Here is a 57671-nt window from a genome sequence, read left to right on the forward strand (position 1 = left end):
AAAGTGGCTCCGATACTGCTTCTTATATTGGCAGCTGCATCCGCACTTGGAATGGGCGGCGGGATATGGATGTTTTGTGAGGGAATTAAAACAATGAAACTACCATATGCCTCAGTAATTTCCGGAAAAGTGAAGATCATACTTTCTGTTATTATTTTTGCAGTATGTCTCCTGATATTTATCTTCTCAATGAGAGGATATGTTTCTATAAGGCTATGAAAATAAGTTAAGGGATATAATTAAAATAGACAATCTTAATACGGAGATCAGCTATGAACACTAAGCTAACTATAATCGTTGATAATACTTCAACAGGTTTGCTCAAAGGAGAATGGGGACTGTCCGTTCTTGTTGAATATAATGATAAAAAGATACTTGTAGATGCAGGAGCTTCTGACTTATTTTTGAAAAATATTCGGGGACTTGGAATCGAAGTAAAGGATATAGATTATGGTGTACTGAGCCATGCGCATTATGATCATGCAAATGGAATACCGGCCTTTTTTGAAAACAATGATAAGGCAGGCTTTTATATCAGGGATAGTGTTGATGCGAATTGTTATGGGAAGAAATTCATTTTCAGAAAATACATAGGTATACCACGAAACCTATTATGTAATTACCGCGACAGAATCATAATGGTTTCAGGTGATTACAAGATAATGGATGGAGTGTATCTGATTCCTCATAAAACAAAGGGGTTATCAGATATCGGGAAAAGAGAATCTATGTACAGGAAGACCTCAGCCGGGTGGATTCCCGATGACTTTTCCCATGAACAAAGCCTTGTTTTGGAAACAGAGAAAGGACTTTTGATAATCAATTCCTGTTCACATTGAGGGGCAGCAAATATCATTACTGAGATCAGAGAGACATTTCCGGAGAAGCATGTATATGGTCTTATAGGTGGATTCCACCTCTATAACAAATCAGATGAAGATATACATCTTGTCGGAAAAAAGATCAGAGATACAGGGATAGATTATGTCTGTACCGGGCATTGTACTGAGAAACATGCCTATGAGATATTGAAAGAAGAACTTGGCGACAGACTTGAAAAGATGATGGTCGGACTGAAGAAGGAATTTTAATATGACGTATCCAGAAGATAGAAAGGGTGCTGTATTAAAACAAGGATTTCCACTAGATGTAATAAGCATCATAGGGGAAATCCTCATTATTTTTAATAGTGATCTCCTGCTTTTAGATAATGGTAAAAATGATTAGGTCAGTTTATTTGTGACAGTGCACTCTTTACGGCCTCACGAATTGCTTTAGATGTTACTGTTGCACCGCTGACACTGTCAATTGCATCAATTTCTTCAGGTGTTGAGAGTCCCACGAACTTATCAGGAAGCTGTTCTATGGCTTTTGAACCGATACCAGGGGTCTCGTTAGCCTTTATTATGTCAACTTTATCAATTGTTTTATCATCAGCTATCGTGACTTTAACAGTGACTTCTCCATCCATTCCCTGTGCTGTTCCCACATATTCATTATTTGACAGTTCAACTTCCGTTTCTTTGGATCCATTTAAATCTGTGTCTTCACCAAGATGTTTTGGGGTAGATTCAACCTTGGTTTTCGGAATATAGTTTTCTATAACATCTTTCTTTCCGGCAGCTGCATTTGTACCGGCAATGTTTCCAAAAATGAAACACTCTGCAACATTTGTTCCGCCTTGATACATGCAAGCAGTTATGCCGCCCATCTCGCCTGCACTATACAGATGTGGAATCGGATTGCCCGTAGTGTCGAGGATCTGTGCATTCTCATTTCTCTTTGGGCCACCCTGAGTATTTAATATTTCACTCTTCATTGGCACAGCATAATATGCCTTCCCATCGAACGCCCGCATATATTCTTTTTCACGATCATGTCTCATATCACGTCCGTTATCGGCAAAGTAATTATAATCTTCGATAGTCTGTGTCAGCTTATCAGCGTCGCATCCGGTCTTTTCAGCGAGTTCCTTTATTGATGTAGCTTTCAATATTGTATTTTTATAATCATCATTGAACGAACCGGCTTTATCTATCAAATCAGACTGTGTTTGATCGTATATCCACCATATTTTATTAGGGAACTTGGGATTTTCCCACAAACCGTTTTCATATACATGTCCATGTCGTGGAGTCTCCGATTCATTTATAAATCGCTGACCATCATCGCCCACAAGTATCACACCACCTGTATTAAGTTCATTTTGTGCAAGTACAGCAATGTTTATGGCATTCATTCCATCCGGCACATTATAAGTGAGTCCTCCAAGACCGAAACCACCTTCATAACAACTCATATGCCATAGGTCTGCACCTACATCCTGACACATTTTTATACCATCACCTGTATTATACAAACCACCAATAGGAGCGTAATTAATGATGCCAAGATACTGTTGAACCATATCTTTGTTGTCTTCGAAGCCGCCGGTTGCTACAACGACTCCACCTAGTGCCCGAACAAGAATCTCATTATCACCACGTTTTACTTTTACACCAAGAATCATCTTGGATGCCGGATCCTGAACAAGCTCCAAGGCAGGGCTCTCATACCAGACATCAATGTTTGATTTACGTTCAATGACAGCATTTTTTACTGTCTGGTAAAGAAAGCCGTCAGACACTCCGGTATGAGTTGAACATAATGCTACTTTATTACTTCCATCGAATTCAGGGTATTCAGGACTCATTTTGGCCAGTATTCCCCAAGTTGAAGGATCGCTGAGATCATGAAAATCCGAATCGTCCCCATTGAAAAAATTATCCCTTAACATTTCCCATGTTCCGCTGACACCTGTTGTTAATGTATCAAGCATGGCTTCGGGAAGTTCCCTTCCGGCTGCAAGAGATCTATAGTAATCTAATGCAGCCTGCTTATCACCATGTGCATAAGCAAACATTTGACCACATACTTTTGAATTACCACCAGCCTGTGATTCCGGCATTTTTTCCACAATTACGACAGAAGCTCCTTCATTTGCAGCTGATATGGCAGCATTCATACCTGCAAAACCCATACCTAGAACTACAACATCATATTCTGCATCCCATTTAAATGTTTCGGCGATTGTATATTCGTCTTTTTTTGCACCATCATTTTTTATATCATTTGAAGTGCTTTCATCTGGGTTGTTATCAGGAGCCGTAGTTGCTTCAGGAACATCAGGAGCTGAACAACCTGTAGCATAAAGTGCTACTGTGGCAGCACCTGCAAATGTGCCGCGTAGGAATTCTCGTCGTGATAATTTTTTCATTTTGTATCCCCCTCTCATCTGTAAGATTACATTTAAAATGTGATTTTGTTCTGTTAAAATCATATCAAAGAGGTTATTTTGGAATAAGGAAAATCTTTTATGCTTATCCCAAAATATTTTCCATCGATCAAGGGAGATAATTAAAATGAGAAAGCTGCTTGCTGATGGTGAGAACAGATTAAGAAAAGTCGATACAGACTGGGTGAAAAATAATATGCTATTTAACTATATTCTGTATGATGACAATTCTTTGCTCACAAAAAGCTTTGTAGATAATAATTCCATTGAAATCAATTTTGATCCTTCCAACTATTATCTGTGTATATCCGGAGCTAACAAGAAATATAATCTGATATATGATAAAACAAACTTTTCTATTCAGTTACATGCATATCACGAAGTAGAAAACCATATATATGATCTGATGGATAAGACACATTATAAAGGAAATCAATGTCTCCTTAAAATTGATAACAGCAAGCAGAGCGCAATTATTTTCACTCCGGAAAAATCAACTACATGTACACCGGAGAAACTTGCCGGGTTAATGTCTAAAACATATATCGAAGGGATTCCTCATCTTTCAAAATATTCTGTAACTTCATTAGTTGGACCTTTTCATAGTTTTGAAATGCTTAATATAGCATATCAGGAAGCCAGAAGACTGAATGATCTCTATTTTTTCAACTTAAGTGGAGCAGTAATCACACAGGATCTGATTGACAGGATATCTACAAACAATTCTGTCGGACAGCTCTTTGTAAATCTGCGCAGTTTAAGAAATTCCATGTGCACAGGTTCATCGGATGAAGCTTTAAAGCTTTGTGACTATATATTTGATAGTCTTCTTGCACCTTCATTTTCTATGGTTCATGTGAATTATGCCTATGTCTTTTTTGAAGATCTTTTTAACACGTTTGAATTGGTATACCAAGAGATACAGCCACTACAGTTTAATGATATAAATGATTTTTATCAGCTTAAGGACTTCCAGGCATATGTTAAGGCTAATATCAAACAGGTCATGACTGATCTGAAGAAAACAAAACGATTCTCTGCCTATATTATGTTAACTATTGGATTTATCCGTGGAAATATAAACCAGGATCTGTCTCTATCACGCCTTGCCGGCTATGTATCTATAACACCAGCGTCATTAAGTAACCAGTTTCATGCTGAAACAGGAGTTGCACTTACTGAGTTTATATCCAATGAACGAATTGAATTTGCAAAAAAGCTTTTAAGGAGCACAAGTGATACAACTGAGGTAATTAGTCAAAAATCCGGATTTGCTTCCGTTCAATATTTCAGAAAAGTTTTTAAGAGAATTACTGGGTCAACTCCCGGTGAGTATCGAAAAGGACTGTCGAACTAAAAGGATAGTCCTTTGTTTTTAATTATGGAACATACGCATAAAGATAATATTCGATGATATTGTGGCAATTATATCCATGCAGAAATATGAATTGTATGGATCCTAGCTTTATAAATACATTGATTTTTGATAATGAGCGTTTTATCATAGTTTAATAGTTGCGCACAATCAAATGAGGCTAAATATATAATCAGGAGGGATCAAATGAAGGAAAAGGTAAATGTTAGTGACTATGCAAATTTGATCATAAAAGCTTTACCTAAGGGGATATTGCTTAATACCAATGCAGATAAGTTTAATTCTATGGTCATAGGATGGGGACATCTTGGGACATTATGGGGAAAAACCACATTTCATGTATATGTAAGACAGGGACGCTTTACAAAAGGTCAGCTGGATAAAGCTGGGGAATTTAGTATAAGCATTCCTCTGGATAATCCTGATCCTTCGATTAATAAAATCTGTGGATGGGAGTCTGGATTTAATATAGACAAGGTAAAAGAAGCTGGACTTGAACTGGAAGATGCTGAAGTAATAAAGACTCCGAGTGTTAAGCAGTATCCTTTTACAATTGAGTGCAAGGTACTTTATTCCCAGGATCAAGATCTTGAAAGGATTCCTGAGGACATTAGGAAGAGGAGTTATCCAGAGGACGTTCCCGGATCTTATCCAATGGCAAATAAGGATTTCCATACCATGTATGTCGGAGAGATAGTTGATGCATATATCATAAGATAAAGTAAGAGGTAGTTACATTAACATGCCATATTAGTTGTATAAGAAATAATATGAATGATAACGTATATGTTTCTTTGAAGACGCTTTCTTAATAAAATAAATTCATATGTCAATAGATATATCATTCAATTTTATGACCTGCTCAAAATTTTGGGCAGGTCTTTCTTTTACAGATTTGTTCTGTTGAAACAGAACATTAGTTCTGATATTATTAATTCAGGAATTGGAAGTAAGCAGATTCCTTTAGAAAGGTTTTAAGCTAAACAGTTAAATGGTCAGAAAAAGCTTCTGCAGAATGTGGCGAGTGGCTTCGCTAAACGGAAAAACATCTGTGGAAACTCTTTATCGGTTTCTTTCCCTTTGCCGATTAAGAGAGATTGAAAAATATTATAGGCTTTTTCAGGAGGCATTGTGAATGAGTAGGAAGTTGGACAGAAGAGAGAGGTTTGTTGCGTCTTGTAACTATTGTGGGACATTTCTCCAGGAGACACAGGGTAATTGTAAATGCAATGTGGTATGTTCCGGGTGTGGGAGGAACATGGCTGTTGTGGTCAGAAAGGGAAAGGTAACGGTCTTTGAAGAGAGGCACGATGACGATCCTGTATATATGGACAGAATTCGTATGATTAGTTATGTAGCCGGATTGAAGAGACTTGAGAATGAACACAGCAAAATGGTTGCAGAATCAGGAAAACTTTATGAGATGAGTGTTCCGAATAAGATCTGATAAAAATAGAAAATTGAATATAGTGAGATCCCTGCGTACAGACTGCTATACCGGTCATCTAGGTTTTGTCCTGATAAAACCGTAGCCCGAGGGGGGCGCGGTACAGAGCCTCAGATGTTAAATGAGTTACGGATAAGTAGCACGCGGATGGTCAATAGTTTGCCGAGAGCTGAACTATACGGTAATGATGCGATGTAAAATCCTATCGTTTGGATTATTACATAGATGCAACTACTTAATAATGTAAAGAGGAGCCTGCAAAACGAAGCTGGTCATCAGAATACTGTGTGAAAACACAGATATGTTCTGTATGTGACTGGGTGTATGTTTTGCAGGGTTCTCTTTATTAACCATTTGGAGCTTATAGACTGCAGTTGTTAGCTTATGCGCTTTTTCGGATCGGCTTCCGTTTTGGAAGGCACCGGAAAGGTGCGAAAGATGAAAAAGAACCATGGAATTGACACAACAACTGTAGGAGGAAGAATCAAGTATTGGAGATGGTACGCAGGGATTAATCAGGAAGAGCTTGCAGAAAAGATGTTTACATCAAAGCAAATGATATCAGCTTACGAGACAAATAAGGTAGATGTCAAAGCCTCTGTATTGATTGAAATAGCCGATGTACTTGGTATAGAAGTAGGGTGGTTATTTGCAGATCAGTTTGATAAAAAAGTAAATGAAAATGGAAAATATGATACAGAAGAATTACTGACAATGTATGATCTTCTTCCTAAGGAGATGCAGAAAGTTGCTATCGAACAGATGAAGTCACTTCTATCGTACTGTGAAAGAACCGCTGTCAGATGAGAAAAATTAATCATACATTACACATACACACATTGTTCTAATACAAAATGTAGTGTGTATGTGATAATGCCATTTGACATTCACACATTCTTTTGGTTAAAATGAATGTGTGAAAGGTGGTGGCTGTATGGCGTCGATAATAAGAAACATGATAAATGAATCTTCAAACGGTCTGATAAGAGTGTCTGATATTGAGTCTTCAGGCGGAGACAGGCATGATATAAAAAAATATGTTGAGGATAATTCTATCGTAAGGGTTGGGCGGGGATTATACCAGATAGCAGATCAGTGGGAAGATGAGCTTTATATATTGAGCCTCAAGTATTCAAGAGGAATCATTTCTCATGAAACTGCGTTATACATCCATGGGTTCACAGACAGAACTCCGTCCATATACACTCTGACATTTCCACGAGGATATAACGCACCATCACTAAAGAACGAGAATGTTCAGATAAAAAGAGTTAAAAAAGAGAACTATGATCTGGGTATCATAGATGGAAAATCATTTTATGGTAATCCTGTGAGGCTTTACAATATTGAAAGGACATTGTGCGATATCGTAAGAGGAGAAGGAAGTGATATTCAAATCGTTCTCGATGCTATGAAACGATATGCAAAATATGAGAATAAAAATATAAATATACTTTTTGAATATGCAGAGCAGTTACACGTAAAAAAGAAGATATTACGTTATATGGAGATATTGTTATGAAAACAGCTAATGCGATGCAGCTTAAGGCACTTATAAAGAAGAAGTCAAAGGAACTGAATGTGGCTCCACAGCTCGTCCTTCAAAATTATATGTTGGAGAGACTGCTTGAAAGAATCAGCAGATCAGAATATTCCGACAAGTTCATCATAAAGGGAGGCTTTTTACTGTCTTCTATCGTAGGACTGTCAACGCGTGCCACCATGGATCTTGATACTACTATTAAAGGTTTTACGTTAACCAAAGAGAATCTAAGTAATATCATTACGGATATATGTGATGTTGAAGCAGAAGATGATGTGAAATTTGAACTGCTAAAACTTGATGATATCCGTGAAACGGATGACTATCCGGGATTAAGAGTGTTCTTGGATGCAAATTATCCTCCAATGAAGGTGCCTCTGACAATAGATGTTACAACGGGAGATAAGATAACCCCGAAGGAAATTGATTATTGTTACACATCTATGTTTGATGATACAAAGATAAATATACTGGCTTATACCATAGAGACTGTATTGGCTGAAAAGCTTGAGACGGTTCTGGCAAGAGGAATAGCAAATACAAGGCCAAGAGATTACTATGATATTTATGTTCTGTTAAGAACGAAGGAAAAGGACATAGATTATCCTGTTTTGAAACAGGCTTTGTTGGCTACCTGTAACAAGCGTGGATCAGCATATATCATAGACAGTTATGAGACTATTATTGAAACATTGAACAAAAGCGCTGAGCTACAGGGACAATGGAAGAAATATCAGAAAGCCTACCTGTATGCAAAGGATATTGAGTATACAGATACCTGTAAGGCTGTATATGAAATAATGAATCGATTGAATAATTTATAAATTGATGAAAATATAATCATAGTAAGAGAAATTCCGGGGAAGTGTTCTAAACCGGAGGTTTCTCATAATATGGACGCATGAAAAGAAACTGGTTTATAACAGGATCTTTTCATGCGTTTTTTGGATGAATAAAACTAAAAAACTCATGTTAGCGCAAAAAATATCTCTTATCTGAAAAATCCCCTAGCATAATTCAAATGAAACAAAAGTCATAGGCGTAACAACGAAACCAGAACGGTGAATATTCCGATGCGACGAAGTCGCCAATCCGGGAAAATGGAAATCATTAGTCCGGTTACCGGAAATCAGTTATTAATGCGGCAGAGCCGCCTGTCCGGTGTGGCGTGAGCCACCAGTCCGGACAAGTTTGAGCCGCCGCTGATTTATAGTACCTTTACAATTACATACGGTCAGTTTCTGGGAGACCATATACCTCTCGCATAGATAAATCCCTGGAGGGATCCACCGGAACGATATCGATGACATAACCGTCATGGACGATACGATCCAAGATGGCATCTGCAAGGGGAGATGCATCTCCACCGAGCTGCTCATACCATCCATCCTTACTATACTGTGAACAGAAGATAGTGGATGACCTCTTCCTTCTGTGATGGAGCAGTTCAAAGATGTCCTGCTGTTCCTCCTGTGTGGGTTTCATAAGTAGCCATTCATCAAGGATGAGGAGGATGGGGTTGGCATACTTAGCCATCACTTTACGGTATGTGCCGTTATCCCTCGCAGTCTTAAGATCAATGAGGAGATCCGGTAGCCGCACATACTTTGTAGTATAGTAGTGCTTACACGCTTCCATACCAAATGCACATGCCATAAAGCTTTTGCCACTGCCTGTTGCACCGGTAATAAAGATGTTGCGGTAGTCGGCGATGTACGCGCAACTGGCGAGCCGTTTAATCAGCTCCTTGTTAAGCTTACGCCCAGATGTGTAATCGATATCTGCAATGCTGGCAGATGGCTGATCAAACTGAGCATTCTTGATGAGACGCTTAAGCCTATTATTTTTACGGCTGGTATACTCCGTATCCACGAGAAGACCGAAGCGATCTTCGAAGGATACCTCCTTCATAGACGGATCATTCTCCTGTATACGGAATGCATCCGCCATAGATGTAAGCTTCATTTCGATAAGTTTATCTATGGTTACCTGATTGGTCATGATTATTTCCTCCTATAGTAGTTGGCACCTCTTGTGATGCCGTTTGCATTATTCTTTGGGGTGTCAGTGCTATCGCCTGTGCTCTCAGGAACAGAATCCTTAGCGGCTGAAAGTATGTTGCTTACGCTCTTGTAACTGGGACTCTGCGTGTATGACAAGGCTGTTTTACAGGCTGCTTCAAGCTCTTGTGGCGAATACTTATCCGCTATCTTCAAAAGCCCCATACAAGCTCTGTAAGACTGTTGCTCCACCCGTTTGGATCGGAGGATTGAATCTATGACTTTGGCTGTGTTTTCACCTATCCCTTCTGCCCATTTGCGGAAACGATCACCGTTCCACTCCAGATAATGCTGGTGTTCTTTCGGCATATGTTCCGTAACGGTGCTGTACTGACCTTTGCGGCCGTATAAACGCCTGTGAGAGGCGATACGGTTCTGATTATAGAAAACCTCTATAATAGTGCCTGTTACCCTTACATCGACTTTCTTGCCGATGTATTCATACGGAATTGAGTATAGCATTCCGTCCACAGATATGTGATAATTGAACTGAACGGTGGCTTGTTTCCATTCCGCCAGTTCGTATCGGGTAGTGGGTAACGGTGTCAAAAGTGGCAGTTCTTCGTCGTGGAAGAGTTCGTACCGGCTACCCTCTTTCTTTTGAAAGGGACGCTTATTGAATTCTTCCAGCTTTACTCTTATTGCCGTATTAAGCTCGGCGATGGTAAAGAACTGCTCATTGCGCAAGGCGGCAACGATCCATGTGGATATATTGCCTACGCTACCTTCGGCATTTGGCTTATCTTTTGGCTTGCGTACACGAGCGGGAATGATGGCTGTGCCGTAATGCTCCGCAAGCTCATGGTATACGGCATTAATGCGTTGATCCTTCCAGCCTTTGTTGTGGATAACCGCTGTTTTACAATTATCCGGCACGAGGATTTTTGCTACGCCACCGAAATACTCATACATATGGACATGGGCATCAATCCATGATTGCTGTTTCTCATCAGCAAAGGCTTCGACATAAGCGTACTGGCTGTACGTCATCACACCAACGAAGATGTATGCTTCGGTTATCTCGCCGGTGTACGGATCGACGAGCTTGGCTGTATCGCCAGCCCAGTCCACCTCCACCTGCTCACCGGGCTTCCGGTTGATATGCATGGTGGCACGGCGTTTGTTTTCGTCCTGCTGGATGTAGTAGCAGAACTGGGAATACATCAGAGGTTCCTCACCGGCTTGTCGGCAGTCTTCCATGTATTCAGTCCATAGGAGTTTCTTGGAAACGCCGTTCCTTAAAAGCTCCTTACGAATGTGGTCATAATCCGGCATTCGTTTTGTGGATGATACTGCGTTCTCTTTTGTTAACATGAGCTTTTGCAGCTCTGCGTCAGTCATTGATTCATCCAACGGCCATGAAAGATTCAATTCCTTAGCTCGTTTTTGAACTTTGACGACGGTCTTTTGTGCAACACCACAACTTGCCATGATGTTGCGCTGAGAAAAACCTAGGTTGGTAAGCCTAATAATTTCTCTGTACTTGGTCATAATTGCGACCTCCTTATAATGAATTTACACCCTCAGGTGCATGGATTCATTATAAGGCTATATAGAAACAGCGATTTCCTTTTTGCCGGAATTGCGATTTCTTCAAAAACGGAATAGTGATTTCCGATCACCGGACAGGTGATGGATTTCTCTCCGGATTATTCAAACGGTTGGGATAATAAATGTTCCTATGATTTTTTGTTTTTAAAAACATATTCCTAACGCTCTGTTTTCGTTAGGAAGGACTAAAAGATGGGAGAAAGAAGATTCAACAAGAAACACAAACTGAGTTTCGACATCGAAGAATGCGAGCCAAAAACTATGGGAGGGAGGATAAGGTATTGGAGACGGAAAACAGGAATGACTCAGGAAAATCTTGCTGAAGGGATGAATTTATCTAAGCAGACAATATCGTTTTATGAAAATGATGTAACAGATGTTAAAGCATCTAAATTGGTTGATATAGCTGAAACGCTTGGAATAGAAGTAGGGTGGTTATTTGCTGATCAATTTGCTGAAAAATTTGCTGAATTAAATAATGAAGGCATTAGTCAGTTGGATGATAAAGAGATGTGCTCAATTTATCATTCACTTTCATCTGAGTTGCAGTCAGTTGCCGCTGAACAGATGAGATGCCTTTTGAATTTTTATGAGAGTCAAAAGAAACACTAGTTGTAGTTAAGCTGAAAAAACCTGTCATACTCAATGATATATGAGAGTGATACCCCAAGGATTGTTGAGTATGAGCAGGTCTTTATTCTTTGGGACTGTTTCTATTTGGGCAATGCATTAGTGTCATGGGTTTGGAAAAGAATAAACTAATAGGCGGAAAACAAGATTACAAACCAAATTAAAGATACTTTGCAGATTAAAATGGTGGAAAGTCAAATACAAATTGACCAAAGTCAAAGACAGCTTTCTCGAAGTTAGGCATACAGAGTCATAGAATAATACATGTAAACAAAAACAAATATAAAAAGTCACGTTAGACAGGAGGTATGAGAGGTGGCAAATTTAGTTAAGAAGTATGCAGTGGCTGATGCTTCAGGGCGAGTTGATCTGATCTATAAGTATTATTCTGTGTTTCTTAAAACGGTTGATGGACGTATAGAGGGGCTGCTGTATCTGATCGAAAACGAGAAAGAATCTAATAGAAGAGCTGAAGATGATGATTTGGGGGTAAGGATTCAGAGAAGCAGGTTAAGTAATCCAACGGCTGATGAATCAATAAGTCATGTAACCATTAGAGAAGCTCTGAAGACTTGTGATTTTTCTGGAGGTGTACTTGATGGGACAGATCGTGAAGAAGAGTTTAAAAAAGAAGCATTGCTGCTCAAAGTGATGAGACATGACTATGATCTCTTTAAGAGACAGGTTGAATGTCTGGATGAGGAAGATAGAAGTATTTTTATTTCCTATATTAATAGGAAGAAATCCACTGGAGAGATTGCTGCTGAGATTGGTTCTGGAGTTGATACAACTCGTAACAGAATTTATAAAATCAAGCTGGAAGTTAAAGAGAATATGCTTGAATATCTTGAGGGAAGATTGTAAGGAGGATGCAGATATGCCTAAGTCAAGGATAGTTGTCCCACAGTTAGAGGAGAAGGTCTTAAAGGGTCAGAAGAAATTCGTAAGATACGCAGAAGGAGCAGAACTCTATTCGGTAGGAATTCATACATTTCAGGAAATGGCAAAGGAAGCGGGAGCAATATACAGAGTCAAGAGATGTGTTTTGGTTAATACTCAAAAGATTGATGAGTACCTTGAAAACTTTTGCGAAAATTCTTAACAGTGTATATACGTCCATACAGATTCATACAGAGTCACGGACGTGATTGTAAGATGGTTTAAGCACTATTGTCTGGAATATATGGATTGAAAATGAGGAATAGTTGGAAATATAATCGTTATAGAACCGGCTGTTCCTCTTTTTTTATGAAAGAATGAGGAAGAATATGGCTAGAAAAGATAGTAAAGGATACAATCTACGAACGGGAGAATGTCAGAGAAAAGATGGTAAGTATTCATATGCTTTTACAGACAGATTTGGTAAGAGACATTTTATTTACTCAAAAACATTAGTAGAGCTTAGAGAAAGGGAGCGGGCACTGCAAAGAGACTACGAAGACGGATTAGATCCATATAAGGCTAAGACAATAGAAGTCAATCATATGGTTGAAAGTTATTTAAGTCAGAAGCATGATCTTAAGACTTCAACAAAAGGTTCTTATCGCTTTATGTTCAAGCAGTATATACATGATAATTTTGGGAAATCAAAGGTCATAAATGTTAAGTATTCTGATGTTAAGAGATTTTATTATAGTCTCATGATGGATAAAGGAATTTCTGCAGCCACAGTAGATCATGTGCATACATTGCTTCATCCTGCATTTCAGATGGCAATAAGGGATGGACTTATCAGAACGAATCCAACAGATGGAGTTATGGCTGAGATAAAGCGTAGCAAATTCTGGGTAAAAGGAAAAAGACAAGCACTGACGATTAAACAGCAACAGGTATTTCTCGACTTTTTTAAAGATAATCGGGAATATGAGGGCTGGCTTCCTATAATAACAGTGCTTCTAGGGACCGGAATGCGTATAGGAGAATGCCTCGGGCTGACATGGGATGATCTTGATTTCGAAAATAGAATTATTAGCGTTAACCATACTATAAGCGACAGACCGGACGAGAAAGGAGTTTGTAGAAAGAGAATCCAAAGCACCAAAAGTAATGCTGGAACAAGGACTATACCAATGATTGAAGAAGTATATCAGGCATTTCTGACGGAATATGAGTATCAGAAGATATTGGGATTCTGTGAGGAGGTAGTTGATGGCTATTCAGGATTTGTATTCTCAACAGCCAAACATACAGTATATCTTGCAGAGGCAGTAAACAACGCTATTCATAGGGCAATTGATGAATATAATAAGCGGGAAAAAATAGCAGCAGCCAAGGAATATAGGGATCCATTTATACTGCCTCAGTTATCTGCACATGTTCTTAGACATACCTTCTGTACAAGACTGTGTGAGAATGAATCAAATCTTAAGGTTATCCAGAGTATAATGGGACATGCGGATATTACAACTACAATGGATATATACGCTGAAGCCACTAAAGAGAAGAAGCAGGAAGTGATGAGGAATCTGGATGGAAAGATCATAATCTGATTTCATATCGAAGATAAATCCGAATAAATGTATGGACAAATCTCTCAATATTTAATAGAATAAAAAAAGGTATATTATAGAGATGTGCTGTTAGAAAATATGTTGTAAATTATCTTTATTGGATTAGTTTGGACGTATTTGGTCAAAGATGGATAAAACTATAGAGAGCATATATATGACCAAAGAATACTCTATGGATACACTAGTTTCATAAAGCTCAATGAGGTTCAATGGAAAAGTCAGCCATGTGTAGATAGATATATATGATTCTCTATGTACGGTGATGAGCCGGAATAAAAAAATATCCTGGTACCTTCCCGACTTTGAAGAATGTAGACCGATAAAACCCAGTAAATATGCGGCTTTTGAGGTATTGTCAGAACGAAATTACAACAAATTGACAACAATTCTTCCGATAATCACGAAGAATCACAAAGGATTATAAGTTGTTAGAGAAAATATTAGCCTAGAAATCAGGACCCAAAGGGACCACTTTCTTGAAAGACATTTCAGGAGAGAGGTCCCTTTTTTGCGTTTCAAGACATCTGTAAATCAATCTTATTTTATCGGAGGAAAATCAAATGAATGATCAGTATTACGATATTGAAAGAAGAACAGCAATAAAGGAAGAAGCAAGAATGTTCAGAAGAAAGCTCATCTCTTATGAGCAAGCTGAAATAATCTACAGCATATCACATCGGAAGATTCGAGACTTAGCAGAAGCAGCCGGTGCTGTTTACAGATTTAATGATGTAAACGTAAGAATCAATAAAGAGATTCTTGATGAATACTTGGAACGCTTCAGGCTGCCTGAGAATCCAAACGTAAAAATATGAAAGGTGGGGATTCAAATGGCAGGACAAGCATGGAAATATTCCGGAGAACTGGATGAAAGAGATCTGGCTTTTCTACAACATGAATTTATTACGATAACGTTGGGGGTCGAATATTACGGGTTTAGTGTCAGACCTCTTACAAGAATGGCGGTTGAAGCCGGAGCTTTTTACAAGATAGGAAAGATGGTACGTATTAACAGAAACAGATTTGATGAGTATTTAAGAGAGAAGCAAAGGATTCCAAGAATAGGAGGCAAATTATGTACAAAGTCATAAGTAAGGTACTTACAAAGGAGGTCCACAATGGCTAATAAGATTAGGGAAAAGATGAAACTTACAAGTGTTGATGATTTGCTGGGAGTTTCAGGTACAAAAGAAAATAGAACTGAGGAAATTGAGATAAGCTTGATTCACCCTTTCAAGAATCATCCCTTTAAAGTAGTGGACGATCAAAGGATGGATGAGCTTGTTGATAGCATAATTAATCAGGGGGTATTATCACCGGTTCTCGTAAGGCCAAATGGAGATGGAACTTATGAGATGATTTCCGGTCATAGAAGAATCCATGCAGCTAAAAGAGCTCAGTTAAAGAAAATACCGGCAATTGTAATGGATCTTAATGATGATGAATCTACTATAATCATGGTGGACGCAAATCTCCAAAGAGAAGAGCTTCTGCCAAGTGAAAGAGCATTTTCTTTTAAGATGAAGATGGATGCAATGAGGCACCAGGGAGCTTGTCGACATAATGTCGACAAGTTAAATCCCGTAGAAAGAAAAACAGCTACGATAGTTGGTGAAGGAAGTGGTCTTACTGGAAGGAGTGTTCAACGATATATAAAGCTTACATACTTGCTCCCAGAGCTACTTGAAATGGTAGATAATAAACAGCTGTCATTAGTTAATGGGGTTGATATATCTGGGTTTGATAAAGAGGTACAGGAATACCTGTTAACTTATATCAAGGAAAAAGGGAAAATCCATCCTGCCCAGTTAAATGCATTAAAGGCTCAGCCCAATCTGGAGAACCTTACACCGTATACCGTAATGACAATTATGAAAGAGGCTATGGCTTCCAGGCCAAAGTCAAAGAAAGTATCGTTTACAGAAAAGAAACTGAACAAGTTCTTTCCTGCTGACTATTCAGCAAATAAGAGGGAGCAGATAATAATTGAACTTCTCACAAAATGGAAAGAAGAGCATGGATTGTAAGATATTCGTTTTTGAGCCGGTCAGACTGGCACCTGTATGTCAGATACAAATATCAATAAAAAAAGTCATTTCCATATTGATATATACGGTTACCGTATATATAATGATTATAAGCAAATATACGGTAGCCGTATACAAGGGGGCATTATGGATGATTACAATTTAAGACTTGATAACATTGCTGATGGAATTTTAGTAGAGAAGACCGATTTGGAGGAGGTTGATGCTGGTAGGAAGAAAAGAATGTATGCCAGCGCTGCTGCTTATATAAGAAACCAGACAGGGATGAATAAGAAGGAGTTTGCAGAATACCTTGGGATTCCATATAGAACTTTACAGGATTGGGAACTCGGCAATACTCAGGCTCCGGAATATGTACTTCGTTTGATCGCTTACAAGGTTATGTGGGAGAAGGAAAGGGGGAACTTATAATGGTAGTATTATATGGCATTGGAATGATTATACGATTTATACTCAAAGTAGCTTTGTTGCCGGTTCAGGCAGCACTTACCCTTTTGCTTTTTGCGCTCTGTTATGTTGGTGGTTTAGTTACGTATGCATCGGAGTTGCTCGGGACATTCTTAATATTTTGTGGTATCTGCACTTTTTGGATGAAGGGACCAGCAACGATGGGATGGCAGGGTATAATTGCTGGAATTTTGTTCGCAATAATTCCACAGGCATTAACACTATGGGGTGCGGAAGGAGTGCTTTGTTTAAAGGATTTATTGGGAAGAGTATGATTCATAACAATTTACGATAACCATTGTGATTTTCAACAATTTCATTATCATAATGGCAACATAATAAAGAAAGAGTAAATATTCTTTTAGCTCCATTATGCAAGAGTGATCGGCGGATCACAATAAACTAGTATATTGGCCAAATGGAATAATTATGGTATTATTATCCCATACAAAAGGAGGGTGATTATATGCCACTGATTATGCCTATCAAAGATTTAAAGGATACATCGCATATTTCTGAAATATGCCATAAGTCTGAGGAACCGATTTATATTACCAAGAACGGATACGGAGATATGGTGATGATGAGCATTGAGTTGTTTGAGTCTATGCAAAAGAAATGGAGTATGTACAGTGATATAGAGCTTTCCGAGCAGCAAATAAAAGAAGGTAAAACAAAGGATGCAAGAAAAGCTCTATCAGCAATAAGGGAGAAATATGGCTTATAATCTGATAATTACGGACAGGGCTGATGAGATGATTGATGAGAAAGTCAATTATCTACTCATAAAGTTCAAAAATCAGCAGGCTGCTTCTCATTTGTTGAATGGGATATCGGTGCTATATGATCGCATGGAGGATAATCCGTTCCAGTTTCCAGATTCCAAGGATCCATATCTTTTGAAGCGTGGATATAAGGAAGCCTATATTTCTGACATGGACTATAAAATGGTATTTAGAATTGATGGTGATGATCTGTATGTTGTCGGACTGTTCCATGATTTAGAAGATTATGCTTCGAAAGTAATGGAGTGAATACTCCATTGGAGATAGAGTAACACAAGAATCCAAAGAATATTAGGAAAAGGTCGTGAAACTTGGATAAAAACCAAGCGCCCACGACCTTATATTTGTTTGATTACCATTCCCTCAAAATCTTATATAATTAATGCATAAGGAGCAATTAATGGATAAGACCGAAATAATCAAACGACTGGCTGTTTTAAAAGCTGAGAATATTGAAAAGACTATCGAAAAGAATCTATTGTCTCGTAAATTCGGGAATCGAATACCCTCAAAAAAGTTCATTGAAAAATACGAAAATTCAGAAGAATACAAAAGGATATTCCGGGCTGAATTAAAGAAGAACGAAGAGTATCATACGCTGATAACAGTCCCTGAGAACGACCTGAATCTTGATTATTTTTATGATGAGTATAAAGATTTTCTTGAGGAAGCCCTCCTCAGAACTGATTCTTTTCCTCAGCTCGTGCAGGTAGCAGTGAGCCTTCGCACACGTCATGAGAAGAATTGTGCTAAAGAATTTTATAAAGAAATCAGCATAGAAAAACTGACACAGCGTTATATTTCAAAAGCATTGAATGCCGAAAGCAAAGAGTACATGGCTCTTAAAGAAGAGTCTGAGCAGATAATAGAATCGTATTTTTCTGAGAAAGAGAAGTGGCCAGACATAGCCAAGACTATCAATCTGGATTCAATGAGGATGCTGTTTTTTATATGGGGAGATTGCATTCTTGAGCCTGATGAGCTGAAAGATCATTTTATATTATTGCGGATTGCAAATGCATGTTAATCACCTCATTTCAGGTATTGCGCTGTAAGGCGTCTCACTTCATCCTGCATCTTGTGAACGACTGTATCCGGACCGGTGATTTTTACACCTTCGCCCAGAGACATGATCCAGCCCAGGAACTGATTGCTCGGGATTACATTGACGTGAACGCTGAAGGTGTTTTCATCTTTAGGAATCAGAGTTACGTCCTTGCCGAAACGGTCAATGATAATACCGGCTTTGTCGTTGCTGCATTCCAGAGTGACGCAGGTTTCTTCTCCGCCGAACATACCGAACACAGCCTTGGAATACTTGGCCATATCGAAGTTCTTAAAAGCTTCCTGACCTTCACGCTTAAACTTAACGACATCGAGATCCTTCATTTTGTCCACACGGTAATGCTTGATCTTATCAGCTTCAGAATCGTAAGCAACGAGATAGTAGTACTCGTCATCCCACATCAGGCACCAGGGGCTGACCTGGTACAGGGCACCATCATGGCGCAGAACCTGATTGCCCTTGATATCCCATTGGAAATAGTGGAAGGTGATCTGCTTACTTTCCGCAATAGCAGAGTAAATGGTATCCACGTTGTTGTAGACCAGTTTATTCGGTGTCTTGATTCTTCCGGAAATAACAACCTGCCTCTGCAGCTGCTTTGCCTCATAGGTGCTGACCAGGTTTTCCAGCTTCTTGATCAGCTGCTTAGACTTCTTATCTGTGATGAACTTAGCCGCCTGTACAGAATCCACCAGAAGCTTCAGTTCAGGAAGTTCAAACTGTCGTTTTCCAAGATGGTAATACGTGTTGCGACCGATCTTTTCGCTGATGATATCCAGACCGTAATGATCCAGTTCTGCAAAATCAAGATACAGTGTTTTCCTGTCTGCAGATACTTTATAGGATTCAAGTTTCTTAATGATTTCCTGCATGGTCAGTGAATGCTGATCATCCGTGTATTGTGTGAATATCTTTACCAGATAAAGCATTTTCAGCTTCTGATTTTCTCCCTTTGCCATAGCCCCGGTTCCTTTCTTTCATTTCCCTTATGATAACACGAAGAGAAGTGTAAAGGAATGATTGAGTCTTGAAATCGGGACGCAAAGGTCAGCTTCCGCGCTCTTGGTTCTTAATGATTTCCTGTTCCCTTCCGGCCTCAAGAATGGTACGGACATTTTGTTCTACAGTTTGCAGTTCGCGCAATTTGGATCTGGCAAAGGAATAGCTTTCATATTGTTCATTTTTCTTTGCGACCTGTGCAGCCTTATCCTGTTTCAACTGCTTCAGCATGGGAATCTTTTTGCCGCCAGACAGTTTTCGTAATTCTTTTCTTGCGGCTTCATAAAGCAGGATAGAAGATTCGTGTTCTCTGCGGAATGTCTGCTTGTCCGGAGCCTTCAGGTATTCCTTGTAAACTACTTTATTGGCCAGATACTGGCCGGTGTTCCGGATCAATAGATTGGTCTTGCAGAGCTGTGCTTCCGTCTCTTTCAGCTCAGATAGTTCACGATCAACATCGGCTTTGGTAGATGCAAGCAGGGCAGTAAGTTCCTCTTCGGATCCGATACCATTTTCCTGCATGAAGGCCAGAGTATTTGGCATCTGCTGGAGATTGCCGATCTTCACCTTCTCGGCATAATAGCGGTTCTGCTGAGCTTTAATCAGTGTCTCAACATCAACAATCAAACGAATGGAATGACCGGGGAATGCAGGCGCAGTGTGCGGTTGCATGGATCCTGAAACATGCTTGTGTTTTTCGGATGGTCGATATGGAAAATGCTTCTGTTTTTTTTGCCTGTAATTCCTGAAAATCTCTTCCAGATGCTCTTTTTCAAAGTCTGTTCCGAGCATTCTTGCACGGATCGGTTTGTTTCGGTCAGCTGGGAGATAGCTGAGGCAGCCCCTAGATTCATGCACGGAGATACCATATTGCTCCAGCATCTTTCTGGTGAATTCTTTAAAGCTGTGAGAGTCACCTGCAACAGTTGTAATCTTCGTGCGAAGTTCTTCTTTTTCAGTGGTATAAGTGGTTCGTTCCGGCATGATACCGGCAGCTTCCTTTTCTTTGTTTTCTTGGTTAAGAACAGCCTGTCCACGTCGTTTTGCCCAGTACTCCCTGTCAGTGATTCTCACCTTGGCTGGAGAGAGCAGATCGACCTGATAGAAGTCCTCACGCTGGCACAGATCCATGACAGACTGTTTGAGGAAGTTCATGTAGGATTTTGTGACATGGTGCTTGTGTCCGGCCAGTGCATCACCGGGACGTTCCATGAAATCCTGCATCTCAACATCCAGCTTACGGACGCTATTGATTACGATATGAACATGGATATTGCCGGCACTGTTGTGGCCGTCTCTGTGTGTACAGACAATGGTTTGATGGCCGGGAAAATTACTGCTGGCAAACTCCATGCCGATCTCCTGAGCATGCTCCGGAGTCAGTCCGTTTTCATCACGATCTCTGGGATCAAAACTGATGATGTAATGATGAGCCTTGATTTCAGAACGAGTGCGGTTCTTACCATATTTTGCATTGATTGCCTGACACTCAGCATTGAAACTGAATGGATTGCAGTTGATACCGTCAAGCAGATAGAAGTCACGTGGAATCTCATTGCCGGCATCATCCAGAATGGGCTTATTGGTGAACTCATCATGCTGTATGGTCAGATAATCTGTGGCTGCATCATAGTTGGAGTTTTTGATAGAAATATGCTTAACAATCGCCACGATATTCACCCACCATTTCTTTCACTTTATCCCGCATATCATGTAGTACAGTGATGCATTCTGAAACCTCTTTAGCCATCCCTTCAGTAAATGTTCCTCCCTCGTTCAGATGCCTGGCAATCTGGTTGAGGTTGCCGCCGATCTTGCCAAGGTTACGGAAGACATCCAGCAGTTCTGTACTTTCAAATACCAGTTCCGGCTTCAATACAATCTTCTGGTTCAGAATCAGCCGCCGGATATATTCCGAAGGGGAGATACCGGCTAGCTCGGCATTTTTCTCCAATACGGACCACATTTCATCTGTCATACGAACACCGACAAAATGTTCCTTTGCCGGCGGAATATCCTTTTTCTTTTTGCTCATGGAATCCCTCCTTTTTAACCACGGAAGTGGTTAAAACTGTGACTGCCGCAGGCAGGAACCGGAGCACCTGTGCGACAGAAAATAAATACACTCTCGTAAATTAGCTGTGGACGGATAATTACGAGAGTGCTGAAAAAACAAACGTTTTTCACGAGGGCTTGGGGAGCGGAATCCCCAACAAGTTGCCTGTTAACAGAGGTCCGAAATAGGATAACTGTTTAACAAGGCGAAACTTGCTCTGAGTATCTATGGGATTTGTCACTTTTCCTCAAAGTCCGAAAAATGGGACTGCATGGGTAGTAGAATGAAAATGGAACATTGTAAGAAAAACAATATCACGAAGACAATCTGAGGTGAGAGAAGGAGGAAATCGTGAAAGAATATATCATCACTACTATGTTTTGCGGAGAGCACGGCCTGCATCTGTGTGAGCTGCCAACAGGATATGGAAAGACCTATAATGTCGTTCATGCGATGAAGGAGTACCTGGCTGATCCGGATAACCACAGGAAAATTATTTATCTGACAACACTTAACAAGAACCTGCCTGAAAAGGAATTACTGTCTGCGTTCGATAATGATGAGGCAGCATATCGGAGAAATGTACTGCGTATCCGATCCAACTTTGATGAGGTGACTGAAAAGCTGGAAAATCTCGCAGTGCCGGAGGAGTTTCAGACAGATCGATATGATCAGCTATATGACCTGGTGCAGCGATACAATCGGGCAATGGCAAGCAAGGCGACTGACCAGGAATATATTCAGGACATCAAAAACAGGCTGAACGATGCCGAGCGTGCATTCAGAGCTGAAATCACGAAGAAGCTGAAGCATAATTTTTATAATAAGCAGGCACGACTTAAGGCGATAAGAACTGATAATAATTGGAAATGGATAGGGCAGTTGTATCCTGCGGTTTTTACAGATGATCACCAGATTTTGCTGATGAGTATCAGTAAGTTTATGAAAAGAAACTCTTGTCTGGTAGAGCCTAGCTATGAGTTTCTGAAGTCTGACCTGATCGAAGATGCAATCATCTTCATTGATGAGTTTGATGCTACGAAGGCAACCATTGAGGAGGCAATAACAGAAGGTGCATTGTCTATTCAGGAAGAGTATTTATCCTTATTCCGTCAAATCCTCAGAGGCTTAAATCCTAAATACCTGTCTCGGGCAATGAGAGATGCTTATCAGAATCTGGATGCTGAGGTTCCTGCTCAGTTCACCTTCGAAAAAATCTTGGAGGAAGCACAGGAAATTGAGGAGAAGTATGCGGTATATCTCAGCTATAAAACTGCTGAAGAGAGTGTCGACCGCAAACAAAATTTTCTTCTGAAAGATGCTACATATCATACTCTTTTCCATAACAACAAGGGGTATATACGGGCCGCAAGAAATGATGATGAGAACCGAATCGATATTTTCTTTGAGACAAGAGAAGAATTCTATGCACATGTAAAGAAAAACAAAGAGGAGAACATTGTCGTCTATGCGCTGCTTCGTGAGATCAATCGTTTTCTGATCCACTTCCGAACATTCCTCTTTGTGTGGGCCAGACATTACATGCAGGAGATCAATGCCAGACGAAATCCGGAAGATGATGAACTGACATTGGAGAATGCAATTAGTACGATACTGGATAAGTTTGAATTGAGTCGTGCCGGTCAGCAGCTGGTTCTCAGTGAGATGCTAAGCTCATCTGTAAATCGTAAGCAGAAGGAACTTCTTCCGGACAATAGCTTCTATCAGCAGGGAATGGAAATCTTTGAATTTGAGGATCAGGATTCCCATCATGACTCCACGAATTTGCGTCTGGTTGCCGTGTATGATACACCGGAGAAAATTTTGACTTATTTGTCGGAAAAGACTTCCGTTATCGGTATATCAGCAACCGCAGAGATACCAAGTGTGGTTGGCAATTATGATCTGGGATATCTGAAAGAAAAGCTGGGAGATCATTTCCATCTGACATCGAAAGATACGAAAACCAAGATAGCTGCGCAACTTAAAAAAGGTTGGAAGGCTTACGATGACGGGCTGGTTCGAATCCATGCGGAGATGGTGAAAAATGAGGAAGTGAATTTTGATGCGTTATCCGTGTGCAGTGAGATTTTTCATAATGAAGAATTAGCCATGATCTGTGCAAGATTGATTCAGAATACAGTTGAGAAGGACTATTACGCACTGAGATACTGTAATATCGTCCGTGCTATGCATCAGTTTTGCTCGGTGAAAATACAGTCTATGCTGTATCTGGGAATGGCTCTGCCCAAGAGAAATAATCCTGAACTGGACGAAGAACTTCTGAAGAAGCTCTTTAGCCTTGTGACCCAGGATATTCAGGCAAGTAACAGTGCGGAATGCGATGTATTGAGTACAGAAAAGTCTTTGTGCATTCTTCGCAACAGTAACTTTGATAAAGATAAAGCTGCTTTGCTCGATAGGCTCGGGGCTGGGGACAAAGTATTTATCATGTCATCATACCAGACCTTGGGAGCTGGCCAGAACTTGCAGTACAAGGCACCGGACAAGGATAAACTGATAGAACTTGTGCCGTATCTGGAAAACGGAGATAAACGACACTTTTATAAAGATATCGATGCCATCTATTTGGGAGATGTTACAAACCTGACAGCGAATACCTATTCAGAGAAGAAGCTGACAGAGAAAGAGCTTTTAGGAATGCTGTTTCAAATCGAGGAATTGAAGCAGAATGCAGAGCTAAGTTATGCAGAAGCGGATAATATGATCAAGCTTGCTTTTCGTGCGCACACTGGGCGTGGTCATATGGAAAGAAATGTTCTGTATCAGACAGAGAGTGTCCGACTGCAGGCTACTCGCCAGGTAATGCAGGCGGTTGGCAGAATGTGCAGAACATATCTGAAAGCACCGGACCTATACATTTATATTGAAGAGCAGCTGCTGGAGAAATTATCGGCAGGAGAATTGAAAAAACATATTCTTCCACCGGAAATGGAGGCCATCGTAAAACTGAGAGAGGCCCTTGGCACGGAGTATTCCAATGAGGAAGTCAAGGTCCTGAAGCGGGCAGAAAAAGTTTCATCATTTGGCATGTGGAATATCAGGCAGACCCTGTCTCGAAACTGGACAGAGGACAGCATAGCTTTATGGATGAATCTGCGGCAGACGACCCTTGCAAATCCTACGGCAGATTCAGAATTACGTGAGTCGGAAGAACTGATCCGTAAGCTTTATGTCACAAGCGGGCAGCCGCAAAACAGATATTTTTACTCTCAATATTCCGATTTCAGTGACGTCACAATCGACTTCGGAAGTGATGCGATTGCTTTTCGTAACAGTGGAAGAGCAAAACAGAAAGCTGACAGCGGAGAGGTACTTGTCTATGAAATGTCTGAGGCTGAATCTGGCCTGCCAGTCATTATGCAGTATCCTGGAATGAAAGAATTTTTCATTCATTCAGGGTATGCGACTGAGTTTCAAAAAAATGACTTTATGATGAGTCCGGTTGTGTTCCATAACATCTATAAAGGTGCACTGGGAGAAGTGGCAGGAAAGTATATTCTGAGACGAGAGCTTGGCATTGACCTTTCAGAGATTACGGATCCGGATAAATTTGAGTTCTTTGACTATGTGATGACACCGGATGTCTATGTGGATTTCAAGAACTGGAAATTCAGCTATCTCGCAGATCGTGACACGGTAAAAAAGGAAATTCTACGTAAACTGGATGCCATCGGTGGTAAACGAGTCTACATCATTAATATTATCGGTGATCCTACAGGCTACGTTCCGACTACACCGATCGATGCACGTATTATTGAAATTCCATGTCTGATTGATCAACAGGGACATCCTGTTAGCAAGTGTCTAGGCATGATTCGAGAGGAGGACTTCAGATGATTTTGACGAACAAATTCCATGTGGAATATGACTTTGCTTTGATTGATCGAGATTATGATATTTTTCTGGTTGAAAAACCTGGATACTTGGATAAGACCAATATTCTGGATCTTGCTACACAGAGGTTTCTGGCAAGAGCTGTGCAGTATTCTTTTGGTAGGAAAGCATTGTTGCTGTTTGATAAGAATGATATATCGGAAAAACAGTTTAGAGAGGCCATCGAAACAGATTATCCGGATGCTACAGTGAAAAAACTGGATATCCTGAATGAGGACATCAGAAAGCAATCATTCTACTATCAGAATCGCCTGTTGCTTCAGTTGCTGGTGAATTCTATTCGTGTACCAAGAATGGAAGGATTCTCTTATAACAATCTGACCGGAAAGTTTTTCTATGGAGATCCAAGTTGGAGAAGCCGGGACAGAAAAACAAAACAACCGTATAGTATGTACTTCCTAGAGATTTCCTTTGATCCTGGCATGTACCTGAACCTTGACGTAAGGACATTTCGTAAGAATAAGTATTCCAAATCAGGGCGATTTTATCTTATTGATCCCAATACAGGAATTTTCCGTAGAAAGCTGAAGGAAGATAATGTTCGTCAGGAAGATTTATTTACGGAGGCCTCCTTTGGCAGCAGTCATAATACAGTCGAGTATCTGGACTTTGGATCTTTTGAAGATTTTAGTAAGTGTAAGCTTGGTGTAATGGAACAGTTCTTGCAGGATGTTAAGAAGTATCTTGGCCAGTATGTCACATTGTCAGCAGAAGAGCGTGAAGGAGACCAGTGTTATAAGGAGTCTAAGAAGGAGAAAGACAATCTTTCCGGAGTAGATTATGCCGTAATCCTGGATAAGCTTGGAGTGAATATCGTCGATGTGTGCAGGACAGAGGTTTCTGAAAGAATAGTGAGTCGGCTGGTGGGAGAACTGCAGCGCTTTTACGGCATTACGCCCCAGCTGGGGGAACTGCAGGAGTCCATGTATAACATCAGAGTGATCCATAAGCAGGAATACTACGAGGAACAGCAACTGCCGGATCCCCACAGTGATGATCTGCACGGCTATATCGTGCAGCATATGACACAGGAGGAGCATACTGATTTGCTTGGGGCACCTGGTGAAAAAGAATCTCCGGTCATTCACAAGATACTGGTTGAATTGATCTTAAAGGGTGATGTTCGTGCAGGACAGATCAGCATCTATAACTGGGAAAAACTCTGTGCCAATAAGGATTGGACATTTGTGCAGCGACAGCGCCTCAAAGCGCCGGAAGGTGGCTTCGAAGTAATCACAAATTCAGCAGGGAAGACAACCAGGAATCGATTTTTATATTCAACAGTCAATATTTCTCCTGACGGCAGGATGAATTTCCGGTCCTTTGATGACACAGAAATTGCTGCGGATGGATTTGAGGAAAAAATCAGGTATACTTTTGATACGTATGAGGATAAACAGCGCCGTGGACAAAAAGATGTGGAGGGGCTTGTGTTCTCGGATATAGAAAATATCCATGCTATTATCCGTACGAAAGAGAAGACCATGCCGAATACCTCTGCAATCTGGAAAGGACTGAAGGCCACGAATGTCCGAGATGCCATTATCAGAGACGTTGTTATTGGAGCATTAGGCGCATATAAGGAATTCAATCCTGCCGATGACATGTATGCGGATTCACTGGCAGCAGTACTAGGTGAACAGCAGCCCACCTTTACAAAGGGCGAGCTGAAGAAGCTGATGAACATGCGGACTAAGGCTGGAAAACGATTCAATCGATTCCTCCACAATGAGTATGGCATCTGGGTATCTCCGGAAATCAAGGATTCTGATTTCTCTGATGAGTATTTGCTCGAGAATGTAACCGACATCAAATACTTTATAGATGAGGATACGGATGGAGAAGGCATCACGTCACTGAACTACTATGTAGGCCCGACAAAGGCAAGCCTACAGTTATCCATTCACAATGCCAGCATCGTCCGTCAGGTACAGGCAGAGGAGGACGTTGAGTTCGAGGAGTTACTACCATTGATGGCTGTTGATTTTGTGAGAATCGGATCTTACACCGTACTTCCATTCCCGTTTAAGTATCTTCGTGAATGGGCGAATATCGACTGTGAGTAATCAATATACAAAAACCATAGGTGCCTTTCACTGTGAACATAACCGGCAGGAATTATTGAAGTTAAGGACAATGTTGGAGGAGTACAGTAAGGGATTAGAATAAAAACGGAGGAGAGTGACTAAAGTATGATAATCGAGACAGCATTAGTGGAACTAGCAAAAGCAGGGGGAACGGAACTATTTCTATCATCGAGTGAAAGCCTACTGAAGAAGGTTAAAACAGCAAAAGATATAAAACAATTATTCATTAATACGGGTGAATTTTTTGTTGATTATGAAAATGATGCAGATCAATTATTTGATGATATGGCCAACGTGCTTTCAAAGGAGAATATGACAAAGCTGGCCAATGATTTGAAGGATGAACCAGGATATAAATTAAAGGATAGGCTACTCAATTCGTTGATGGTAATCATGAAAGAATATGAAATCCCGCACGGCATGGCTCTGTCATATGCGAACGCAATTCTATTTGCAATTATGGGGCAACTTCCGGTGGTTGCACCAGACAAATATGATCGTGCATATCAAGCTGAATGGAAAGCAGAGCAGGAAGAAAGCTTTAAGGAGTTAGCAGAGAAATTTGAGAGATTAAGAAATGAACTTCAGATATATCAAAGTCGACAGTTAGAGATATTATCAGCTGATGCGATTGATTTAGATATCAGGCGTCAAACTACTGATCCTAAGATAGGTTTTGACTTCTTTAATGTGGATGACGATACATTTAAGGAAGCACTTGAAAGTAAAAAAAATGATGAAGTTATAGCGATAAAAGCGCGATGCAAAGAAGAAGCTATCTATTGCACAATAAATGAATTATGGATGCAAGGAGAAAATCGTCCAATATTCATAGTGAAGAATGAAGAAGACTGGAAGAGCTTACTTCAGATAAAGGATGCTGGAAATATTTATATACCATGGTTTTATTCAGATCAAATTGTAGCCATTCCTAATAATACTAATATATTTGTATTTACTGAACGTGTTCCGTCATTTATTAAAGGGGAGATAAATTTACGCCCACGTACATACTCTACAATATCAGCATCTTTACAGAGAGCGGGGATGGGAATTAATGAAGCCAATAAATTAGTATCAGAGACTCATGGCCTATTTATACCGTTAAAGAAGAAATTGTTTAATGGAGCATATTTAAAAGAGCCTAGATGGTTAAATGGATTACATCGCAATATTAAGGAAACAGCATTATTGATAGGTCAATGGACAGACTGTGATGGTGACAAGGCAGTTATAGAATTCTTAAGTGGCATTAAGTATCAAGATTTTATTTCAGAGATAAAGGAATATGCTAGGGATGAAGATCCATTTATTCATATCGTAGATATCAATTCAACAAAGGAATATTATCTGGCAAGTGCTGAAAATGCATGGGATTATATTGATGTTGATAATGATAGTGAGATCTGGAATAAATTTAAGGATGTTCTTCTTGAAGTTATAAATGAGGCAGAAAAACTATTCACATATTCATCTCAAGAAAAGCTTGTTGCACAGTTTAAAGGAGAAAAATTCTTTTGGTCTGCAGTAATAAGAAAAGGGATGTTACGTAGTCTTATTATGAAGGCTTACTATAAAAAAGATACTAATTGCCAAGTTCAGTTAGATTCTTTAGTAAGCAAAATTTTGGGATATATCCAAACTTCAGAACAGTGGCATTATATTTCAAACTTTTTTGTTGATTTATGTGAGGTATCACCGAATAGTGTGCTTAATAAGCTAGAAGAAGAACAAATTAATCCTACGGGTCTAATGGAGCTGTTTGAAAATCAATCATCTGATTTCTTATTCGGCAGGAATGATTATATTGAGATTTTGTGGGGAGTTGAGGAGTTCCTTATACAGAGAGAATACGCATCACGTGCATATTCATGGCTTCTATATCTTGATAATTTATCTTTTGAATACAAATCAAATTCACCAAAGGATATCTTTGGGAAATTACTATGCCCGTGGCATAATTTTTCAGCATTTAGCAAAAGTAATGACAAAATAGAGATTGCAGCTAAGGCATTAGCAAAAGATAAAAATGCATGGGACCATATTTTTGGAGCACTACCAACAGGACATGCAAGTATTTTTGGCGACTTACATGCACCTAAATATAGAAATCATGTGGAAGAAGACACAATAACCAGAAAAGAGATGTATGACACCAATTTGGGATATATAGACCTTCTTTTAAAAGCAACTGATTTTAAACCCCAAAGGTGGAATGATCTGTTAAATATATATGATGAAGTTGAACCAGATATTCGAAAGAAGATTAAGGAAAAATTATTATTTGAAATTGCACAGATGGACGATGATGAAAGGCTGATAATCAAGAATAACATCAGAAGACTGGTTTATAAGCATCGATATTTTGCGTCAGCTGAATGGGCTATGGGCGAAGATTTGATTGGTGAGATGCTTGATATACTAGATTCAATAAACTTCACCCAACAAGAATATGATTTTGAATATCTATTTAGACCTTCGTATGATGGTATTATTCTGGATCCAGTTCCTTATGATGTGGATGACAAAAGAGATATAAACGAAAGCAAAACAAAAGATCTCCTTGTCAAAAAAATAAACGAGTTTAAAGAAAATAATTATAGCCTGGAATTATTATCAAAGCTCTGTGCGAAGGAGAAGTCTTCCTATCTAGGTAGAGTATTGTCGGATTATTGGGCTGATGATTTTTTTGATAAAAATGTATTCGCATCACTATATAAGTGCCAGAGTAAACATGAGATGGCAATAGAATACATTGAAGGATTGGCTCGCAGAGGAGTTGATGTATATACTAATGTAAACGAATTAAGTGAGTGCGTAGAGTTAGATGATGATTTTAGAATTATACTATTTAGAATCGAAGCTTTATATACAGATAAGAAACCATTAGTCGATAATGCTTCAGTAGAAATAAAACGTGCATTTTGGAAAGATTTTCGATGGTTTTCATCTAATAATATGGATTGGGCAGTGGTAGAGTGCCAGCAGTATGGAACAGTTAATACGTATTTGGACTTATTGTATAGATTCCATGAAAATCGAAATCTTACACCAGAGCAATTGCTTGAAAAAATGCAACGGATTGATGTGATGGAACGAGGAAGTAATAATTCGATGACGGATCATTATTTAAAAGAATTACTAAAGCCATTACAGGAGCAATGCATTGAAGATCGAGATAAATGTGCAAAGATAGCGCATATTGAGATTGCATTCTTTTATCTATTGGACTGGGAAGATATGAAGTGCTTTCAAAAGGAAATAAAGCACGATCCTGAAATGTATGCAGAAATGGTCTCAGTTATATTTAGACATGATGGTGATGATCCCGAAGAAAGAAAAACAGAAGAGTTTCGTAATTATGCGAAGGTAATACATAGGTTGTTTGATATGGCAAAGTTTTGTCCATGTGAAGAAAATGGCACTGTTAGTTATGATGAGATCAAGGTGTGGGTAGATAAACTGATACGAATACTTGATTCGAATCACCAAAAAGAAATGTTTGGATATGTGTTAGGAAGGTTGTTTGCATATGCACCTAAAGCAGCTGATGGTCATTATCCATGTGAAGCAGTGTGCCAGATTATAGAGGAATATGGGGATGAATCTTTACTGAGTGAATATAGATGTGAGTTGTTCAATAAAAGAGGAATATTTAGTCCTTCAGCAGGTAGGGCAGAGAAAGACATTGCAGAAGGTTACAAAGATAATGCAGATTTTTTGAGCATTAAGTACCCGAAGACTGCTGATGTGTTTTTCAAAATGTCACAAAGATATGTATATGATTCTGACCTAGAAAGGCGACGTGCCGAAAATGGATATTTTTAGAATTTAGTCTTTGAAATACAATTTGTAGAGGAAATGTAGAGATAATGTAGATAGAAATTTATATTATTCGTGATGAAGACTATAATAAAAATGATTATAAAAAAGCAAAGGAGACGAATATGGGTCGGTTGCCATATGATGAAAACCTTAATATTGGTTACCTGAGCAGGCTCTTTGATGATACGAGCAATTGCTATAAATTTTTCTGGTTTCAAGCTATCCTTGAAAAACTTTCAGAGAATAAGATATCGTTTACCTATAATGAACTGATTAATGAAATGATTGCAGATGCCTGGTATATGGTAACAGAGTACAGGCTACGTCTTGGACCGTCAGGAGTAACGGATAATCTAGAAGAGGCCGTGAAGTATATCGGAGAAAAGAATATCTTTCCGGCATCAGAGAAGCGAGACAAAATAATAGAATGGCTTGAAAATACAGATGATAAAAAGCTCATAAGGTACAAGAAGGAACTGATCAAAAATGTTCCTTACAGGATACAAGTGCCATTCTTTGATGAAATCAAAATAGATAAGCGCGAGTGGAGCAGACCTGATCAGTTGTCTCAAAAAATTAATCAGCAGAGAAGACTCATCTATTATTATGAGGCGTTCTGTCAGTTAGATACTACTATTTGTGTTAATGAAGACTGGGTTTCTTACTTATTGCGCAATAAGGAAATTCTTTGTGGGTGGTTGCAGTTGAATCTGATACATTATCTGCAACGGCGCAACCCTAGTGTTCCGGGAATCGCAGATAAACTCAGTGCACCTGAGGCGAGAGATATCGAACGAGTACGCAAATACTGGAAGCTTATCATAGATATACGGCCCGATATACAGGATATTTACGGGCACAAGAATATGGTAGGAGAGATCATATCGGTAGACCATTTTGTTCCATGGCAGTATGTGGCTCATGATGAACTATGGAATCTGCATCCTACCACTAAGTCTATAAACAGTAGTAAAAGTAATGGACTCCCGGAGTGGGATTTGTATTTTGAACCGCTTTGTAGGATTGAGTATCTGTCATATTCTATGTCAAAAGAAAATGCTAAAGTATCTGAGGCTTTTGCAAAAGTTTCAAGGTACCATCTGAACAATGATGAAATCAGGAAATCGTTGTATGGTAATGACCTTGCTGAATCAGCTTTTTCAGAACGTTTACACAATATTATCCGTCCGATATATGACGATGCGAAAAATAGTGGTTTTAAGGAATGGAGATATGAGGAGGCGCTATGTCAGTGATCACTTATAACAAGCTTGTCAGAGACAAGATTCCGGAGATTATAAAAGAAGATAATAAAGAGTGTAGTGTACGTATTCTTGATAACGATGAATATCTGTCGATGGTTGATGCAAAGCTTGACGAAGAGCTTGCCGAATACCATAAAGATAAAAATTTGGAGGAACTAGCAGATATTCTGGAGGTGCTTTATGCTGTAACCAAGGCTAGAGGATTCAGTCTTGAAGAATTAGAAGCATGCCGTGCGGAGAAAGCAGAAAAACGAGGAACATTTGAGAAGAAGATTTTTCTCGAAAATGTACGTGAAGGAGATAAATGAGAGCGAAGCGTGGTTGACATAGTTCAACACTATCCCCGTGTAGGCATTTCAATTCAAATACTAGGTTGACACCAGATACGTAGCGAATTATTCTGTTCTCATAAGCTTCGAAGGAGGCATATGTATGGGAAATGATGAAATTTACCAACAGGTTATAGATGATTTTTATAGAACCGGATCAGTGAAGAAAACGTCTCAAAATGTTGGAACAACTTTAGTGCGAGCACAGCGCATCCTGATCACGGAAGGCCTGTGGAGCAGTCCGACTTCTGAGAAGGTGGTTGCCTTATATGCCCGGGGCAAGACGGTTCCGCAGATTGCAGAGGAACTTTTCGTTTCGGAGAAGACAGTGCAGGCGTATCTCCCGTATACCAGAACGGACAAGGGATATGGCGGAGATGACCGATCGGCGGATGCGGTAAAGAGCGATGATTATAGAAGGCGTATGCAGCGAGCGGCCCAGTCGCAGGTGTCGGAAGATAATATGAAAAAGGAGATAAAGGAGATGGGAGAGAAAAAGCCTTTTGAATGGAATGAGGTTTCCAAAAATGAACTGAACACAGCCAGTAAGGCTTATGATAAAAAACTTGAGGAAGAAGAAAGCAAGAGTGTTAATGGTTCAGAACTTACAACGGAAGAGCTTTACGGTTCTCATATGAGAAAGCACCCCGAGGTTTTGAAGCTGGAGCTTATCCTTGATATTGATAGTCTTCGAAAGGAAGACATGGAGGTATTGAAACAGTATGGCAAGGTGGAAAAAGGAATCACGAGAGAAATTCTTGTTCCGGCAGATATTACGCTTCATGCCTTAAACTATGCAATCTTACGTGCATTTGGATGGCAGAACAGCCACCTGCATCATTTCCGCCTGCCGAAGGAAGTGTTCCAGAAACTTACCGGTGGTAAGAACAAAGTAGATCAGCATGATTATGTGGAATATGATGGGCTGTATACGAATTGGATGAAGCTTTGCGGTCTGTATTTCCGTTTCCCTTGCGATGATTTTGAGGATCTGTATTGGGATGATGATTATAAGGAAGGACAGAGCATCAAGACTTGGTTTTCTAAGAAATATACCGGTCCGTACAAATACAAGGGGAAGTGGGAGCATTTCCATTTTGCAAATCCTGCGGCACAGAGCGTTTTGAAGAAGAATCCCATGATTCGTCAGCAGCTTTCTTTTGCTGAGTGGAGTAAGCTGAAGGAATCCGGAAAGGATCCGGATAAGATGCCGGCCAAGATGATTCCGATTGAGGAGGCAACGATTCAGGAATTATCCTACGGATTTGAAGGGGGCATGGATGAACTTTTGGAGAGAATTCCTTTGATCGAGCTGATGATTCCGGAGGGAATCAAAGAGGACCGAGACATTAACGATAAGATAGCGTTTCTGCAGAAACGCCAGGAGAACGAAGAGAAGGACCTTCCGGTTCTTCCTGTTACGGATGAGCTGATCTATGCCTATGATTACGGTGATGGCTGGGAAGTAAAGATTCGTTTGAAGGAGTGTTACTACACAATCCGTGAAGATAAGTCTGAAAGCTTTACTGAAGTACAGGAGGGTGTACGGTTAAATCTAAAGAAGGACAGATATTTGTCGGAGCAGACAGCATTTGACAGGAATAACTTAAAGGTCAGCAAATCATTGGCGCTTAAGATTGCAACGGTGAATTATAAGAGAAGACCCGTATGCCTGAGCCTGGATGGACTGTCCCTTATGGATGATGTGGGAGGCATTCACGGCTATGTTGATCTCCTTCGTACCATTCACGGTAACGATCCGGAGGAGAAGGAAGACATGAGAGAGTGGGCTAAATGGATGGGCTGGACCGGCCGGATGAACAAGCCAGAGACACTTTTATAAGGTTGGTATTTTTAACGGACACCTCGTTGTGTATTGTATAGTCAGAAGAAAACACATTAGGACTGATATACATGATAATACTTAATCCACAGGATAGGAAGGCGAAGAAATGGGACGAGATGAAAATGTAGCAATATTCCAAGATACAGAAAAGATGTGCAGAGAGAACGTTCGGCTAAGGGAGTCTATAAAACAGGCATCTGAGAATCAGAAGCTTATTCTGGAGGGAGATTCATTATTTGCAACTGAGAAAGATAAGTATGATGAATCAGCTAAGATAGTAGTCTCAAAGAAAAAGACATTTGAGGCTGCAAGTGCATACAAAGGTATGAAAGTTGCTGTTCATAATTTTGCGTCAGCAACAAATCCGGGCGGTGGAGTGGTTAAGGGATCTACAGCCCAGGAAGAATGTCTGTGCAGATGCTCGACTTTGTACAGCATGCTTAATGTCAAGGAGATGTGGAATGGATTTTATGCTCCTCACAGGAATGCAGCTGATCCAATTCACAATGATGACATTATATATACTCCGGGAGTTGTAGTGTTTAAAACAGACACAGCAGCTCCTGTTGTCATGCCAGAAACGCAGTGGTATGAAGTTGACGTTATTACCTGTGCTGCTCCTAATCTACGGGACAATCCAAGTAATCCATATAACAAGAACGATGGAAATAGAAAGGCAAAAATATCAGATAGAGAGCTGCTTGAACTTCATGAAAAGAGGCTCAAGAGAATACTGGATGTTGCTGTGGATAATGATGATGAAGTAGTTATATTGGGGGCATTTGGATGTGGAGCATTTCAGAATAAACCAGATATTGTTGCCAAAGCTGCATCAAATGTGATAGGCGACTTCCTACACCTGTTCAAAAATATAGAGTTCGCCGTATATTGCAGTCCAAGAGATAGCCGAAATTATGACGTGTTTAATAGGTTATTAGCTAACAGATAGGAATAGGGATAATGAAATTTGGCGATTTAAGGCAAATGATAGATAGAACAGCAAGGATACAGATTTGTGATCACGTCTCTGGAGATTATATGGATTACAGATTTGTTGAGGATGTCCCACATGAAAATGATAGCAGGACGGTCTTTGGTATCGGGCTTGTGAGAAGCGAATACAGAGAAGAGGGAGTGTTAAGCTATGGGCGAAATTGCTATGCAATAGAGATAAGACTATTGGAACCAGAAACAATTCTGAGTAGCAAGGTATTAGAATATGAGGCAAACAACTTATAGCGCAGGTTAAAGAGAATGGCAAATTGGCAGGAAAGATGCTTGTTATGGTTGAGAGCACTTTAGAGGTACACAAAACTGATTCTTCACTTAATTCCTTTACTTTGAACTATTTTTTAATATTTTCTCACATAATCGTATCTCACCATTATCTTACATTAAAAACATATAAAAATGCATTAAAACCTTTAAAAACCATTAAAATACATTAAAAACCATTAAATATACAATAAAGTCATTAAAAGCCTTTAAAAAGTGATATAATACCATTGACAGGAGGTATCACTTTCATGAACAAATCAGCTGAAATATTTAAGCCGGGGGCATTACCTGTGACTACTTATATTTCCAGAGAAGCTGCGCTAGGTTTTACTTATGAGGAGAGACTTGAGCAGGCGTTAAATATGTCTGGGTATATAACACTTATTTCCGGTCCATCCAAAATAGGAAAAACGGTACTGTGTGAAAGAGTTGTGGGAATCGACAACCTTGTAGAAGTATTGGGTTCAGACTTTTTGAATAAAGAAAATGTATGGAAGACAATCGGTGCAAAGGCAGGGATGCCTTTATCGGGAATGGTTACTACAGGAAATACTGATAATTCTATATCTGAGGAGTACATTGTAACACGAGAAAATGTTATAGCTTATTATCAGGAGCATGAACTTGTGCTGCTTATTGATGATTTTCATTACGCAAGCGAAGAAATACAGCGATTTTTATCGCAACAGCTGAAAGATGCTATCAGGAAAGGACTAAAGGTAATAATATCTTCGCTTCCTCACAGATGTGACGATGCAATCAGAACCAATCCTGATCTGCAGGGACGTATAAGTATAATCGATATTAAGCCCTGGTCTAAGGATGAACTGAGACAGATTCCAAGAAAAGGATTTGAGCAGCTTGGAATATATGTTGATGATAAGTATATTGAAAGCTTAGTCGGCGAGAGCCTTGCATCACCTCAATTGATGCAATTGTTATGTCTGAATCTGTGTGTGCTTATAAAGGCAGATTCTGGTAATGCAGTTGATGTTAGCGAAGAGATTATAAAAAAAGCTTATAAGTTTTCAACTCTGAACCTGGACTTTAAAAATGTCACTGCCGTTATCAGTAATGGAAAGACAAAACGTGGTAGAGAACGAAAAAAATATTGTACAAGCAAGGGAGAGTTGGATTTATATTCGCTTATACTTGAAGCTATTGCTCAGGATCCGCCAATAGAGGAGATTGGATTCGATGACCTGTTGACGAGAATCAATAAAACAATTGTTGAAGATGATAAGGTTACACCTAAATCATTAAAAGAATATCTGGGCAACATACAGGAAGTCCTAAACGATAAAAACAGAACTTTTGAGGTTCTTGAGTGGAGAGATAACGTACTGTATGTTATAGAAGCATTATTCTTATTCTATTTACGTTGGGGGCGCAATGAACAGGGAACAGAGTATTGAGTTTATTCAGGCTATAGAAGACACTAAAGCGTTAGAAAGAGCAATTTTAGATATCATAGATGAATTGAAATCAGAGGGCTCCAAAGAAATCGCAGATGGCTTAGAGCAGCTTATACCGATATCAAATAATAGATTTTCTGTAATTGGCCAGAAGGAACTATTACAGGAATCCAAAAGAAGAGCTATCAGCATACTTAAGAGTGAACCCCAATTTAATCACGTCAGCGAGAAAGAAGCATGTTGCATCGTTGAGAGAGTATTAGGAAATGTGCAGCTTTATCTGCAGGATATGTTTAAGCGACAGCCACATACTAAATGTACTGACAGTATTTTGAGTATGCAAAAGTGTTTTGATATTGGTAATGAATATGATCTGCAACATATAGTATATGCTCTGCTAAGAGCAGTGTTTCCGCTTGCCAGAATAGAAGAGTATCAGGATGCAGGAGCGTGTGCTGTTAGAAAAGACATATGTATTGATGAGTTTGACATTGCGATAGAGTTAAAATGTACAAGAGATAGCCTTTCCGCTAAAAAGCTTTCAGAGGAAGTAGCATCTGACATTGTTCACTATGATAATAAAAACATTTTCCTTTTAATATATGATAAAGCCAGAATAATAGACAATATCGATGTATTTAGGGATACCTATGAGAAAACTGACATGAGTAAAAACGTGAAGGTGTTTGTGATGCTATAGAAACCGATAAACATTCCTCGGCATCTTTTTTGGCCAAGGGAATTGCACAAATAGCCAGTATGGATGTTTTTAAATGCAAAAAATAATAGTTAGCTGTCTGGCTGAGATGGATGAAATATAGTCGTAATACTGAGCATCAGCTCATGAGTGCGCTGCACTTGTGGCTGGTGCTTTTTCTTTTGTTCGAAAATCTCGAACATAAAGTTCACAGTGACAGGCACCTATTTTGAGACCTGAGCCATGAGGATTAAGTCAAAATATGATTTATTAAAGAGAGTAAGTAATGCGATTGCTGCATTATCTAAGGATGAAAGATATCCGGAGAGCCTGGCATCACTTAAAGGTGCTGCAACTGGAAATGTCCGTTCACTATACAAGGTTGGAGACTTTTGATACTCTAAGGAAACCCTTGATGTTATGAGTATTATCGATGGCAGTCATGTTATTTGGCAGAAAACAATATGATGCAGGTAAGATTTTTACAAATGGGAAACATCGTATTAAATAACAAATCAGAGCGCCCGGGAGCCTTTTTAAACGTAAACATGGTATAATCAAACACATAAACATTATTCAAATGGGAGAACTATGAGATTTCTCAACTCTTTTGGCACCAATAAGAGGAAAGCATATGAATGTGTATGATTTTGACGGGACAATTTTTTATTCGGATTGCTCGATAGGTTTTGCCCTGTGGTGCATGAAGCGGCACCCGAAGCTGTGGCTTACTTATCTGCCGGGAGTAATAAAGACTCTGATACTACATAAAATGGGGATACTTTCGAATTACCGGCTTCAGCGAAAAATGTTCAGTTATCTGACCATGATCGATGACTTTGATACACAGATTGAGCTTTATTGGGACAAATACGAAAGCAGGATTTCTGAGTGGTATCTGGCACAGAAAAAGTCGGACGATCTTATAATCAGCGCCTCGCCGGACTGTATCATCGGACCGATAGCTAAGAGACTTGGTGTGAACTACATGGCAACGGAATATGATCGTGAATTCGGCATATTTACGAATAATCTGATGTATGCCAAAGAAAAGGCAAAGTATATAATTGACCACGGTTTTCCCGTAATTGATAATTTTTACTCTGATTCACTTGCGGATACACCACTTGCGTTATGTGCTGAAAAGGCTTATCTGGTAAAGGACAATGCAACTACGGTAGTGGATTGGCCGGAACTCGATGATGAAACAATGAAAATGGTAAAAGATAAGATAAACACAGGTTGGAGTATACATCTGAAAGAGGATTGATACATGCATAGCATTATTTATGACTTTGGTACCAGCAGTGTAAAAAGTTGCCTGTTTGAAATTGATACCAGAATAAAGCTTGTGGCTAGTGCTGTAGGTGAATATGGTCTTTATATTTCTGATGATGGAGGTGCCGAGCAGGATACAGAGGAATGGTGGACTGCTATTTGCAATACCACAAAAGAACTGTTTGAAAAATCAGATGTTAAACCAACGGAAGTTGAAGGAATTGCATTCTGCTCACAGATGCAGGGCACTGTTCTTGTTGATAGGTATGGAAATGCCTTGAGACGTCCTATGAATTATCTTGACCAAAAAGGAGCAGGGGAATACAAAAAGTGTATGGGCACAGGGCTAATCAAGGTATCAGGCTGTAGTCTGTATAAGCTTTTGCGAAATCTGATTGTAAACTATGGCGCCAGTGTAAGTGCAAAAGATCCTGTCTGGAAATATAAATGGGTTGAAAATAACGAACCTGAAGTTTACAGAAAAATATATAAATGGCTTGATATAGGAGGCTATCTGGTAGCTCGTACCACCGGAAAGATTGTGCGTACGGCGGACGATGCATATGCCACCTTTCTCTATGATACCAGAAAGGGGAAAGAGGGGTGGAACAAGGGCCTTCTGAAAATGTATGGAGTAGATCCCGATCACATGCCGGATATCATTGACTGTACCGATTTGGTCGGCGGACTTACAAAAAAAGCTGCAGATGATATGGGGCTTATAGAGGGAACACCTGTATTTGGCGGGGGCGGAGATATGACCTTCGTTAATATAGGTGCCGGATGCGTAAGACCGGGAGATACACATATATATGTTGGCACATCGGGCTGGGTGTCTACCTACATGGATCATCAAACTGTCGATCTGAATGCTATGATAACCGGTGTTTTGTCAGCAAAGAAGGGCTATTTCAGTTACTATGCGGAACTGGAGACTGCCGGTAAGTGTTTTGAGTGGTGCGCAAAGCATCTTGCGCTTGACGAGGTTGGAATATATCTGGATAAGATCAAGATTACTGATATTGAGGGCAGATACATAAGTCTTTATGACTATCTCTCTGATGAAGTCAGTAAAGTTCCGCCGGGATCCCATGGTGTGATATTCACTCCATGGCTGCATGGAAACAGATGCCCCTTTGAAGATTCCAATGCCGGCGGAATGTTCTTCAACATAAGGGTTAATAATGGAAAAAGAGATATGATAAGGGCTGTTCTTGAAGGAATCTGCTTTCATCTTCGCTGGCTTTTGGAATGCCAGGGAAGAAAGGTAAAAACTTCCGATCCCATAAGATTTGTCGGTGGCGGTGCATTGTCAGACGTCACTTGTCAAATGTTGGCAGATATAACAGAAAGAACTATAGAAACAGTCGATAATACTCAGGAGGTTGGCGCTGTTGGGACAGCACTTGTTGTTGCAGCCGGAATCAAGGGAGATGATGTCCTTGAGCTTTCACGAAGGTTGGTAAGAGTCAGACATGTTTATAAACCAAATGTTTCCAACAGGGAAATCTATGAAAAAAATTACAGGGTGTTTAAGAGGCTTTATCGTTCCAATGCAAAGAACTTTAAGCTGATCAATTCTTGAAGATGAATATACCGGAGTAACTAAAAAGCCTCGACAACGTCCGATTGTCGAGGCTTTTTAAAGTGTTTCAAAGTGTAAGAAAATATAATAAAAGCTGTATCAGCAACATGCGGGAAGATGAGGATCGCCGCTGGCTATTGCCTTTGCCTCTTCTTCCGATAACTCCTTCAGGTCATCATCACTGATTCCCTGCATGCGGATAACGATAGTTTTTGCAACCTCATCCGGAATATCATAGCCTAATTCGAATGCAGCTTTCTGACCGGCCTGCCAGGGTTCTATTCCCTCGCTTTCAATAAAACGCCTCATCCCCTCGGAAATTTTGTTGCGTAATATGTCATTGTCCATAAACTCAGAAAAAAACTGCTTTGCGTCTTTCATGTGGTTTTCCTCCTGTTATATCACGATCTGCAATGAGCTTCTTAACGCAGGATGGTTTACAGAGAACCCATCGAAAAGCAACTTCATTTTAACATACGGGATTAGCTAAATCAATTTGATATGATCTTAAGGCCTATTGCAATCATCATTGATAAACTTTATCATGTTATTAGCAGAAAATAATAATGTTTGTTCGTGTTTTAAAGAAAAAAGCCCTTATGTTAGGTGCTGCAAAATCAGTGTTAGGAGGTGCTGAATGTTTTATATTCTGGAAAATGGTATCAGAGTAAAAAAGTGGGCGAGCGGATGGGCCTGTTGCGGCACGGAAGAGGCGAAAAAACCATTTCCACTGAGGCCTAAGGATTATAAACTTTTGAAAAGCTGTGATGGCATGACTGACCTTGCCGATAGTGATGCGCTGCGCGCATGGGAAGCCATGGGTGTGATCCGAAAATGTGAAAAAGGCGAAGCTCAGCTTTCGGAAGGACAGATTCAGGAATATCCAAATAAGCTGAACTGTGTCCTCGATTGGACAATCACCGATCGCTGTAACTACAACTGTCTGCATTGTTTCCATGCAGCGGACAATACTACACTGAAAGATGAGTTTTCCCGCGAAGAGGCCTTTCATCTTCTGAAGGAAGCACAAGCCTGCGGAATTACCCATGTTGAGCTCACAGGCGGAGAACCGACCATGTATCCGTATTTCCGCGATGTTGTTCAGGAGGTTCATGACCTTGGCATGAAGCTGGGATGTGTTGTAACCAATGGCTCGCTGATGACCGAGGAGCTTGCAGCCTTCATCAAGAGGCTTCACCCGGATTGTTTGATTGCGATTTCCTTTGACGGCATTGGAATCCATGACTGGATGCGTCAGCACAAAGGAAGTGAGGAGAGTGCCAAGAATGCCATCCGGATCTGCGTTGCTGCCGGTCTTAAGGTTGTCAGCAACATGAATGTAAACAGAAAGAATCGTGATGTGCTCTTTGATTCGGTCAAAATGCTTTCGGAAATGGGTGTTGACCATCTCCGTATCATAAAGACGACAGAAGTGCCCAGATGGGCTCTTAACTCCGAAGACTTTTCTATGACACCGGAGGAATACTATGATTATTCCATAGAGTTTGCAAAACAATACCGCGAAAGCGGTCTGACTATCCCTGTAAGGCTTTGGCAGGTTCTGGCTCTGAATGGACGTGACAAAATCTACCATATCGTTCCTGTTAAGGCATCCGGCAGCACTTTCTGCGAATATGAAATGATATGCCCTGACATGCTTAAAAAGCTTTCCGTCCAGCCTAGCGGTGAAATAATTCCATGTGCCCCGATGGCCGGAATACTCACCTCAAGAAACATCCACCTTGGCAATGTGAAGCATGACGGTCTGGTTAAGCTGCTTTCTGAAGGTGCGCTGTATGAACAGGTAACCTACACGGTTAAGGATAAACAAAAGGCCAATTCCAAATGTGCCGGCTGTAAGTATTTCAAATACTGTCAGGGCGGCTGTCCTGCCGTGGGATTACTTTTCAATGGCAGTCCTCTTGGTACCGACGATTATAAATGTATGTTCTTTGAAAAAGGGTATTACAAAAAGATCAGTGAGGCCATGGAAGGATGGAAGAATCTGCTTCCACTGACGGAAGCTGAGGAGCGTCTGCTCTCAGGAAAATCGTGAGAGCGCAAAGCACGAAACGCTTCGATATCGACTTTTGACACTCACATAATATATGATGTAAGGGTCAAAAGTACCAAATCACGTGCTTGCACGTTGATTTGAGACTTTATGGCCCGCCCGAACACGAATAACGTAGTCGTTTTGCACAGCAAAAGGACGAGAGTTATGAGAAACCATAGGTGACTGTCACTGTGAACAAAAGTTCACAGTGACAGTCACCTATTTTAACAATTGCCACTTAGATAGCTGAGCTATCCGGCAGGCCGCTCCGACTCTTACAACTGCCACTTCGATGAATGAACATCTAGCAGGCCGCTCTACGTACCAAGAAGTTCAAGCGAAAACAATGCAAAATTCAATATTTTAATTATAAGAAACAGTGAACTTTTTGTAAAAATAGTAGCATTTATGTCAGCACATACCTTTAATGAATAGACACTTTGATAAGTTTCGGTATAACTTTTTATCATATGCTAGAATAGATTTGAAGATAATGACGTTGATTGGAGGAATTAATGCCTACAGGTTACAATTTGAATCCGAATATTCAAATGAAAATAGAGGATGAAAGAGCCGGGAGGCTCGACTACGTTTATGAAACGCTTCTATCTATAAATGAGTGTCAGGCAAGGATAGGAAGGAAAGTGACGGGAAAGCTTTCAGAGTACGAAGTGGAGACTAACGATGGGGTCTTATACATACTATTTGCCGATAATACAGAAAATACAGGCGGACTATATGTTGCACATCCACAGAAATACGCTGTCAGATTTGAAAGCATAAGCGATAAAACCTTGATAAGGGTCAGATACATCTGGGAAAACGATACGATAAGTGTACAATACCTTTTAAGAGAGGATATTGACGCATTTTTCGAGACTTTGTTTGATGCATCTGTATCTGAGGCTAAAAAAATGATTTGGGTGGATTCTGCAGAAGAGTTTGTTCAAAAAGATCCATTGGGAATACATGGCACAAAAAAATTTTGGATAATAAGCACAGCTTTTGTTGTGATATGGATTATGTGTATTCTATTTTCGAGTGTGCATTAACAGGGGGGAATAAAAAGATGTCCAGAGGCACCAACCAGAAGTTTAAGTTCACCTATCTCATGAAGGTAATGCTGGAAAAGACTGATGATGATCATGCACTTACCATGTCTCAGATCATGGAAGAACTTGAAAAGTACGATGTGACAGCGGAACGTAAAAGCATATATCAGGACTTTGCGGATATGGAGAAGTTCGGGATAGACATCATCAAGGAGCAGGCAGGACGGGACACATTGTATCATGTAGCTTCCAGAGAGTTTGAACTTGCAGAGGTAAAGCTTCTCGTTGATGCCATACAGTCTTCAAAGTTCATCACTCAGAGTAAATCCAGGGATCTGATCAGCAAGCTAAAGACATTTGTCAGTGAATATCAGGGAAGCACACTCCAGCGTCAGGTTTTTATCGATAATCGTGTGAAGTCCATGAACGAAAGTGTTTTCTACAATGTTGATGAAGTCTATAATGCCATCAATGAGAATAAGAAGATCCGCTTCAAGTATTATAAATGGGATATCAATAAAAAACTTGTTCCCCGCCGAAACGGAGACTGGTTTATATTAAGCCCATGGGCGCTTACCTGGATGGATGAGAACTACTATATGGTTGCATTCGACGAGTGGGATGGCAAGATAAAGAGCTACCGTATAGATAAGATGATGCGAATATCAATCACAGATGAAGCCCGCGTCGGTAAGAAAGAATTCAAAGAATACGATATGGCGAAACTATCGAAATCAACATTCAGCATGTATGGCGGACCTAAGAAAAGAGTGACCATACAGCTTGATAACAGTATGTGTGGGGTCTTTCTGGATCGATTCGGAAAAGATGATATATCATTCCGCCCTGTTGATGATACCCACAGCGAGTTCTCGGTAGAAGTGAATGTGAGCCCACAGTTCTTTGCCTGGATCTTTGGCCTTGGAACTAAAGTTAAGGTTGTGGGACCGGAGGATGTTGTTAAAGAGCTGAAGGACTACGGGAAGGCATTTCTTGAAAATTATAAGGAGATAAATTGAAGAATGAAAAAAATGGTATTGAAAATTGTTTTTGTCATAGTGACAATAGTTGCTTTATGTGGTCTGTACTTAATTATTAATGGCTCATTGGAGATGTTTCCCACGGAAGAACAGATTGAAAAAACACGTATTACAGGTTGGATAATGTTGTCAGCCGGAGTGTTTATTGACGGTATTATATGTAAAGGAGACCAACTATGATAAACGAAAAACGACATGGTATAAGATATCTATATTTGATAACACTTTTTACCCTTTTGATTTCTATGACATCTTTTGCTGATCAGACTTACTATTATGCATACACAATAATGCCTGAGGAATCTCCCTATAGAGATTTAAGTAATTCCAGAAAGTCAATATCTGTCACGGAAAATAATGATGGAAGTTATACTGTAGATGATGGTTATTCATCTGTGACATTAACAAAAGCTGATGATGGATCATATTATGGCATGACCCAATATATTTCATATTCACTTAATAACGATCAGCTGTCATTAGGATATGATGATCCAAGTGCAGATATATTTTTAGCATCACCATTTACCGGAGGATGGGTCGATTTCGATAATAAATGGTATTATCTGGGAGACGATGGTAAGGCTCTTACCAATACGACAACTCCGGATGGATATCAGGTCAATGCTTACGGACAGTGGGTTGTGAATGGAGTTGTCCAGACAAAAGGAACTGAACAGAATGTGTCAGGTGGAATCACACCAACTATATGCGAGAAGTATAAGGACATCGTGATGCAGGAGCATTCTAAATCCAATGGTACCGGCTACAAACTTTTCTATCTGGATGATGACAATATTCCAGAAATGACGGTTAATTATCCGGGATATGGCCTGAAGATATTATCAAGTGATGGGGTTAATGTTTACTTCATAGCAGCTGATTCTTATGGTGATTATTTTCTGCCTTATGGAACTCATGGAAGAGACTATATCTGCTATGAGCGTTCCGGACGGATTGATACCGGTGCTAATGTAGATGCAACCACGACATTTATACCGGAGTACCTATTCTATGACAAAGTTAACAAAGCCTTTGTCTATGCAGATACAGCACCGGCAATATCCGGTAATTTCACCGAGCTATGCTACGATGATCTTTCTGCAGCGGAGATGTTAAGGGATCTTGATTATCTGGCGCAGGGTAAACAGCCTTTAGGCAGTGGTGGAGACTGGGCTGAAGGATGATCATATAAAACAAATATCTCAAATATGAATATGGAACGGACGAGAAATTTGGACAAACCAAGTTCCTCGACCGTTCCTATTCATAGCAAATTATTATTGTGGTATGGTCAGGTATCTGTTTCATTCTATTTATTCTTTTTGTTCCGGGAGAGTTTGTCCAGGATAAGCTTAACCATATACTGCTGTTTGCCCGTGCTAATATCTTCTACATACGCAGAGAATACGTACCCACTGCCAATAAGCCTTGCGATAGCTTCATTATTATACCTGGTCACATAACCGAGATGCATACCCTCATTTGTATTTATGCTATAGCCCATTGGTCATGCTTGTTTTCAGGCTCACGCTTAAGCTTAAGTTCCGTTCCCGGAACCAAAGACTCAAGAAGTTTCATCCCTTCGTCAGTTTCTTTTGTGAAATGATAATGCATTCCGGCAACTCAACCTATAAGTACCAGTATCCGGTCAGGATGCTTTTCTTTTAATGTTTCTTCCTTCCGGGCTGATATTTTAATTTCCTTGACCTGAGCTTCATAGCTTTTGATCTGCTTAATATAGTACTCTAAATCAGGTTTTTCGAGATTCATGAAATGATTAGCTTCCTGTATTCATGTCAAAACCTCATAGTCATCCGTTTCTATGGTTACATAACAAGTATCGTAAGGTTTAAAGAGTTTTATTAGTATCCCAATGATGTGATCAGTAAAAATGAGCTTCTATAATCCTGGATTTAATAAAAAACGAAGTAAAAGAACAAATGTGCTGGCATTTTTAATGTACATATCTGGATGTAGTATATGGGCATACAGATAATCCAAATGAAAAAGTAATTGGTATCTTCTGACTGTTTTTGGGGAAAATATAAAAATGCTGAACAGCATAGGATAGTAGTAATGATCAAGGAGGTTCTGCATGAAGCATATCGTTGTTGATTTGGAAATGAATACTATACGTAGAAAGGATGAAGCCCGCAGAATATGTGGATTCGAAACTATCGAGATCGGTGCAGTTATGTTGGATGATAATCTGCAGGAGATTGCATCTTTTCGTACATATGTAAAGCCGGAACATTGTGATGGCATCGCAAAGAATATAAGTAGGCTCACCGGAATCACTGACGATAACGATGAAGGGAAACTAGACGGAGCTGAAATGGCTTTTATGGATGAAGTGTTGTTCTCGGACGAGGACAAAGATGATGATTGCGAAGATTAATAAGAGATAAGACTGTATTAAGATAATTGAAAATAATTTTATATTAGCTTTATATGATATAAGAATGCTGATGACAGTCATGTCAATAACAAGTCAGCCTATGATAAACAGTATCTGGAAGGAAGATACGGAGCTGATCCATATCTTGAGAATATGCTTGATGGAGGTTCTTTTGTATGAGTCTGCACCCATTATAGCGATCAGATATATTGATTGCATGCATCAACCATGGGTACAGTGACAAACTGAGGTACGGACTGTATAATTTATGTGTTGAACGAGAAGGAAATGGAGTACATCGATGAGTGAGATGATAAAAGCTGATAAGGAATACTTGGATTGGATAGCAGACATAGCCATGAGATTCAAGCAGAGTCAGATAAAAGCTGCTACCAAGGTTAATGTAGAAATGCTTAGATTTTACTGGAGTCTTGGAAAAGACATATTTGAAAAAGATGTAAGTAATAAATATGGCACGAGTTTTTATAAAAAAATTAGTAACGATCTTCAATCCGAACTTCCAAATATTAAGTCTTTTTCTGTTACCAATCTTCACTATATGAGGTGGTTCTACGAGTTATATCCTAATGCCGAGAATTTACCCCAACTTGGGGGAGATTCTGAAAAGGTAGCAAATTTACCTCAAGCTGGGGTAAATTCTGAATCGTTGATTTTTAGTATTCCGTGGGGACATAATAAGCTTATTATTGACAAGAAACTTTTTTACTACTTTAGATGGTATTCATATGTAAAAGTAGAACTGCCTCTTTTTTCTTCATTCAAAGCACGTCCTTTAAAATAAGTATTGCCGACATGATCCATAGCGCGAGCTACATTGTCATAGCAGGAATTTGATGCATATTGATCCATACCAGGAAGCTTTCTGGCGTCTAGAGCAGTGAGCTGAGCTATCGGGGTATTTAGAGAAGATAAATAATCTTTTATAATTAGCGCCATCGATTCATACTTATACATACCCTTTTCCATTATTCTTTACCTCCTCCGGTTAATCGTGATCAGGGATTAAGTTTTCTATATACCGACACTTAGGATATCGACTGCATCCCAAGAACTGATTACCTTGATAGTTACCTTTTTTTGCTGTTCTGAGAACCATCTTACTTCCACATCTTGGACAGAGCTTTTCCTTAGGTTCTGAAGGGGGGTGGAATCATCCGGTGTATGTGATGGATACCCTGCAGATGATGTAATAATAGTGGTGGGCGCAGATTCATGTTCTGTAAGCACCTCGGATTCAAGAGATTCTTTCAGGGTGTTGAATTTTTTAATATAGTCTTTTCTGTCAACATGGTTAATTGAAAGGATCTTATTTCCTAGTTCCAGGAGTTGCTTTCTACTGCTCTTAGAGTCAGATTTATATTTTTTTAAGGTATTATTTTCTATGCTCATACAGTTTTTGTAAATAAGCATATGACGTTCATTCTGTGTAATGTGGCTGTGAAAACAGCCGATATTGCTAGAATATGGTATTCCTTGAAGATTCAAATTATAATTTGGCTAAGCTTATGGATTATAATAGATGTATCGTTGAGATCAAATTAATAAGCTTTCTCAGGATGATTTTGACAGAATAGAAAAGCAGTTAAGAGAGGATCTTGAAAACTACTACGCTGATATGGGAGGATTATGAGAAGGACTAACATAAAATGTTTAATCGTAATTGCCGTGTGCGCCATGGTTATACTTTCGGGATGTGAATCAAAGGATCAGATAATGGACGGTGACGGTATGTTTCAGACATTTTCCTATACGATTATAACACAGGATGATGCAAAACGTATGATGGAGCAGGATGACGGTCATGTGATTGTTGATGTCAGAAGACAGGATGAGTATGTTGAAGGGCATATTCCCGGAGCCATACTTATACCTAATGAAACTATAGAAAACGATCCGCCTGAAGAATTACCTGATTATGAACAAATCATTCTTGTTTACTGTCGCAGCGGACGGATGAGCAAAGAAGCTTCTCAGAAACTCGCTGACATGGGATATAAGAATGTTTATGAGTTTGGGGGCATTATAGACTGGACAGGTGAAGTTGTGAAAAGTGAAGTAACAGAAGAAACATCTGAGGAAACAACAGAGGAAAAAACTGAGAACAAGGCTGAGAAAACAACAGAGGAAAAGGCTGATCCGGTCAATAAAGAGGTAACTCTCCGATTTGATTCATTTGACGGAGGTGGACCGGAATATAATGTGATCATTAAGGACGAAAGCATTGTATCTTATACCGCTATGAGGGAGTATGCCAAAGAAGATCATGATATGATGACTGGTGCCGGATATGATGAGGTGTTCACGTTCACGGGAATAAAACCAGGTGAAACAGATATGCTTATAGAGGCGCGTTCACCGATAGCTGATAATCTTGATATGAACTATAAGGTAGTCGTCAGTGAAGACCTGAGTGTAAAAATAGAAGAGGTTTCAGTAAATGAGGTAGTCGAATCGGTTGATGAAGAAGTCGACCCTTACTGGGGAGTATTGCTTAGTTACAAAGAGGCCCAGGATGCAGGATATACAGAAGAAGAGTTAAATGAGAGAGGATATAAAACAGAACTCATTCAGCATGGATGGCCGAAAACAACAAATAATAATGAGGTCAGGTATCACTATTATGACATAAACAACGATGACTGGATTGATCTTATAATCACATATTATGGGCAGATTGTGGATATATATTCACATGATGGAGATGCCGTATACTCTTATGGTACACCATATAGAGGAATTGCCGAGCTTTATCCTGATGGCTCCCTTTCAGAGGTGGTCACCATGGGGGTTAAGGGATCTAGTACAAGGTGGTATAGATATGATGAAAAGTCAGGGAAATTCCTTAAGGCAGATGGAGAACTACATCCAAAAGAATCGCCAGTTATCATGCCAGAGGGCAGAAAGATATCCGATGTGGGAGCGTCCAGGCTGTCAGACTGATTGAATTGCCCAGAGATGTAGATGCCCTCTTAATCTGAATCATAATATGAGGTTAAATCTGATGGTTCTCCCCGATATTATAGCCGCCTAAGCTATGAAATTGGTGGTAGGAACTCTTACGGCCAAGCAGGGGCGCATGGAGGTATTACCTTTGAAAAATCAATTTCTGACAAATTATACAGAAACGACTTTCCTGGACAAAATCAAGGAAAATCTGAGACACTGTAAGGCTTTTTCATTCTCGGTCAGCTTTATTAAGAAAGCTGGCTTGGTTTTGTTGTACAAAGATATTGAAGCTGCAGTGGAACGTGGCTGTCGGGGAAGAATTATTACTTCGACTTATCAGAATTTTACTGATATTGAGTCTCTTAAGAGCTTCTATTCTTTGATGGGGAGATGCCGGAATTTTCAATGCCATCTTGATTATGAAAGCTTTCACGATACCGGTTATGCAACACTTGGATATCATTCAAAAGGATATCTTTTTGAGTTTGATGACCATAGAGAATTGGTGATAGGATCTTCTAATATTACCAGGTATGCACTGATTAAAAATATTGAGTGGGATGTATCTGTAGCAGAGCGTTTCGAGCCAGGAGTATATGATGAGGCATTAAAAGAATTCAATGAGAAATGGGAAGCAACAGAGCTGCTGGATGCAGAACTTATAAATAAATATGCTACAAAGCTTAATTTTGCCATAGAGCGTTGGGATATGGATTATGATTTGACCGCATCTAAGATCAGGCCAAATTATATGCAGAAGAAAGCTTTGAAGGAACTGAACAGATATCGAGCAATGGGAGTGAATCGTGCCCTCACAATAGCTTCCGCAGGTAGTGGTAAGACATACCTTGCGGCCTTTGACGCGCTTAATTTTAATCCGAAGAGACTTTTGTATATCGTTCATGAGGGATCGATTCTTAAAAAATCTTTGGAGACATTTCAGGAAGTGTTTGGAAAGAATGTTTCATATGGTATTTACAGTGGAACTAGTAAAGAGTCCGATGCAGATTTTGTATTTGCAACAAATATCACCATGTGTAATACATTGGAACTGTTCTCTAAGACTGAATTTGACTACATTATAATCGATGAATGTCATCATGCCACTGCAGAAACTTATAAGAAAATTATAGGGTATTTTGAACCGGAATTTTTGCTTGGACTCACTGCAACGCCTGAACGATTAGATAACCAGGATGTTTTCGAGTTATTTGATCATAACGTACCGTATGAACTAAGACTTCGAGATGCCATTGCCAATGATCTGGTTGTACCGTTTAAATATTATGGAATTCGTGACAAGCTTGTGGATTACGGACTTTCCGGAAATGATGAACGAAGAATGATCGCACAGATGGCAAGAGAGGATCATTGCGATTTTATAGCAGAACAGATAGAAAAGCACCATCCCCAAGGCAAGCTGAAATGTCTCGCTTTCTGTAGAAATGTTACACATGCTCGTATGATGTGTGAGGCTCTGGGCGAGAGGTATAAAACTGCCTATCTGACCGGAAAGAATGATATAGGCGAGCGTGTACGTGCCTACAATGATCTTCAGAATGATGCAAATGATCTGGAAATACTGTTTACGGTTGATATCTTGAATGAAGGTGTAGATATTCCCGGGGTGAATATGGTCCTGTTTTTAAGGCCTACTGAATCTACAACCATATTTATTCAGCAGTTAGGACGTGGACTTCGAAAGTACATGAATAAGGAATATGTGACTGTACTTGACTTTATTGGAAATAGTTATAAGAGAAGTGTTCAGATTGCTTTTGCATTAGGATCTTTATCAGAAAATTTTGTCATGGAAAAGCGGCTGATGGCATCCTTGGTAAAGGATGATTTCACTGCTCTTGGACTTGAAGATTATGGTGTAGAGATACATATTGATGACTTGAGTAAAGAGGAGATTCTTGAGTATATTGATAAAGAGAATTTTAATGCCATCAAATATCTCAAACAGGATTATTTTAACTTCAAGAAATATATTGGGGCAGAATTCTATCCTCGGCATGTGGATTATATCAACAATGATTGTGCGCCTGATCTGATACGATTTATGAGTGTAAAAACACAGGGAAGAAAGAATTGTAGCTATTATAACTTCCTAAAGGGAATTGGTGAGGAGAACCTTCCCATTTTTTCTGATAGGCAGGTAGAGTTTATCAACTATTTATCCGGTTTTTTACCACTTGTTAGGACTCATGAATACCGGATTGTTAAGCTGTTACTTGGCGGAGAAAAAACTTATCAAGATGTAAAAACATATTTGGAAGAAGTGATTCCGGGCTCAACTCAGATGGAACTTGACCATGCATTAACTTATCTTCAGGTAGTTAAACGAGAAGGAGATGTATTACGTCTGGAAGTGTCGATGGATGATCAATTACTAGAATATGTGGAAGACCTTTTGGAATACGGCTTGATTCGATATGTAGTTGATGCCGGTGATGAAACCGGATTCAAACTCTGGCAGAATTATCGCATGGATCAGGTTCAGCTAAAGCTTCTAAAAAATCCATCAAATAATCAAGTTGGAACTTACTATTATGATGACTTTGTGGTTATTTTTGCTTCACTTAAGAAGGATTTAGATGAAGCGGATAAGCTGAATTATAAGGATAAGTTTCTGCAGCCGGATTTGTTCCAGTGGGAATCAATGACAAATCTTCCTCAGTCTCATCTGGAGAAATTAATAAAGAGTAGTTTTACGCATGTGTTTATTCGAAAGGTGTCTGCGGAAAATGGATTAGTATTGCCCTTTACTTATGTCGGAAAGGGTAAGCTTCAGAATCCTCGGAAGACAGAGGGCGGTAATGGAACCTATCTTTTTGATATCCATATGGAGAATGCTCTTCCGGAATATCTGCAATACGATTTTGGGTTAACAAAGGAATGATAGTGTGAAAAAACAGTTTTTTATCACTATTTGTGCCGCCGGCAAAAGGCGGCGGAATGGAGACCAACTATGAGAATAGTTCGAGTAGTGGCAGCTGTGATAGTGTCTGAGGGCAAAGTATTTGCAACACAGCGGGGCTATGGGGAATTTAAAGATGGCTGGGAATTTCCGGGAGGAAAGATCGAAACAGGTGAAACACCGGAGGCGGCATTAGCTCGTGAAATCAAGGAGGAACTTGATACTGAAATCAATGTGGAGGACTTCATAGAGACTATAGAGTATGATTATCCGACTTTTCATCTGTCCATGGATTGTTTTTTGTGCAGCATAAAGAAGGGTAAGCTGACATTAAAGGAGCATGAGGCGGCGAAGTGGCTTGATTTGCAAACAATAGACAGTGTAGAGTGGCTTCCAGCGGATGTGACTTTGATTGATAAAATCAAAAGCAGGCTTAACACAAGGTGAATACATAATTATTAGATAATAAATGTAGAGCAAATCAGGAGATAAGATAGTTAAGAAGATAAAGCATGTTAGATGGAATACTATAAAACAGGACATTGAGAATCCAAAACAGGACATTAATAAAGTAAAACAGGACATTGAGGAAGTAAAACAGGATATAGGGTTACATATTGAATTGTCTGCCAAAACAAAGCAGCATATTGAAGTACTATTTACTGAATTTGGTTATGAAAAATACTTTGGAAGGATGGATGTTATGGAAATATTGGGCATCACAGCCTCTCCTGCATCTACATTAATTAAAAAAATGTTGGATATGGAACTGATTTATGGTATTAAGGGCAAAGGTAAGGGTAAATATTTATTTAAAAAGACTAAGAATAGCTGAGTATTTATGATTAATTGTGTAATAACATGCTGATTTAAGAAGGTATTTTTAAAGGACACCTCATCGTGTAATGTATAGTCAGAAGCAAAGAAACAATCAGGAAAGTACCTGATAGGAGATGGGACTGGTTGCTTCCTTTTTCTGACTATATATTTATTAAAGATATAAGTCAATATCAGTTTGTGATTGTACCAAGGATTGTAGTATGATTATTTGCATATGCAATCGATAAATCGAAGTGTTTTAGCTCTTTCAGATTGACCGTTTTCTGCTTCTATTGATTGTCCGTGAACTGCTCTGTATACTGTCTTTCATAAAAATAGAAAGATGTCCCAGAGCACCCTCCCTGGAAAGTCGTGTACTCTGAGACCAATGGTATAAAACCATGTTTATGGTAACAGAGTATACCTGTTCAGGGCAACATATTTTTACCTGATGGCAGTGAATACCTTTGTTCCGTGTGCAAAGAAGGTACTCTCATCTTCCGGGATTACTGTAAGTGGATAGTCCGTCATGATGACGATTATGCAAATCTCCGCCGAATTGACATACCTTCTGATGATTTAAAACTGGTCGCCAGGGCGTTGCTGCCGGCAGGAATATATGTTGGATGCAAGCTGAAATATGAGATGTTCCAGTACGAATTGATGGAGCAGTAAGACGACCGACCTCTGGGGTAGTTTTTTACGTAGGCGGTGGGTAGTTCACCGTGTGAGGAATACCATGAATATGTCAAAAAGAACCAGCGCCGTTGATTCATATTCCATTGGGGAAGTATCGACGCTATTAAGTATCTCGAGGGATATGATTCGCTATTATGAAAAACAAGGAGCGATCCGGGCGAGCAGAGGAGCAGAGAATAACTATCGGAGATACGATTCAATGGAAGTTTTCTGGCTTTTGGAAGCAATGCAGTATAAAAGCTGGGGGATTCCTATCAGTGAAATTTCCGGGATACGCAATCACGAATATACTATTAACACGGAACAATTTCTGGGTGAGGAAGTCAAAAGGATCAGGGCGGATATACAATATCGGGAACTATTGGCGCAGCGGTTGGAACAGCTGCAGATGAATATGCTGCTGAGTACCAAAAACATTGGATGTTTCTGGGTAGAGAGTATCCCTTCTGCATACTATTGCCATCTTGTTACAGGCCGCGGAGACGAGTACGAGCGAATAAATTTGTCAGAAAAGAGCAGTTCTTTTGTTTTTGACGATCAGCATTTGCCTTTCATTGACAGCGGACTTCAAGTCGAAGATGACCGGGTGGAATGGGAAATGGGCATACAGGAGAAATATGTCAGATCTTTGGGACTGGAGATACCTGAAGATTTTACAAAGATCTCCGGAGGTTTATGCCTGTGTACGCACATTGACATTGGTGAAATCGGCAGCTATAACCAGGAGGTCTTTCATGTTTTGCCGGAATACGCCGCTGAACATGGATTTAATGTACCGGACGGGTCCAAGATCAGAGGCGTCATATTGGGAAGAGGGTATGAGAACGGAGAGTTTCGCCGGATCGTGAAGATATATCTTCCAATCTTGTAAGAACCAAAAAAGCAAGAACGAAAAACCTTGGAACTCCTCCAAGGTTTTATGAACACCGTTTGCCCTAGACAGTACCTTTTTTTATATAAAAGAGAAGAGAACAGAGGGATCATCGAGCTGTACGGAAGAATCGGCATCAACAGATTTACCTAAAGTCTCTTCTCTTTTTTGGCATTGACACTGGAATCGTACCATTCGTTATTATTTTCACATAGACAACCACCTTTCCAAAAACACAAGGAGGAAAACGAAAATGATGACGGAACTTTTTACACCTGCCAAAATAGGTAACTGCGAAATCCCCAACAGGCTGATCGTGCCCGCAATGGTCATGAACCTGTGCACAGAAGACGGAATGATCACAGAACGGTATATCAAGTATATCGAAGAGAAAGCCAAAGGCGGCTGGGGCATGATCATCACAGAAGACTATGCAGTAAATGTGAACGCGAAGGGCTATAAGTTCATTCCGGGCCTTTACAACGACGAGCAGATTGAAGGCAACAAAAAGCTCACGGAAGCAGTCCACAAATATGAATCCAAAATCTTTTGCCAGATGTATCATCCCGGACGCCAGTCCAAACATGATGTAAACGGAAACGTACAGCCGGTAGCGCCTTCTGCAATTAAGGACCCCTTCTGCATGGATCTTCCCCGTGAGATCACAGTAGAGGAGATCCACCAGATTGTGAAGGACTTCGGATCCACTGCCAAAAGAGTGAAAGAGGCAGGCTTTGACGGAATTGAGATCCACGCTGCGCACGGCTACCTGATCTCCGAATTCCTCTCTCCTTTCACAAACAAGAGAGTAGATGAGTACGGCGGATGTTTCGAGAACAGGACCCGCATCCTGGATGAGATCTATGCATGCATCCGCGAGAACGTCGGCAAGGATTTCCCGGTCCAGGTCAGAGTTTCAGCCAACGAGTACCTTCTGGGCGGCCGCACCGAGGCTGATACCTTTGAACTTGTCCGCCATCTGGATGAGCTGGGCGTTGACGCAATCCATGTTTCCAACGGTATGTATGCTTCTCCTGTCATTCGCCAGATCATCGCGCCGATGTACACGGAGCACGCCTTTAATATGAATACTGCGGAAATGGTCAGAAAACTGGTATCCTGCCCTGTCATCGTCACGAACCGCATCAACTCCCCCAAGATGGCTGATACTATTTTGAAGATGGGCAAAGCAGATTTCATCGGCATGGGCCGCGGATCTCTGGCAGATCCTTATCTCCCCGCCAAGGCGAAAGCAGGCCAGTTCGAGAACATCCGCTACTGCATCGGATGTCTCCAGGGCTGTGAAGCAGGCCTTTTGGCCGGAACCTGTGCGACCTGTCTGGTCAACCCTCGTGTCGGCCGCGAGTATGAGAATGCAATGGAAAAGACCGGAAATCCGAAGAAGGTCATGATCATCGGCGGCGGTCCTGCCGGCCTCATCGCAGCGGAGACTGCAGCGAAGATCGGACATAATGTTACCGTATACGAAGCAGGATCATGGCTCGGCGGACAGTTCCGCAGCGCCGCAT

Annotated in this window: 58 protein-coding genes (1 of these 58 running past the window's edge); 48 read left to right on the plus strand and 10 right to left on the minus strand. The window is 40.0% G+C overall.

The genetic code is table 11. The features are described 5' to 3' along the window. The 3 genes from BM294_RS16135 to BM294_RS16450 all read left to right on the plus strand — a co-directional run. On the plus strand, positions 1-219 hold a 219-nt coding region (locus BM294_RS16135), incomplete at its 5' end, for a hypothetical protein (protein WP_207648056.1). Between the two features lie 53 nt (positions 220-272). Next, positions 273-839: an MBL fold metallo-hydrolase gene (locus BM294_RS10510; protein WP_242944506.1), complete on the plus strand. Its 567-nt coding sequence runs from the start codon at positions 273-275 to the stop codon at positions 837-839. 253 nt (positions 840-1092) lie between these two features. Further along, positions 1093-1227 (plus strand): hypothetical protein, encoded by a 135-nt coding sequence (locus tag BM294_RS16450; RefSeq protein ID WP_255407194.1) that lies wholly within the window; start codon positions 1093-1095, stop codon positions 1225-1227. 1 nt (position 1228) lies between these two features. Here BM294_RS16450 and BM294_RS10515 read toward each other — a convergent pair whose 3' ends face one another. Further along, a complete protein-coding gene (locus BM294_RS10515) occupies positions 1229-3256 on the minus strand; it encodes an FAD-binding protein (RefSeq protein ID WP_175494638.1) in 2028 nt (675 codons plus the stop codon). A 145-nt stretch (positions 3257-3401) separates the two neighbouring features. Here BM294_RS10515 and BM294_RS10520 point away from each other — a divergent pair, with 145 nt between their 5' ends. From BM294_RS10520 to BM294_RS10545, 6 genes are all read left to right on the plus strand, one after another. Further along, positions 3402-4631, plus strand: coding sequence for a helix-turn-helix domain-containing protein (locus BM294_RS10520; protein WP_091207945.1), 1230 nt, complete (start codon positions 3402-3404; stop codon positions 4629-4631). 204 nt (positions 4632-4835) lie between these two features. Then, positions 4836-5369: a flavin reductase gene (locus tag BM294_RS10525; protein ID WP_091207947.1), complete on the plus strand. Its 534-nt coding sequence runs from the start codon at positions 4836-4838 to the stop codon at positions 5367-5369. 415 nt (positions 5370-5784) lie between these two features. After that, the gene (locus BM294_RS15720; RefSeq protein WP_139225875.1) at positions 5785-6096 is read left to right on the plus strand and encodes a hypothetical protein; all 312 of its coding nucleotides are present in this window, start codon (positions 5785-5787) and stop codon (positions 6094-6096) included. Positions 6097-6534: 438 nt separating this feature from the next. Further along, positions 6535-6903 (plus strand): helix-turn-helix domain-containing protein, encoded by a 369-nt coding sequence (locus tag BM294_RS10535; RefSeq protein WP_175494639.1) that lies wholly within the window; start codon positions 6535-6537, stop codon positions 6901-6903. A 127-nt stretch (positions 6904-7030) separates the two neighbouring features. Further along, entirely contained in the window at positions 7031-7618 is a 588-nt protein-coding gene (locus BM294_RS10540) for a type IV toxin-antitoxin system AbiEi family antitoxin domain-containing protein (RefSeq protein WP_091207957.1), read from the plus strand. Then, positions 7615-8463: a nucleotidyl transferase AbiEii/AbiGii toxin family protein gene (locus tag BM294_RS10545; RefSeq protein ID WP_091207959.1), complete on the plus strand. Its 849-nt coding sequence runs from the start codon at positions 7615-7617 to the stop codon at positions 8461-8463. Before BM294_RS10540 ends, BM294_RS10545 begins: the two co-directional genes overlap by 4 nt. A 400-nt stretch (positions 8464-8863) precedes the next feature. On the opposite strand, the gene istB is transcribed toward BM294_RS10545, so the two are convergent. Further along, positions 8864-9640, minus strand: a complete 777-nt coding sequence (istB, locus tag BM294_RS10550; protein WP_091207962.1) for an IS21-like element helper ATPase IstB — start codon at positions 9638-9640, stop codon at positions 8864-8866. A gap of 2 nt (positions 9641-9642) precedes the next feature. Further along, the gene (gene istA / locus BM294_RS10555; RefSeq protein WP_091207965.1) at positions 9643-11190 is read right to left on the minus strand and encodes an IS21 family transposase; all 1548 of its coding nucleotides are present in this window, start codon (positions 11188-11190) and stop codon (positions 9643-9645) included. Positions 11191-11442: 252 nt separating this feature from the next. Between istA and BM294_RS10560 the strand changes: the two genes are divergently transcribed. From BM294_RS10560 to BM294_RS10615, 12 genes are all read left to right on the plus strand, one after another. Further along, positions 11443-11862, plus strand: coding sequence for a helix-turn-helix domain-containing protein (locus BM294_RS10560; protein WP_091207967.1), 420 nt, complete (start codon positions 11443-11445; stop codon positions 11860-11862). Positions 11863-12195: 333 nt separating this feature from the next. Beyond that, positions 12196-12744, plus strand: coding sequence for a hypothetical protein (locus BM294_RS10565; RefSeq protein ID WP_091207970.1), 549 nt, complete (start codon positions 12196-12198; stop codon positions 12742-12744). A 13-nt stretch (positions 12745-12757) separates the two neighbouring features. Next, positions 12758-12982 carry a DUF6462 family protein gene (locus BM294_RS10570; RefSeq protein WP_091207973.1) on the plus strand — a complete coding sequence of 75 codons (225 nt, stop codon included), beginning with the start codon at positions 12758-12760 and terminating at the stop codon, positions 12980-12982. A 166-nt stretch (positions 12983-13148) separates the two neighbouring features. Continuing rightward, positions 13149-14369 (plus strand): tyrosine-type recombinase/integrase, encoded by a 1221-nt coding sequence (locus BM294_RS10575; RefSeq protein ID WP_242944507.1) that lies wholly within the window; start codon positions 13149-13151, stop codon positions 14367-14369. A 581-nt stretch (positions 14370-14950) separates the two neighbouring features. Next, entirely contained in the window at positions 14951-15205 is a 255-nt protein-coding gene (locus BM294_RS10580; RefSeq protein WP_091207979.1) for a DUF6462 family protein, read from the plus strand. Between the two features lie 15 nt (positions 15206-15220). After that, entirely contained in the window at positions 15221-15481 is a 261-nt protein-coding gene (locus BM294_RS10585; protein WP_091207981.1) for a DUF6462 family protein, read from the plus strand. 27 nt (positions 15482-15508) lie between these two features. Then, positions 15509-16417 carry a ParB/RepB/Spo0J family partition protein gene (locus tag BM294_RS10590; RefSeq protein WP_091207984.1) on the plus strand — a complete coding sequence of 303 codons (909 nt, stop codon included), beginning with the start codon at positions 15509-15511 and terminating at the stop codon, positions 16415-16417. Positions 16418-16564: 147 nt separating this feature from the next. After that, the gene (locus BM294_RS10595; protein ID WP_081832865.1) at positions 16565-16849 is read left to right on the plus strand and encodes a helix-turn-helix domain-containing protein; all 285 of its coding nucleotides are present in this window, start codon (positions 16565-16567) and stop codon (positions 16847-16849) included. After that, positions 16849-17160, plus strand: a complete 312-nt coding sequence (locus tag BM294_RS10600) for a hypothetical protein (protein ID WP_091207986.1) — start codon at positions 16849-16851, stop codon at positions 17158-17160. Before BM294_RS10595 ends, BM294_RS10600 begins: the two co-directional genes overlap by 1 nt. Before the next feature lie 191 nt (positions 17161-17351). After that, the gene (locus BM294_RS10605) at positions 17352-17612 is read left to right on the plus strand and encodes a type II toxin-antitoxin system prevent-host-death family antitoxin (RefSeq protein ID WP_036613175.1); all 261 of its coding nucleotides are present in this window, start codon (positions 17352-17354) and stop codon (positions 17610-17612) included. Beyond that, the gene (locus BM294_RS10610; protein WP_036613177.1) at positions 17602-17919 is read left to right on the plus strand and encodes a type II toxin-antitoxin system RelE/ParE family toxin; all 318 of its coding nucleotides are present in this window, start codon (positions 17602-17604) and stop codon (positions 17917-17919) included. The genes BM294_RS10605 and BM294_RS10610 overlap by 11 nt, the downstream gene beginning before the upstream one ends. Before the next feature lie 151 nt (positions 17920-18070). Next, positions 18071-18697: a hypothetical protein gene (locus tag BM294_RS10615; RefSeq protein ID WP_091207989.1), complete on the plus strand. Its 627-nt coding sequence runs from the start codon at positions 18071-18073 to the stop codon at positions 18695-18697. 5 nt (positions 18698-18702) lie between these two features. Here BM294_RS10615 and BM294_RS10620 read toward each other — a convergent pair whose 3' ends face one another. The 3 genes from BM294_RS10620 to BM294_RS10630 all read right to left on the minus strand — a co-directional run bounded on the left by BM294_RS10620 (position 18703) and on the right by BM294_RS10630 (position 21770). After that, positions 18703-19695: a helix-turn-helix transcriptional regulator gene (locus BM294_RS10620; RefSeq protein WP_091207991.1), complete on the minus strand. Its 993-nt coding sequence runs from the start codon at positions 19693-19695 to the stop codon at positions 18703-18705. An 88-nt stretch (positions 19696-19783) separates the two neighbouring features. Next, positions 19784-21406, minus strand: coding sequence for a relaxase/mobilization nuclease domain-containing protein (locus BM294_RS10625; protein ID WP_091207994.1), 1623 nt, complete (start codon positions 21404-21406; stop codon positions 19784-19786). After that, the gene (locus BM294_RS10630; RefSeq protein ID WP_091207997.1) at positions 21393-21770 is read right to left on the minus strand and encodes a plasmid mobilization protein; all 378 of its coding nucleotides are present in this window, start codon (positions 21768-21770) and stop codon (positions 21393-21395) included. Before BM294_RS10630 ends, BM294_RS10625 begins: the two co-directional genes overlap by 14 nt. A 372-nt stretch (positions 21771-22142) precedes the next feature. Here BM294_RS10630 and BM294_RS10635 point away from each other — a divergent pair, with 372 nt between their 5' ends. The 13 genes from BM294_RS10635 (at position 22143) to BM294_RS10685 (ending at position 41314) form a co-directional block, all read left to right on the plus strand. Further along, complete coding sequence (locus BM294_RS10635; protein WP_091208000.1) at positions 22143-25652, plus strand: hypothetical protein; 3510 nt, start codon at positions 22143-22145, stop codon at positions 25650-25652. Continuing rightward, positions 25649-27775 carry a hypothetical protein gene (locus BM294_RS10640; RefSeq protein ID WP_091208003.1) on the plus strand — a complete coding sequence of 709 codons (2127 nt, stop codon included), beginning with the start codon at positions 25649-25651 and terminating at the stop codon, positions 27773-27775. Before BM294_RS10635 ends, BM294_RS10640 begins: the two co-directional genes overlap by 4 nt. A gap of 126 nt (positions 27776-27901) precedes the next feature. Beyond that, positions 27902-31624, plus strand: coding sequence for a dehydroquinate synthase/iron-containing alcohol dehydrogenase family protein (locus BM294_RS10645; RefSeq protein ID WP_091208005.1), 3723 nt, complete (start codon positions 27902-27904; stop codon positions 31622-31624). Positions 31625-31743: 119 nt separating this feature from the next. Beyond that, positions 31744-32877, plus strand: a complete 1134-nt coding sequence (locus BM294_RS10650; protein ID WP_091208008.1) for an HNH endonuclease domain-containing protein — start codon at positions 31744-31746, stop codon at positions 32875-32877. Then, positions 32868-33194 (plus strand): nucleoside triphosphate pyrophosphohydrolase, encoded by a 327-nt coding sequence (locus BM294_RS10655; protein WP_207648057.1) that lies wholly within the window; start codon positions 32868-32870, stop codon positions 33192-33194. Before BM294_RS10650 ends, BM294_RS10655 begins: the two co-directional genes overlap by 10 nt. A 124-nt stretch (positions 33195-33318) precedes the next feature. Then, positions 33319-35058 carry an IS1096 element passenger TnpR family protein gene (locus BM294_RS10660; RefSeq protein ID WP_091208011.1) on the plus strand — a complete coding sequence of 580 codons (1740 nt, stop codon included), beginning with the start codon at positions 33319-33321 and terminating at the stop codon, positions 35056-35058. 109 nt (positions 35059-35167) lie between these two features. Next, the gene (locus tag BM294_RS10665) at positions 35168-36010 is read left to right on the plus strand and encodes a TIGR02452 family protein (RefSeq protein WP_036612680.1); all 843 of its coding nucleotides are present in this window, start codon (positions 35168-35170) and stop codon (positions 36008-36010) included. Positions 36011-36021: 11 nt separating this feature from the next. Further along, positions 36022-36300: a hypothetical protein gene (locus tag BM294_RS10670; protein ID WP_091208014.1), complete on the plus strand. Its 279-nt coding sequence runs from the start codon at positions 36022-36024 to the stop codon at positions 36298-36300. Positions 36301-36587: 287 nt separating this feature from the next. Continuing rightward, complete coding sequence (locus tag BM294_RS10675) at positions 36588-37754, plus strand: P-loop NTPase family protein (RefSeq protein ID WP_091208017.1); 1167 nt, start codon at positions 36588-36590, stop codon at positions 37752-37754. Then, a complete protein-coding gene (locus tag BM294_RS10680) occupies positions 37732-38454 on the plus strand; it encodes a PD-(D/E)XK nuclease domain-containing protein (RefSeq protein WP_091208018.1) in 723 nt (240 codons plus the stop codon). Before BM294_RS10675 ends, BM294_RS10680 begins: the two co-directional genes overlap by 23 nt. Positions 38455-38694: 240 nt before the next feature. Continuing rightward, positions 38695-38847, plus strand: a complete 153-nt coding sequence (locus BM294_RS15915) for a hypothetical protein (protein WP_175494640.1) — start codon at positions 38695-38697, stop codon at positions 38845-38847. A 238-nt stretch (positions 38848-39085) separates the two neighbouring features. Next, positions 39086-39721 (plus strand): haloacid dehalogenase-like hydrolase, encoded by a 636-nt coding sequence (locus BM294_RS15725; protein WP_175494641.1) that lies wholly within the window; start codon positions 39086-39088, stop codon positions 39719-39721. A 3-nt stretch (positions 39722-39724) separates the two neighbouring features. After that, the gene (locus tag BM294_RS10685; protein ID WP_036612667.1) at positions 39725-41314 is read left to right on the plus strand and encodes a xylulokinase; all 1590 of its coding nucleotides are present in this window, start codon (positions 39725-39727) and stop codon (positions 41312-41314) included. A gap of 99 nt (positions 41315-41413) precedes the next feature. Here BM294_RS10685 and BM294_RS10690 read toward each other — a convergent pair whose 3' ends face one another. Continuing rightward, positions 41414-41695 (minus strand): hypothetical protein, encoded by a 282-nt coding sequence (locus BM294_RS10690; protein WP_091208021.1) that lies wholly within the window; start codon positions 41693-41695, stop codon positions 41414-41416. Between the two features lie 256 nt (positions 41696-41951). Between BM294_RS10690 and BM294_RS10695 the strand changes: the two genes are divergently transcribed. The 5 genes from BM294_RS10695 (at position 41952) to BM294_RS16515 (ending at position 46649) form a co-directional block, all read left to right on the plus strand. Continuing rightward, positions 41952-43370: a radical SAM/SPASM domain-containing protein gene (locus BM294_RS10695; RefSeq protein ID WP_091208023.1), complete on the plus strand. Its 1419-nt coding sequence runs from the start codon at positions 41952-41954 to the stop codon at positions 43368-43370. Between the two features lie 515 nt (positions 43371-43885). After that, positions 43886-44422, plus strand: coding sequence for a hypothetical protein (locus BM294_RS10700; protein ID WP_091208026.1), 537 nt, complete (start codon positions 43886-43888; stop codon positions 44420-44422). Between the two features lie 17 nt (positions 44423-44439). Continuing rightward, positions 44440-45441, plus strand: a complete 1002-nt coding sequence (locus tag BM294_RS10705) for a helix-turn-helix transcriptional regulator (protein WP_091208028.1) — start codon at positions 44440-44442, stop codon at positions 45439-45441. A 3-nt stretch (positions 45442-45444) separates the two neighbouring features. Beyond that, positions 45445-45642: a hypothetical protein gene (locus BM294_RS10710; protein ID WP_036611845.1), complete on the plus strand. Its 198-nt coding sequence runs from the start codon at positions 45445-45447 to the stop codon at positions 45640-45642. Then, positions 45639-46649, plus strand: coding sequence for a hypothetical protein (locus BM294_RS16515; RefSeq protein ID WP_091208031.1), 1011 nt, complete (start codon positions 45639-45641; stop codon positions 46647-46649). The genes BM294_RS10710 and BM294_RS16515 overlap by 4 nt, the downstream gene beginning before the upstream one ends. A 304-nt stretch (positions 46650-46953) precedes the next feature. On the opposite strand, the gene BM294_RS16455 is transcribed toward BM294_RS16515, so the two are convergent. Both BM294_RS16455 and BM294_RS15920 read right to left on the minus strand, forming a co-directional pair. Next, positions 46954-47079 carry a hypothetical protein gene (locus tag BM294_RS16455; RefSeq protein WP_255407195.1) on the minus strand — a complete coding sequence of 42 codons (126 nt, stop codon included), beginning with the start codon at positions 47077-47079 and terminating at the stop codon, positions 46954-46956. A gap of 9 nt (positions 47080-47088) precedes the next feature. Next, entirely contained in the window at positions 47089-47235 is a 147-nt protein-coding gene (locus BM294_RS15920; RefSeq protein ID WP_175494642.1) for a hypothetical protein, read from the minus strand. Positions 47236-47560: 325 nt separating this feature from the next. Here BM294_RS15920 and BM294_RS10720 point away from each other — a divergent pair, with 325 nt between their 5' ends. Together BM294_RS10720 and BM294_RS10725 are read left to right on the plus strand one after the other, a co-directional pair. Beyond that, positions 47561-47863, plus strand: coding sequence for an exonuclease domain-containing protein (locus BM294_RS10720; RefSeq protein ID WP_242944508.1), 303 nt, complete (start codon positions 47561-47563; stop codon positions 47861-47863). 301 nt (positions 47864-48164) lie between these two features. Further along, positions 48165-48665, plus strand: coding sequence for a DUF1016 N-terminal domain-containing protein (locus tag BM294_RS10725; protein ID WP_091208033.1), 501 nt, complete (start codon positions 48165-48167; stop codon positions 48663-48665). 204 nt (positions 48666-48869) lie between these two features. Here BM294_RS10725 and BM294_RS16700 read toward each other — a convergent pair whose 3' ends face one another. After that, positions 48870-48980: a topoisomerase DNA-binding C4 zinc finger domain-containing protein gene (locus tag BM294_RS16700; RefSeq protein WP_091208036.1), complete on the minus strand. Its 111-nt coding sequence runs from the start codon at positions 48978-48980 to the stop codon at positions 48870-48872. Between the two features lie 530 nt (positions 48981-49510). Here BM294_RS16700 and BM294_RS10735 point away from each other — a divergent pair. From BM294_RS10735 to BM294_RS10765, 7 genes are all read left to right on the plus strand, one after another. Next, positions 49511-50824, plus strand: a complete 1314-nt coding sequence (locus tag BM294_RS10735; RefSeq protein WP_091208039.1) for a rhodanese-like domain-containing protein — start codon at positions 49511-49513, stop codon at positions 50822-50824. A gap of 151 nt (positions 50825-50975) precedes the next feature. After that, positions 50976-53735, plus strand: a complete 2760-nt coding sequence (locus BM294_RS10740; RefSeq protein WP_175494643.1) for a DUF3427 domain-containing protein — start codon at positions 50976-50978, stop codon at positions 53733-53735. 69 nt (positions 53736-53804) lie between these two features. Next, positions 53805-54200 carry a (deoxy)nucleoside triphosphate pyrophosphohydrolase gene (locus BM294_RS10745; RefSeq protein ID WP_091208044.1) on the plus strand — a complete coding sequence of 132 codons (396 nt, stop codon included), beginning with the start codon at positions 53805-53807 and terminating at the stop codon, positions 54198-54200. 175 nt (positions 54201-54375) lie between these two features. After that, a complete protein-coding gene (locus BM294_RS10750; RefSeq protein WP_091208047.1) occupies positions 54376-54588 on the plus strand; it encodes a hypothetical protein in 213 nt (70 codons plus the stop codon). A 479-nt stretch (positions 54589-55067) separates the two neighbouring features. Continuing rightward, positions 55068-55247 (plus strand): chorismate--pyruvate lyase, encoded by a 180-nt coding sequence (locus BM294_RS16705; protein WP_091208152.1) that lies wholly within the window; start codon positions 55068-55070, stop codon positions 55245-55247. 64 nt (positions 55248-55311) lie between these two features. Then, positions 55312-56142 carry a helix-turn-helix domain-containing protein gene (locus tag BM294_RS10760; protein WP_091208050.1) on the plus strand — a complete coding sequence of 277 codons (831 nt, stop codon included), beginning with the start codon at positions 55312-55314 and terminating at the stop codon, positions 56140-56142. Positions 56143-56398: 256 nt separating this feature from the next. Next, positions 56399-57671, plus strand: partial view of an oxidoreductase gene (locus tag BM294_RS10765; RefSeq protein ID WP_242944514.1) — the 5' portion only. 659 nt of this gene lie beyond the right edge of the window; 1273 of the gene's 1932 nt are visible here — the first part of the coding sequence; the start codon lies at positions 56399-56401; the stop codon falls past the right edge of the window.

The sequence above is a fragment of the Oribacterium sp. WCC10 genome, from assembly GCF_900113415.1.
Taxonomy (GTDB): Bacteria; Bacillota; Clostridia; order Lachnospirales; family Lachnospiraceae; genus Oribacterium.

Bases quoted from the DNA above. Each gene is read 5' to 3' on its own strand.
- BM294_RS10510 (WP_242944506.1), top strand. From the start codon at position 273: ATGAACACTAAGCTAACTATAATCGTTGATAATACTTCAACAGGTTTG.
- BM294_RS16450 (WP_255407194.1), top strand. From the start codon at position 1,093: ATGACGTATCCAGAAGATAGAAAGGGTGCTGTATTAAAACAAGGATTT.
- BM294_RS10515 (WP_175494638.1), bottom strand. From the start codon at position 3,256: ATGAAAAAATTATCACGACGAGAATTCCTACGCGGCACATTTGCAGGT.
- BM294_RS10520 (WP_091207945.1), top strand. From the start codon at position 3,402: ATGAGAAAGCTGCTTGCTGATGGTGAGAACAGATTAAGAAAAGTCGAT.
- BM294_RS10525 (WP_091207947.1), top strand. From the start codon at position 4,836: ATGAAGGAAAAGGTAAATGTTAGTGACTATGCAAATTTGATCATAAAA.
- BM294_RS15720 (WP_139225875.1), top strand. From the start codon at position 5,785: ATGAGTAGGAAGTTGGACAGAAGAGAGAGGTTTGTTGCGTCTTGTAAC.
- BM294_RS10535 (WP_175494639.1), top strand. From the start codon at position 6,535: ATGAAAAAGAACCATGGAATTGACACAACAACTGTAGGAGGAAGAATC.
- BM294_RS10540 (WP_091207957.1), top strand. From the start codon at position 7,031: ATGGCGTCGATAATAAGAAACATGATAAATGAATCTTCAAACGGTCTG.
- BM294_RS10545 (WP_091207959.1), top strand. From the start codon at position 7,615: ATGAAAACAGCTAATGCGATGCAGCTTAAGGCACTTATAAAGAAGAAG.
- istB (WP_091207962.1), bottom strand. From the start codon at position 9,640: ATGACCAATCAGGTAACCATAGATAAACTTATCGAAATGAAGCTTACA.
- istA (WP_091207965.1), bottom strand. From the start codon at position 11,190: ATGACCAAGTACAGAGAAATTATTAGGCTTACCAACCTAGGTTTTTCT.
- BM294_RS10560 (WP_091207967.1), top strand. From the start codon at position 11,443: ATGGGAGAAAGAAGATTCAACAAGAAACACAAACTGAGTTTCGACATC.
- BM294_RS10570 (WP_091207973.1), top strand. From the start codon at position 12,758: ATGCCTAAGTCAAGGATAGTTGTCCCACAGTTAGAGGAGAAGGTCTTA.
- BM294_RS10575 (WP_242944507.1), top strand. From the start codon at position 13,149: ATGGCTAGAAAAGATAGTAAAGGATACAATCTACGAACGGGAGAATGT.
- BM294_RS10580 (WP_091207979.1), top strand. From the start codon at position 14,951: ATGAATGATCAGTATTACGATATTGAAAGAAGAACAGCAATAAAGGAA.
- BM294_RS10585 (WP_091207981.1), top strand. From the start codon at position 15,221: ATGGCAGGACAAGCATGGAAATATTCCGGAGAACTGGATGAAAGAGAT.
- BM294_RS10590 (WP_091207984.1), top strand. From the start codon at position 15,509: ATGGCTAATAAGATTAGGGAAAAGATGAAACTTACAAGTGTTGATGAT.
- BM294_RS10595 (WP_081832865.1), top strand. From the start codon at position 16,565: ATGGATGATTACAATTTAAGACTTGATAACATTGCTGATGGAATTTTA.
- BM294_RS10600 (WP_091207986.1), top strand. From the start codon at position 16,849: ATGGTAGTATTATATGGCATTGGAATGATTATACGATTTATACTCAAA.
- BM294_RS10605 (WP_036613175.1), top strand. From the start codon at position 17,352: ATGCCACTGATTATGCCTATCAAAGATTTAAAGGATACATCGCATATT.
- BM294_RS10610 (WP_036613177.1), top strand. From the start codon at position 17,602: ATGGCTTATAATCTGATAATTACGGACAGGGCTGATGAGATGATTGAT.
- BM294_RS10615 (WP_091207989.1), top strand. From the start codon at position 18,071: ATGGATAAGACCGAAATAATCAAACGACTGGCTGTTTTAAAAGCTGAG.
- BM294_RS10620 (WP_091207991.1), bottom strand. From the start codon at position 19,695: ATGGCAAAGGGAGAAAATCAGAAGCTGAAAATGCTTTATCTGGTAAAG.
- BM294_RS10630 (WP_091207997.1), bottom strand. From the start codon at position 21,770: ATGAGCAAAAAGAAAAAGGATATTCCGCCGGCAAAGGAACATTTTGTC.
- BM294_RS10640 (WP_091208003.1), top strand. From the start codon at position 25,649: ATGATTTTGACGAACAAATTCCATGTGGAATATGACTTTGCTTTGATT.
- BM294_RS10645 (WP_091208005.1), top strand. From the start codon at position 27,902: ATGATAATCGAGACAGCATTAGTGGAACTAGCAAAAGCAGGGGGAACG.
- BM294_RS10650 (WP_091208008.1), top strand. From the start codon at position 31,744: ATGGGTCGGTTGCCATATGATGAAAACCTTAATATTGGTTACCTGAGC.
- BM294_RS10655 (WP_207648057.1), top strand. From the start codon at position 32,868: ATGTCAGTGATCACTTATAACAAGCTTGTCAGAGACAAGATTCCGGAG.
- BM294_RS10660 (WP_091208011.1), top strand. From the start codon at position 33,319: ATGGGAAATGATGAAATTTACCAACAGGTTATAGATGATTTTTATAGA.
- BM294_RS10665 (WP_036612680.1), top strand. From the start codon at position 35,168: ATGGGACGAGATGAAAATGTAGCAATATTCCAAGATACAGAAAAGATG.
- BM294_RS10670 (WP_091208014.1), top strand. From the start codon at position 36,022: ATGAAATTTGGCGATTTAAGGCAAATGATAGATAGAACAGCAAGGATA.
- BM294_RS10675 (WP_091208017.1), top strand. From the start codon at position 36,588: ATGAACAAATCAGCTGAAATATTTAAGCCGGGGGCATTACCTGTGACT.
- BM294_RS10680 (WP_091208018.1), top strand. From the start codon at position 37,732: ATGAACAGGGAACAGAGTATTGAGTTTATTCAGGCTATAGAAGACACT.
- BM294_RS15915 (WP_175494640.1), top strand. From the start codon at position 38,695: ATGAGGATTAAGTCAAAATATGATTTATTAAAGAGAGTAAGTAATGCG.
- BM294_RS15725 (WP_175494641.1), top strand. From the start codon at position 39,086: ATGAATGTGTATGATTTTGACGGGACAATTTTTTATTCGGATTGCTCG.
- BM294_RS10685 (WP_036612667.1), top strand. From the start codon at position 39,725: ATGCATAGCATTATTTATGACTTTGGTACCAGCAGTGTAAAAAGTTGC.
- BM294_RS10690 (WP_091208021.1), bottom strand. From the start codon at position 41,695: ATGAAAGACGCAAAGCAGTTTTTTTCTGAGTTTATGGACAATGACATA.
- BM294_RS10695 (WP_091208023.1), top strand. From the start codon at position 41,952: ATGTTTTATATTCTGGAAAATGGTATCAGAGTAAAAAAGTGGGCGAGC.
- BM294_RS10700 (WP_091208026.1), top strand. From the start codon at position 43,886: ATGCCTACAGGTTACAATTTGAATCCGAATATTCAAATGAAAATAGAG.
- BM294_RS10705 (WP_091208028.1), top strand. From the start codon at position 44,440: ATGTCCAGAGGCACCAACCAGAAGTTTAAGTTCACCTATCTCATGAAG.
- BM294_RS10710 (WP_036611845.1), top strand. From the start codon at position 45,445: ATGAAAAAAATGGTATTGAAAATTGTTTTTGTCATAGTGACAATAGTT.
- BM294_RS16515 (WP_091208031.1), top strand. From the start codon at position 45,639: ATGATAAACGAAAAACGACATGGTATAAGATATCTATATTTGATAACA.
- BM294_RS16455 (WP_255407195.1), bottom strand. From the start codon at position 47,079: ATGCATTATCATTTCACAAAAGAAACTGACGAAGGGATGAAACTTCTT.
- BM294_RS15920 (WP_175494642.1), bottom strand. From the start codon at position 47,235: ATGAATCTCGAAAAACCTGATTTAGAGTACTATATTAAGCAGATCAAA.
- BM294_RS10720 (WP_242944508.1), top strand. From the start codon at position 47,561: ATGAAGCATATCGTTGTTGATTTGGAAATGAATACTATACGTAGAAAG.
- BM294_RS10725 (WP_091208033.1), top strand. From the start codon at position 48,165: ATGAGTGAGATGATAAAAGCTGATAAGGAATACTTGGATTGGATAGCA.
- BM294_RS16700 (WP_091208036.1), bottom strand. From the start codon at position 48,980: ATGGTTCTCAGAACAGCAAAAAAAGGTAACTATCAAGGTAATCAGTTC.
- BM294_RS10735 (WP_091208039.1), top strand. From the start codon at position 49,511: ATGAGAAGGACTAACATAAAATGTTTAATCGTAATTGCCGTGTGCGCC.
- BM294_RS10745 (WP_091208044.1), top strand. From the start codon at position 53,805: ATGAGAATAGTTCGAGTAGTGGCAGCTGTGATAGTGTCTGAGGGCAAA.
- BM294_RS10760 (WP_091208050.1), top strand. From the start codon at position 55,312: ATGAATATGTCAAAAAGAACCAGCGCCGTTGATTCATATTCCATTGGG.